The sequence below is a fragment of the Nonomuraea sp. 3N208 genome (genome assembly GCF_052245935.1).
In the GTDB taxonomy this organism is placed as follows: Bacteria; Actinomycetota; Actinomycetes; order Streptosporangiales; family Streptosporangiaceae; genus Nonomuraea.
In genome coordinates this window covers 53,755-109,788 of the sequence record NZ_JBQQBR010000036.1, presented here as the reverse complement: position 1 = coordinate 109,788, position 56,034 = coordinate 53,755, and the positions used below count along the sequence as shown (strand labels likewise).

The following is a 56,034-nucleotide window of genomic DNA, read 5'->3' as shown; positions in this document are numbered from 1 at the left end:
GGCGCCACCGCAGGCTGGTCGCGGCCATCGCCGAGGGCGCCGACCTGCGCGAGCTGTTCGAGCTGACCGCCGCCGAGCTGGACGTCACCGGCGCCGTCCTGTCCGCGGCCGGCGGGATGATCGTCGGCTCGGTCCAGGATCCCGTGGGGCTGGCCAGGGCGTACCTGACGGCGCCGCGGCTGCCGGCTCTCGTCGGCGGCAACACGATCTTCGCGGTCGGGCGCGGGCACCGGGCCGCCGGCTGGATCCTGGCCTGCGACGGCGACCTGATCGGCCGCGCCGACCTCGGCTACGAGCTGGCCGCCTGCGTCGGGCTCGAACGCAGCCGCATGGAGGAGGGTCGCAGGGTCGAGCGCCGCCTGGCCGAGCAGCTCATCGTGGCCGCGCTCGCCGACGCCGACGTGGCCGAGCTCAACGCCAGGCTGCGCACGTGCGGGATCGACGCGGCGGAGCCGTACGCGATCGTGAACGCCACCGCGCCCCGACCGGGCGCCACCCGCGGACCCGACCCCGCCACACTCGGCGGCCAGATCGTGGAGGAGCTGCTCGGCCGCGAGGTCGTGGCGGCGGCCGGCGCCGACGGCGCGGTCGCCGTGGTGCCGCTGCGCGGGCGCACCACGGCCGAGCTGGCTGACCGGCTCCGCGCCGGGGCCGAGGTGCTGGCCGTACTGCCGGACACCCGCGTCTGCGCCGGGCTGAGCGGCGCGCTCACCGGGGCCGCCGCGATCAAGGGCGGCGTGGAGGAGGCCGGCCACGCCCGGCGGCTGGCCGAGGCCCGCGCCGGCGGCGTGGTGACCAGCGACGAGATCTACACGCACGCGCTGCTGCTGGCCACGGTGCCGGGCGATGTGCGCCGCTCGTTCGCGGCCCGGCTGCTGTCGCCGCTGCTCGACTACGACCGCAGACACCAGTCCGAGCTGGTGCGCACACTCGGCGTCTTCCTCGACTGCGCCGGATCATGGAACGCCTGCGCCGAGCAGCTCCACGTGCACGTCAACACCGTCCGCTACCGCATCCGCAGAATCGAGGAGCTCACCGGCAGGAACCTGTCCACAATGGCCGACCGCGTGGACTTCTTCCTGGCCCTCAGGGACACGGGTCTGCCACGGTAACCGCATTACAGATCGCCGAAAGACATACTGATGCGTGACCGGATAATAACGTTGCGTGCATGCCCTCCCCCCGGCACGACGCCCTCAACCGGCTTATCCGCGACCATCTCGACCTGCCCATCCGCTGCTGCGCGAAGTCGGCGGGATCGCATTGCCGACCGACGCCCCGTTGTGGGTGGGGCCGGGAGACCTGCGGGACCGCATCTCCAGGGAGATGCATGCCGACACCGTCGTGTTCGGCGGCCCGCCCCAGGACCGATGGTTTTCCACCATCGTCGAGGTCGAGACCGAAATGTCGGAGCAGAAGTTGCGGCAGACCGTCGAGGCAGCCGAAATGCTGCGGCTGGAGACCCGGAAACCGGTCTACGTCATCTTCATCACGCCCGATCCCGGCGCGGCGCGCTTCACCGAGCCAGTGGAGATCCACAGCGGCTGCCTGACCATCATCATGCAGCCAGTGATCGTCGGGCCCGACCGCATCCCCGTCCTGACCGACGCGAAGCAGATGGCCGCGGACCTGCTGACGGCGGCGCTGTCGGTGATGGCGCACGGTCACCTGCCGGAGGTCGCCGAGGCATTCATCAAGCTGCTCACCGACTTGCCAGACGACGACGCGGCGTCGCTGTTTGGTTACACTATCGATATGGCTGCGCCGCAGGCCCGCCGGCTTCTGGAGGAAACCGTGACGACCTACATCCCCGAGCACAGCCCCTGGGCCCAGAGCCTGTACCGCAAGGGCCAGGCAGCAGGCCTGGAAGAAGGCGAGCACAGAGGCCGCGCCGCAGGGGAGGCGGCCTCTGTGCTGGCCGTTCTCCGCTTCCGCGGCATCGACGTTCCCCTCGACCGGCACCAGCAGATCACCACGTGCACCGACCTTGCCCTCCTGGAGGTCTGGCTGCGGCGCGCTCTCGAAGCCACGCACATCGACGACCTTTTTGACGATGGTTCGGGGTCGGAACCCCGAACCTAGGAGCGTGGTGGGGGAGTAGCGCACAGTAGGCCGTCGACGTTCCCGGGGGCAATGCTGAAGCGGTAGTGCCACATCAGGCCAGGGCTCGGCGCGGTCTGAGGTGCGAGGCGTCCAGGAACAGGCAGTCCAGCTCCACATGGAAAGGTCGCGCGGCGGCACCAGGCGTCGTACTCGCCGACGATGGCCTGGCAGATGGCCGAGACCGTCGACGGCGCCGACGGCGGGGTCGCAACTCTCCACGGTCCGAGATCGACATGTGGGGCGCCACTTGATCACCACGATGCGGCCCGCAGGTGTCACGTGAAGATCGTCTACGTATTACAGTTCGAGGAACTCAAGGTGGGGCAGGCTGGTGCAGGTCTGGCCGAGCTGAGCTAGGCGTGGGGCACGTTGGGCGATAGGAACGACCTCTGCGTGCTTGCGCTCGTCGGTCCGTTCGTTGGTCCGCCTCCGTCTCCAGTCCCGTAGTTTCGGGATGCGAAGTACTCCTCGAACATCCCCACCTCGGTGAAGGCCATCTTCGCCGCGAGACGCATCGAGCGGCCGTTCGCGGTCTGAGTACTTAACGACTATCGGCTCTCCTCACGCGGCCGAGCACCACCGACATAGGCACCCGCCTCCGACGAGTCGAACAGCTCGACGAACGCCACACGATCCGAGCCTGCGACTCGCGCAGCACGAGCCGCTCGGTCCTGATCGGGGCGGGCGGCCAGACGGCGGATCCAACGTCAGTCCGGCCGGCGGCTATCGCACGCTGCAACACCCCGCCTTGAGGCGCTCGTGCCGCCTGGTTCCCGACCAGCACGGCGTGTCCTCACCGACCGCGACCGCGTTCCAGGTGCGGGCCGGGTCCTTCATGGCATCGCACCCCCCTCGTGAATCGCGGTCAGAATGTGGCGATCGGGTTGACCGGGCTGCCGGACGTACCGGCGAAGCGGACCGGCGCGACTGCGAGGTGGAAGTCCCACTGGCCGAGCTCGGCAGCCGTCGTCGCGCACGCCTCCAGGTCGCAGTTGTCGAGCATCCACAGACCCATCGCGACGAGGCTCACGGCGTGAACCGGCATCAACACGTCGTCGTACCCCGATGGCTGAACGTCCTGGGGGGTGTCAGCGCCGATCAGTGCGACCTCCCGTTCATGCAGCCACGGCAGGCAGGACGCGTGCCAGCCGGCCTGCGTGAAGCCGCCGGCCGCACCGGCCTCGTGCCGGACGCGGCCATAGCCGGTCCGCAGGAGTACCGCATCGCCGGATCGCACCCGCACGCCCTGGCGACGCTCGGCCTCCTCGAGATCGTCGGGAAACACACCCTGCCCCGGTTCCAACCACGGCACATCGCGGACCCTGGCAATGTCCAGCAGGACACCACGCGTGATGATCCCGTTCGCCGCCGCCGTGACGGCCGCCCACGCCGATCCCGTTGCGGCGTCGACCAACGAGTGTGACCGCCCGTTGTACATCGTGCCGTCCCAGAAGATGTGGCACGGCGAGTCGACGTGGGTGAGGGTGTTGCCGTGGAACGTGATGCCGAGCCGCTCGGACGAAAAGCCCCAGCGCCGGTCGTTGTGGAATCCGGGCACCGGCATGTCCTCGGCACCCGGCATGTCGGCGGCGCACGGGCACGTCGTCGTCGACCGCTCCATGTCTTCCGGTACGGCAACCTCCCATGCGCACGACACGCTCCTGCCGTGGCGCACGGCCCGTGCCGCCGCCAGCCGGACGTCGTCGGTGATGTGGTTCAGAGTGCCGAGCTCGTCGTCGTCGCCCCACCGTCCCCAGTTCGACAGCGTGTTGAAGTACCCGAGCACGTCGTCCTGTGTGGGCATCGGTCGCCCTGCCGTCATCCCAGCATCGACTCCTCCGGTCACGTGGTTCGAGGCACCGCAGGCAGGGTATCCCGCCCTCTCCTTTGATATGACCTCGCCGGGGCCGGAGAGACGGTGTGAGCAACTCGATCCAACCCCCGGCGAGGCCCATGTCAATCCCCATCCGCCTCGGCGATCTCACCACCCGTTCAGGCCGTCATGGTGCTCCGCTGGTTTCTGGATGGCACCTGTGCACAGGACGGCGGTCCTGGCACTGAGCATGAATCCACGGCGTGATTCGGCCTGATCATTTTTTCGGCCAATTCCTCGATGAGGGCCGGACGCGTGTTGGGCGCACTGAGTCGCTTGGTGGCCACTCGGCTGGTCCCAACTACCATGGCCGACCAGGTCGACTTCTTCCCGGCCCTCAGGGACACTGGGCCGCCGCCCCGAGCTGTGATCACACCCCGTGCACAGGCGCCGAGCCGCGCGCTTCGTGCACGGCGGCTTGCTCGTTCCTGAGCCGCCGCTCCCAGCGGGCGTGCCCGAGCCCGCCGCCCGCGGCCGAGGCCTCGTGCAGCACTGCCAGAGCTTGGTCGAGGTCATCCAGCATCCGGTAGGTCCTCGACAGCGCGACCAGGCAGCGCAGCAGCCCGATCCGGTAGCCGTCCGTCGTGATCAGGTCGCGGCCCGTGAGGAGATGCGGCAGGGCCTGCTCCGGGTCGTCCATGGCGAGGTAGGCCTCGCCGAGCGTGATGCGAATCTGTGCCGCGTAGCTGATGTCTCCTACTGCCTCGGCATCGGCCAGGGCCTTGTGCAGCGGTTCGAGCGCTTCCTCCGGCCGCCCCGCGCCCACGTAGGCGGTCCCCATGACCATCAGCGCGTACCGCACGCCCACCTGTGCGCCGATGCGTCTGGCAAGCTCCAGCTGGCGCTCGGCCCAGGGGAGGGCCTCCTCGTGGCGATCGCCCGAGTTGTAGGTGCTGGCGAGATTGCCCAATATGCACATTTCGCCGAACCTGTCGCCGAGCCGCCTGGCGAGCACCAGCTCCGCTTGGCGGTGTGCGACGGCCTCCTCGGTGCGTCCCATCATGCGCAACGAGTTGGCGATGTGGCCGTGCGCGCGCTGGGCGCTCGCCTCATCGCCGAGCCGCTCGCTCACCCGCAGGGCAAGGGTGTTGAGCTGGTTGACCTCCGTCATGCGGTGGGCGCGCTCTTGGTGCCAGAAGAGGCCGAATGTGAGGTTGACGCCGAGCCTGGCGATCGTGTCGTTGGCGGAGTTGAGTGCCTGGACGGCCGCGGTGAACAGGACCGTCTCCTCCTCGTACAGCCAGGCCCTCGCCTCCTCGGGAGTGCCTACCGCGTGCGGGACCGCGTCGACAGGGCTCGCCAGCTGCGTACGGTGCGGGTTGCTGACGTGACTGGCCTGCCGCGCGGAGGCTGCGTAGTACGACAGCGCGCGGATCAGCGCCTCACGGGCGCCGACCGGCCGCAGCTCGCCGGCGAAAAGACGGACGAGGTCGTGCAGCTGGTAACGGGTGGGCCCGGCGCGGTCGAGCAGGTGCGCGTCCACCAGCCGCTCCAGCGCCGCCTCCGCCTCCGGAGCGGGGACCGCGAGCAGCGCGCCCACAGCCTCCGCGGTCATCTCCGGCACGTGCAGCCGGCCGAGCAGCGCCAAGGTGTACGCGGCCAGACTGTCCACCGCGCGCGGGCCGCGTTCGAGCGCGGTGTGGCTGGCGGACAGGCTGGAGCGTACGGCCAGATCGCCTGCGGAGAGCTCATGCAGGCGACGCCGCTCGTCGCTCAGTCGCGCCGTCAGCGCCGCCACGCTCCAGTCCGGGCGGCTCGCCAGGCGCGCCCCGGCGATGCGCAGGGCCAGTGGCAGCCCCTCGCACAGGCTTACCAGCCGCGCCGTCTCGCCCGCGTCGGCCGCGACCCGTCCCGCGCCGGCCAGCTGGGCCAGCATCGGGGCCGCCTCAGCCTGGGACATCCGGCCGAGCTCGAGCTGGTAGGCGTCCTCGCCCCAGGACATGCTCTCGCGGCTGGTCACCAGCAGTGCGCTGCCGAACGGCACCGCCAGCAGCGGCCGGATCTGGCCCAGGTCCGCGGCATCGTCCAGGAGCGCCAGCACCCGCCGGTCGTGCAGGCGGGTGCGCCACATGGCGGCTGCCTCGTCGAGGTCCCCGGGGACCGACTGCGCCGGTACGCCGAGCCCCCGCAGGAACCGGCTGAGCACGTCCAGCGCAGTGAGCGCGGGCAGCTCCGGCGTGGCGCCCCGGCAGCTCACGTAGAGCTGGCCGTCGGGGAAGCGGTGCTTGGCCAGGTGGGCGACCTGGGCTGCCAGGGCCGACTTGCCGACGCCCGGCGGTCCGGAGATGATCACCAGAGGGCCGGGCGGGCTCTCGTCCCACGGCGCCAGCCGCTCCTTCAGCCGTACGGTCTCTCGTACCCTGCCGACGAACTCCGTCAGCGGGCGGGGCAGCTGATGCGGCACGGGCGTGCTCGCTTCAGGACTCCCGGAGGCGGGGCTCGGCGTCGCAGGGGCGCCGGACGGCGACGTGTCGGCACGCAGCACCATCTCGTGGCATCTGCGTAATCCCTCGCCTGGCGAGATGCCCAGCTCCTCGGCGAGCAGGACCCTCCCCTCCTCGTACACTTCCAGTGCCTCCGCCCGGCGGCCCGAACGGAACAAAGCTGTCATGAGCAGCTCCCGCGCCGGCTCGCGCAAGGGATGGCGACGGGTGAGATCCCGCAGCTCCTCAGCGACCTCGTGTGGGCGCTCCAGCCGTAGCAAGGCGTCCGCGCGCCGCTCGGCTGCGGCCAGCCGCAGGTCCTCCAGACGGGCGCGCTCCGCGTCCGCAAACGGCCCGGGCAGCCCGCTCAGCGCGGTGCCCTGCCACATCGTGAGTGATTGGTCGAGCAGGTTCAGAGCCCCGCGTTCGTCACCGTCATGCCGCGCCCGCTGGGCCGCGCCCACGCGCTCGGCGAACAACAACGCGTCCACCTGCGCGGGCTCCAGGCACAAGATGTAGCCGGCGGACGTCCCGGCCAGCAGCCGCGACGGCTCGCGGTGCCCACGGCCAGGCTCGAAGGCGCGGCGCAGCCCGGCGATGTAGGTGTAGACGCTCTGCTCGGCGTTGCGCGGGGCCCTCTCACCCCAGATTCCGGCGACCACCCGGTTCATCGGGACGGGACGGGCGGCGGTGGAGGCGAGAATAGCGAGCACGGCCCGCTGCCTGGCCGGACCGAGGTCGATCGGTTGGGAGTCGCGCGTGGCGCTCACCGCTCCCAGCAGGCGAATGAAGATCCCTTCGCGCATGCCAGCCTCCGTCGTCGCCCCCAATCCCGTGTCAAGAAGGCAGCGTAATCCTTTTCGGGATCCCGTGAAGAGGGGCGAGACGATGTAGATCGAATATAGGAGCCGGTCGCTAAGCTGTCCTCAACGCCGGGCGAGGGAATCCCGGAAGAGAGGGCACATGAGGTAGCGCTGCCCGCGGCGCGGTGCGGTGTCGAGCCAGGGCGGGCGGATGCGCCCCCTCTTGCCGGGGCCGTCTCAACAGCAGTAGACATCCCCCGCCGCTGAGATTGGGGCAGACGTTTCGGCACTTGCCGCCGTAACATTACCTCCAACGGTTATCGCGAACATGATCGCGGTAACCAGGGCGGACAGGGCAATGCGCATACGCATGGGGGTTCTCCCTCGCCTATGTAGTTGCTCGGACTTCATCTTCTCAGGGAGCGACGGCTGTGACCACATCTGACCTGGTCGGACTCCGTATTAAGACGGTTCGGCGACAACGCGGCCTGTCACAGGCCCAGCTGGCGCATCCCGAGTTGTCGGACAGTTACGTCTCGTTGATCGAGAGTGGCAAGCGTACCCCGACCCCGGCGGTCTTGGAGCTGTTGGCCCAGAAACTGGACTGCTCGCTCTCCTATCTGATCAACGGCGTGACCGCAGAGCAGATGGAGGACATCGAGCTCGCCCTCGGTTACGCACGGCTGGCGCTCGAGAACGGAGAGGTGAGCGAGGCCCGCAACCGCTTCGCCGAGCTCCTGGCCAACGCCAACCTGACGGGGCTCACCGCGCTCCGCCAGGAGACCGAGTTCGGCCTGGCCCTCGCCACCGAGGCCGGCGGCGATCTCGCGGAGGCGACCGCCATCCTGCTGCAGCTCCGGGAGGAGCAGCTGCCCGTCGAGCGCAGCATCGAGCTCGCCATGGTGCTCTGCCGGGTCTACCGCGAGAGCCAGCGGCTGTCCGAGGCCGTCGAGGTGGGTGAACAGATGCTGACCAGCAACGCCCGCCTGTCCTGGTCGGACTCGCTCGTCGAGCTGGCCGCCACCCTGCTGGCCGCCTATGTGGAGCGCGGCGACCTCCTGCGCGCCCGCCAGTTCGCGGCCGAGCTGCTCAACGCGGCCGACGTGCTCGGCACGCCCCGCTCGATCGTGGCCGCCAACTGGAACGCCTCCGCCGTCGCCTACGCCACCGGCCACGTCGAGGAGGCGTTGTCGTTCGCCGAGCGCGCGCTGGCGGTGCAGCTGGAGAACGGCCATCCGCGCAATGTCGCCAGGATGCGCCTGGCGTACCTGCGCAGGCGGCTCAAGGCCCGGCCCGCCGAGGCCGAGTCCGTCCGCGACGCGCTGCGCGCGGCGGTCGCCGAGTTCGAGCAGACCTCGACGAGCACGATCGACCGCGGTTACCTCAATGTGGATCTGGCCCTCGCCGAATTCCTGACCGGCGACTACGACCAGGCCGTCAAGCACGCCACGCTCGGCAGAGACCTGCTCCCCGAGTTCGGGCACGCGCTGGGTGCCGAGGCCAACCTGCTGCTCGGCAAGGTCTACAACGCCGTCGGCCGCGCGGACGAGGCAGCCGCCTACGTGGCGTCCGTGCGCGAGTGGCTGACGCCGCTGCCCGACGCCCGCCGCTCGGCCGCCACCTGGTACGCCACCGCCGAGAGCATGGAGGAGCTGGGCGACGCCGACGGCACGGTGGAGGCATACCAGCGGGCGCTGGCCTGCGTGGGGTTGTAGCACCACGGTCCGGACCGGGCAGTGGCGTCGGTAGCCTTGAGGATGCCATGAAGACATCCCCGCTCGCGGCACTCACCGCGATACTCGCCGCCCTGCTCGTGCTCGGCGCCGGCGGTCCGGCGCTGGCGCATGACGCGCTCAAGAGCAGCAACCCGGCCAAGGGGGCCGCAGTCGAGGCCCTGGACGAGGTCGAGCTCGAGTTCACCGCCAAGGTCCGCATGCCGTTCGTCATTGTGCGCGGGCCTGGCGACACCCCGCGGCAGGCCGGCGAGCCCCAGCTGGACGGCAAGGTCGTGACGCAGGCGGTGAAGGGGCCACTGCCGGACGGGAAATACACGATCGCCTATCGGGTCGTGTCGTCCGATGGGCATCCGATCGAGGGGGAGATCCCGTTCACGGTCAAGGGCGCCAAGCCGTCTGCGAGCCCCGAGCCATCCGGCGACACGTCCCCCAGCGCGGCGCCGTCCGGGACCGGTGAGGCGACGCTGTCCGCGACGTCCGCGGCGACCGGGGGCGCCCCTTCCGCGCCCGCGGCGCAGTCGTCGCCGGCGGCCGACCAGGCGTCGGCCACGCAGGACGCCACCTTCCCCGTCTGGCTGATCGTCGTGATCGGCGGGCTCGTCGGCATCGGCATCGGCTTCCTCCTCAGCGCACGGAGAAGAAAGCCATGAGCAGGGCGGCGCGTCTCGCGCTCGCGGGAGCGGCGGCCGCGGTCGTCGCACTGGCGATCGGCATGATCGCCGGAGGCAGGGCGTTCCCCAGGATCATCCCCGGGCTGCCCGACGCCGGCGCGGTCGTCCGGTGGGGGCTGCCGCTGTCCAAGCTGCTCATGGATCTGTTCGGCCTGCTCACCGTCGGGCTGCTGCTGATGGCCGCCATGCTGCTGCCGGGCGACAAGGGCATGCTCGGCAAGCCCGCGCTCCAGTATGTCAAGGCCGCCTCCTGGGCGGCGCTGGCCTGGGCCGGGGCGGCGTTCCTCGGCGTGGTGTTCGGCGTCGCCGACTCCCTGGGCCGGACAGTGCCCCAGATCCTCGACGGCGCCTATCTCAGCAGCTACGCCACCCAGACCACGCAGGGCGTGGCGCTGACGCTCGTCGTGCTGTTCGGCGTGGCGATCGCGCTGTTCTCCCGGGGCGCGATCACCGCGGGCGCCGCGGCGGGGCTGCTGGCGTTCGCGCTGGTCACGTTGCTGCCGGTGCCGCTCACCGGGCACTCATCTTCCTCGCCCAACCACGACCTGGCCACCTCGGCGGTGGCGCTGCACCTGCTGGCGCTCGCCCTCTGGGTGGGCGGCCTGGTCGTGCTGGCCGCCCACGCCCTGCGCCGGCAGCCCCAGTTGGAGGTGGCAGCCGCACGGTTCTCCAGGATGGCCCTGTGGTGCTACGTCGGCGTGGGGCTGTCGGGGGTGTTCAGCCTGGTCGCGCGGCTGGGCGCGGTGTCGGACCTGTGGACCTCCGAATACGGCGTGCTCGCCGTAGCCAAGATCGTCGCGTTCGTGCTGCTCGGCTACGTGGGCTACTGGCACAGGGGGCGCACGCTGGCCCAGCTCGAGTCCGGCAAGCCCCGGGCGTTCACCCGGTTGGCCGGCGGCGAGACGCTGCTCATGCTCGCCACCGTCGGGCTGGCCGTCGCGCTGTCGCGCACCCCGCCGCCCGAGTTCGTCGCCCCCGCTGACCGGGCCTTCGACCTGCTCGGTTTTCCCCTCCCGCCGGAGATCACGCTCGGAAACGTGTTCACCCTGTGGTGGTTCGACCTGTTCTTCGCCGTGGTCGCCGCCGTGCTCGCCGGTCTCTACGGGCTCGGCGTACGCAGGCTCGCGCGGCGCGGCGACCGCTGGCCGCCGGGACGCACGGTCTCCTGGTTCGCCGGCGTGGCGCTGCTGGTGTTCGCCACGCAGAGCGGGCTGGCCAGATACGCCCAGGTCATGTTCGACATCCACATGGTCGAGCACATGACCCTCTCCATGATCGTGCCGATCTTCCTCGTCCTCGGCGCGCCCGTCACGCTGGCCCTGCGCGCGCTCAAGCCGGCCGCCAGGAAAGGCGACCGAGGGCCACGGGAATGGATCACGACGATCCTGCACAGCCGGTTCACCAAGGTCGTCACGCATCCCGTCGTCGCCACGTCCATCTTCATCGCCTCGACGTACGCGCTCTACTTCACGCCGCTGTTCGAGTCCGCCATGACCGAACACCTCGGGCACATCTGGATGACCCTGCACTTCCTGATCAGCGGGTGCCTGTTCTTCTGGGTGATCGTCGGAGTGGACCCCGGGCCCAACCGGCTCCCGTACGTCGGGCGGCTGCTCATGCTCTTCGTCACCATGCCGTTCCACGCGTTCTTCGGCATCGCGCTGATGATGACGGGCACGGTGATCGCCTCCGGCTGGTACGAGCAACTCGGCCGCACCTGGGGGAACACCCTGCTGCAGACCCAGCAGGACGGGGGCGCCATCGCGTGGGGGTTCGGCGAGATCCCGACGCTGATCGTGCTGCTGGCCATCGCCGTGCAGTGGTACAAAGACGATTCCCGGCAGGCGCGGCGCGCCGACCGCAGGGCCGACCGGGCGGGCGCCGGAGATCCAGAACTCGACTCCTATAACGCCTATCTCGCCCGTCTCAACCGTGCTGACAAGGGCGAGTAGCCGTTCGGCCATGCCCTTCTATCCTCCAACTACAAGTCTCAGGATGGCCAGGTAGCCTTTCTTCCAGGGCAGACGGGCATAACCTCGTCAGCTAGCGAGCGCAGGCCTTGAGGGGGGATTGCGCACCGCCAGCAACAGCGCGCCGGAGTGGGGACCGGCGCCGGCCCGGGGTGCCGAGGAAGGCGAGAACCATTGTCGGAAGAGACACGCATGCGCGGGGGGCAGAGCCTGGCCGAGGCGCTCGAGAGCTACCTCGCCGAATGGTCGGGGCGCACCGGGATCGCCGTTGAGACCTGGGCGCTGCCGGCCACCGACGTTCCATCCCGCGTTTTCAGCAGCGTCATGACCACCATCCGCGAAGCCCTGGACAACGTGGAGCAGCACAGCAGGGCCAGGACCGTGTCCATCGCCGTGACGGTAGGCAAGAGCGGACTGCGGATGACCGTCAGCGACAACGGCCAAGGATTCCCCGCGACGGGGACGGGGCGGGGGATCGCGCGGATGCGGGCGGCGTTCGCCGAGGTCGGAGGGACCTTGTCGGTCAACAGCGTGCTCGGGGAGGGCACCACGATCACCGGAGTGGTGCCCACACAACGTCACTGAGAGTGCCTGCTCCTGCCACGGCGGGGGTGACTACGGGAGAGTGAGGATTTCGCTGCCCGATTCCGTGACCACGATCGTGTGCTCGAACTGGGCCGTGCGCTTGCGGTCCTTCGTCACCGCGGTCCACTTGTCCGGCCAGATGTCGTACTCGATCGTCCCCAGCGTGAGCATCGGCTCGATCGTGAACGTCATGCCGGGCACCAGCTCCACCCGCAGCGTCGGGTCGTCGTAGTGGGGCACCATCAGGCCGGAGTGGAAGCTCGTGCCGATGCCGTGGCCGGTGAAGTCGCGGACGACGCCGTAGCCGAAGCGCTTGGCGTACGCCTCGATGACCCGGCCTACCACGTTGAGCTGCCGGCCGGGGGCGACCGCCTTGATGGCGCGCATCGTCGCCTCGCGGGTGCGCTCGACCAGCAGCCGCGACTCCTCGTCCACCTCGCCGACCAGGAACGTCGCGTCCGTGTCGCCGTGCACGCCGCCGATGTAGGCGGTGATGTCGACGTTGACGATGTCGCCGTCACGCAGCTCGGTGTCGTCGGGGATGCCGTGACAGATCACCTCGTTGATCGAGGTGCACAGGGACTTGGGGTAGCCCTTGTAGCCCAGCGTGCTGGGATAGGCGCCGTGGTCGAGGAGGAACTCGTGTCCGATCCTGTCGAGTTCGTCGGTGGTGACGCCCGGCTGGACGTGCTTGCCCACCTCCTCGAGCGCCCGGGCGGCGATCCTGCCCGCCACGCGCATGCGCTCGATGATCTCAGGGGTCTTCACGTCGGACTCGCCGATCTTGGGGCGCTTCTTGCCGACGTACTCCGGCCGCACGATGTGGGCGGGGACCTTCCGCACGGGCGAAACTCGCCCGGGCTGGAGCAATGTCGTCATGAACCATGAGTGTACGGGGCAGAATTGACCACGTGAGCGATGGCCAATGGTGGTTCTGCCTCAAGCACATGCGGGTCGAGCCCGACCAGGGTTGCCCCAACAAGGACCGGATGGGTCCCTACTCCTCCGAGCAGGAGGCGGCCGGGGCACTGCAACGTGCCGCCGAGCGCAACAAGGCATGGGACGAGGCCGACCAGGACGACGATTAGGGCACGATGGCGTACGCCCGGACGGGGAACGTCCCCATGCCGACGATCATCGGTGGCGCGGCGTGGAAGCGGAAGCCCTCGCCGGGCAGCTCCGCCAGGCCCGTCAGGTGCTCCACCAGCGGGATCCCCGCCTGTAGCAAGATCGTGTGGGCGGGGCGCTCGCCGTGCGGAGGGGTGTCGTCGATGTTGAGCGAGTCGATGCCGACCAGCGCCGCGCCCTGTTCGGCCAGCCACTTGGCCGACTCCGGCGCCAGGTAGGGGTGGCCCTGGGCGTAGGCGTCGGTGCCGAAGTGGCGGTCCCAGTCGGTGTGGATCAGCACGGCCTTGCCGCGTACGTTCAGGCCCTGGTCCAGGACCACCTCCCGCGGTCCCTGCGCGCGTACGACGAGTCCCGGGAGGTCGGCGAGCTTGGTCAGCGGCACCTGGGACAGGTCGGGGCCGTCGGCGTAGCGGTGGTAGGGCGTGTCCAGGTAGGTGCCGGTGTTGGCGGCCAGGGTGATCATGCCGATGTGGAACTCCGTACCCGGCGCGTACACCCCGCGGGAGTCCTCCCTGGTGAGGTGCGCGCCGAGCGTCGGGGCGGGAATGCCGGGATATGTCACCATGCCATCAAAGATGCGGTGACTGAGCTCGACGATCATTGCGCCACTCCTACTCGTACGCGCGCGAGCTTGACCAGGGCCACCACGCCGATCGCGGCCCACACGAGGTTGAGGCCGGCCGACGGCCAGGCGGCGCTGTAGGCGCTGTTGACCATGAGGCCGACGGCGCCGAAGAGGTTGAGCAGCTGGTACGCCACTCCGTCCCCGGAGATGCGGGACGACGAGACGAGAGCGTAGCCGATGAGCAGTACGGCCGCGCCTGCCCAGCCGATGGCGGCGAGGAGGAGATCCATGTCCGCCATTGTCCGGATTCTTGGCGCTAAAGCACAAATAAAGATTGCTAAAGGTGGACGTAAGCTGACCTGCATGGACATTGATCCTCGGCGACTTCGCGTCCTGCACGAGGTCGCCCGCCGCGGCGGCGTGATGCGGGCCGCCGAGGCGCTCCACCTGACGCCCTCCGCGGTGTCCCAGCAACTCGCGCAGCTCGAGCGGGAGGTGGGGCTGGCGCTCATCGACCGCTCCCAGCGCAGCGTCTCGCTCACCCCGGCCGGGCGGGTGCTGGCCGGGTACGCGGAACGGGTGGAGGAGGAGCTGCTGGAGGCCAGGCGGGAGCTCACCCGGTTCACCGAGCGCCTGGCCGGGCCCGTGCGCATCGCCGCGTTCCCCACGGTGATCAAGCATGTGCTGGTGCCCGCCATGCGAGAGCTCGCCGTACGCCATCCCAAGATCACGCCGAGCATCCACGAGATCTATGGCCAGCCCGCGCTGCAGGAGCTGCGGATGGGCGTGGTGGACGTGCTGATCACCGAGCAGGACATGGGCGCGCCCGCGTTGTCGCAGCCGTCGCTGAGCACGCGGCTGCTCTACGTGGACGAGTACCGCATCGTGTTGCCGCCCGACTGGCCCGAACCGCCGCGTGCCTTCGCCGACCTGACGGAGGTGCCGTGGGTGGCCGGGGAGCCGAACCAGGCGACCGGGCAGGCGCTGGAGCGGCTGGCGGGGCTGCACGGGTTCGAGCCGCGCAGGGTGCACGTCATCACGGAGTTCGGGCCGACGCTGTCGCTGGTGGCGGCCGGGCACGGGGTGGCGATCGTGCCGGCCCTGGCCCTCCTGGACGTGCCAGAAGGCGAGGTACGGGTGAGCGAGTTGCGGGACGTGGGCGCGCGGCGGCTGGACGCCGTGACCCGGGTCAGCCGTACGAGATCGGGGGAGCCGGACCCGGTGCAGGCCGTGGTGATAGGCGCGATCGAGGAGGCCACGGCGGCACTGGAGACGCCGCTCAGCGGCCGCCTGCGCACCCCCGAGCCGCTCGACTCGTAGCCGTCCGAGCCGGTCGGCGCCTGGCGGCGTAGCGGGGCTGAGGCTCAGTCGGCCAGTTGGGGGCCGCTGACCTTTTCCAGGAGGCGGGCCAGGCGGGCGCGGAGGCCGAGCCGCTGCTCCACCTCCCCGGCCGCCGCGCTCACCAGGTGCTGCGCGCCGTCGAACGTCACCAGCCCATCCCGTGGCACCGCGATCGCATCGTGCGCCAGACCGGCCAGCTCCGAGTCGCCGCTCTCGATCGCCAGGATGGTCGCGCCCGTGTGGCGGGCGTCGTTCACCCGCTCCAGCAGCGGCACCGGCGCCTGCTGCTCCGACAGCACGAACAACGTCTCACCCCGCGCCGCCCGCTCCAGCCGGTCGAGGCCGACGCGCAGATGGGCGGGCGCGTCGGCGGGCGGCGCCCAGCGCACCAGAGTGGGCGTCAGCTGCGGCAGGCCGGCGAACCGGGCCTCGTCGCCGAGGTGCGCGGTCAGGTGCCACGGCTCGTCGTCCGGGGTGCCCACCAGCAGCAGGCCGCCGGGGGAGCGGGTGGCGCGCAAGGCATTGCCCAGCTCGCGGGCGCGTTCGAGCCAGCCGGTCTGGGCCAGGAGCTCGCGGAGGAGGGCTACCGATCCTGAGTCCATGGGTTCCATGGTGCCTGACGGCTCCGCCCGGGGGAGTTGTTTCGCAAGTGATGTATTTACACAAGCTGTGTCTTCTCGTCATTTCGGGCCTTGACATGGAGTTACCCTCGGGTAACGATCGGCTCGCGGCGCCGCCGTCCCAAGTCGGTGATCCTCAGGGAGAGAGGGGCGGCACATGAACTTACGTGTCCGCGTCAGCGTGTCCGTGATCCTGTTATTGATCATGTCCCTCATTACGACCCCGGCCCGCGCCGCGACGCCGGGAACCGTGGTCTCCGCACAACCCACCACCGTCTACCTCCTGCCAGGCAAGCTGCTCGAAGTGCCGGTCAACGCCTGGCACATCCTCTACAACTCCTCCTCCGCCCTGGGCGCGCTCAACGCGGTGTCCGGCACGCTGCTCGTGCCCAAGAGCGGCTACCCGCTCGGCGCGCGCCCGATCATCGGGTACGCCACCGGCACGCACGGCCTCGGCGACCAGTGCGCCCCGTCCGTCAGCATGAGCGAGGGCAGGGAGGCCGAGCTCGCGCTGGTCAGCCTGTTCCTGCTCAAGGGGTTCGCCGTGGTCGTGACCGACTACGAAGGCCTCGGGACGCCGGGGCAGCACACGTACATGGCCGGGATCTCGCAGGGGCACGCCGTGCTCGACGCGATCAGGGCCGCCATGCGCGTGCCGGCCGCCGGATTGTCGACCCGGGCTCCGGTCGCCGTCATGGGCTACTCCCAGGGCGGCGCGTCGGCCGGGTGGGCCGCTCAACTGCAGCCGACGTACGCGCCCGACCTCAGGCTCAGGGGCGTGGCCGCGGGCGGCGTGCCCGCCGACCTGCGCGCCGTCGCGAACCACCTGGACGGCGGCGAGAACTTCGGGCTGGCCGCGGCCGCCGGGGTCGGGCTCGACGCCGCCTACCCCGAGCTCGACCTCGAAGCCGATCTCAACGACCGGGGCCGGGCGCTGCTCGCCGACGCCGCCGACGACTGTGTGGGGGACCTCGGCAGGCTCGCCGGGCTCCGCTTCTCCGACCTGAGCCCGATCGACCTGCTCAACCAGCCCAAGTGGCTGGCGCGGCTGGCCGAGAACCGGCTCGGGGCGGTGGCGCCGCGGGTGCCGATGTTCCTCTACCACGGCAGGGGTGACGAGATCATCCCGCTCGCGGTGGGGTCCACGTTGCGGTCGGAGTACTGCCGGGCCGGGGTGAACGTACGGTGGACGGCGCTGCCCGCGCCTGATCACGTCACGGGGGCCATTGAGGGTGGGCCGCTCGCCATCGAGTGGCTGACGCTGCGGATACTCGGGCTGCCGGCGTTCGGCAACTGCTAGCGGCCTGCGATCGCACAGCCGGGCCCGTCCTGGGCCCGGCTGTCGCTTGCCGGTGTTGCCGGTGTTGAGTGGCCGATCATCTTGCTGGCGACGGGCCGGCGCCGCACGGCGCAGGCCGGGCGCTGGAAGGCGGCGGGCGGTGGCGGAGGGTGTGGGCGGCGATGGGGTGGGAGCGGGGTGCTGGCATGATGCGGCTTATGACTGACGTGAACGGGCTTTCCATCGGCATCCTCGGCGGCACCGGTGACCAGGGGAAGGGGCTGGCGCGGCGGTTCGCGCTGGCGGGCCATCAGGTGCTGATCGGGTCGCGCAGCGCGCAGCGCGCCCAGGACGCGGCCGAGTCCATCGGGGCGGGCGCCACGGGCGGTGAGAACGGCGCCGTGGCCTCCCAGGCCGACATCGTGATCGTGGCGGTGCCGTACGAGGGACACAAGTCGTTGCTGGAGTCCCTTCGTGCTGAGCTGGCCGGGAAGATCGTGGTGGACTGCGTGAACCCGCTCGGGTTCGACAAGCAGGGCGCGTACGCGCTGCCGATCGAGGAGGGCAGCGCCGCCCAGCAGGCCGCGGCCGTGCTGCCGGACAGCCGGGTGGTGGCGGCCTTCCACCACGTGTCGGCCGTCGTGCTGATGGATCCGGCGGTGGACAAGGTGGACCTGGACATCCTGGTGCTGGGCGACGACCGGGAGGCGACCGACACGGTGCAGGCGCTGGCGGACGTCATTCCGGGCGTGCGCGGCGTGTACGGCGGCCGGCTGCGCAACGCCCACCAGATCGAGGCGCTCACGGCCAACATCATCTCCGTCAACCGCCGCTACAAGGCCCACGCGGGCCTGCGCATCACGGACATCTGACAGATCACAGCCAGCCGGCGTCCTCGGCGATCCGGATGGCGTCGATCTTGTTGCGGGCGCCCGTCTTGGTGATCGCCCCGGTCAGGTAGTTGCGTACCGTGCCGGGGGACAGGTGGAGGCGGGCGGCGATCTCCTCGGCGGACGCGCCCCTGGCGGCCTCCCTGAGCACCGTGGACTCCCGGGGTGTGAGCGGGCTCTCGCCGTATTCCATGGCCGCCGACACCAGCTCGGCGTCCAGCACCCGCAGCCCCGCGGCGGTACGCCGGACCGCGTCCGCCAGCCGGTCGCCCGGGGCGTCCTTGACGAGGAAGGCCTCGATGCCGGCGGCCAGCGCCCTGCGTACCTGGCCGGGCTGGCCGAGGGCCGTGAGCACCAGGATCCGGCAGGCAGGGAGGCGCCCCCGGAGCGTGGCGGCGGCGGTGATGCCGTCCACGACCGGCAGGTCGATGTCCACGATCGCCACGTCGGGCCGGGTCTCCAGGGCGGCGGGCACGATCTCGTCGCCGCGGGTGACCGCCGCCACGACCTCGATGTCCGGCTCGAGGCGGAGGAGGGCGGTGAGGGCGGACCGGATCATGTGCATGTCCTCGGCGAGCAGCACTCTGATCATGCTGCGGTCTCCCCGGCGCTCCGTGATCATGCCGGAACCTCCATGGCCAGCAGGAAGCCGCCCGCGCCGGTCGCGGCGGCGGTGCAGGCGCCGCCTGCCTGCGCGGCGCGTTCCGCCAGGCCCGTGAGCCCGCCGCCGGGCGGGTCGGTCTCCGGCGGGGCGCCGTCGTTGGCCACCTCCAGCCGCACCGCCCGGCCGCTCATCGAAGTCGTGATCGTGCAGGTGGTGGCCCTGCTGTGGCGCAGGACGTTGGTGACCGCCTCCCGTACCGCCCAGGCCAGCGCCTCCTCCGAGCGCCGCGGCAGCACGAGGTCGGCCAGATGCGCCTGGCAGCCGACCCCCGACGACTCCAGCAGCGCCGCCGCCCGGTCCACCTCGCCCGCCAGCGACATGGCCCGATACCCCCTGGCGACCCGGCGTACGTCCTGGGCCGCCTCCCTGGCCACCCGCACCACCTCGGCCACTTCGGCACGCGCCGACGGCGGGTCGCGGTCCATGAGCCGGGAGGCCAGGTCGCCCTTGAGCGCGATCGCGGTGAGGCTGTGGCCGAGGCCGTCGTGCAGGTCGCGGGAGATACGCTGGCGTTCCTTGAGCACGGCGGCGTCGGCCAGCGCGGCCCTGGCCTGCTCCAGCTCTGCGGTGACGCGGACGAAGCGGACCAGCGCGTACGTCATGGCGCCCGTCGTGGGCACGGTGACCACGTAGAAGGCAACGACCACGGGGACCGGGACGACCATCGACAGCGCGGCGCCCTCGTACAGCATCATCACCCCGACCAGCGCCGCGCCCCAGCGCAGCGGCAGGAACACCAGCAGGGTCCCGGCCAGCAGCGGCGCGGCCACCGCGGACCAGCCGCCCGGCAGCAGGAAGTCGGGCAGGTAGGTGACCACCGCCTGCAGCACGAGCGTGAGCGGGAAGCGCCGCGGGCGCTCGCCCCGCAGACCCGCCCGCATGTTGAGCTGGTGTGTGGCGACGACGGCGGCGATGAGAAGGCCGGCCGCCGCGCCGTAAAGGGGGCTGTACAGGAAGTACAGCAGCGCGATCACGGTGTAGGCGACGGAGACGGCCGCGATGAGGCCGCCGGCGAGCCGCCTGGCCGAGGTCGAGAGCACAGTCGATTATGACCGGCGCGGTTCCCAGCGGAACCACAGTCTGATCGCGGCCAGCCCGGCGACCGCCCAGGCCGCGAGGACTACGACGGGGCCTGCCAGGTCCCCGGTCTTGACCGCGTTCACGACGGCCGTGGTGGGCAGCAGCTCCAGCACGGGTTCCAGCCAGGACGGCAGCGGGATGGGGCCCATCGCGCCCGCCGCGACCCCGGACACCAGGAAGACCGGCATGGTGTACGCGGCAGCCAGCTCCGCCCGCGGGATCGCGGCCGTGTACGCGGCCCCGAGCAGCGACGACACGGCCGAGCCCGCGGCGGTGACGGCCGCGAACGCCAGAGGGTCGGCAGGCAGCGGGACGTCGGCGACCAGGCGCACGGCCACCGTGCAGATCACGATCATGGCCATGGTCTGCGTGGCCGTGGAGGCGATCTGCCCGGCCAGGATCTGCGTGTCGGTCAGCTCGCTCGCCCGCAGCCGCTTGAGCACGAGCTGGTCGCGGCGGTTGGCCAGCGCGACGGCGATGTTCATGAACGCGGTGATCGACAGCAGGACGGCGAGCGTGCCCTGGAAGATCGTGGTGGCGGCGGGCACGCCGGCGGTCGTCACGTGCCGCATGAGCAGCGGCATCCCGACCGCGAGCCCCACAGGTGTCACCACCGAGGCGAACAGCATGGCCTTGTCGCGCCAGAACAGGCGCGTGCCGAGACGGTAGGTGGCGGCCAGGCTCATCGCGTCCTCCCCGGCAGGTCGAGGAACAGGTCTTCGAGCGTGGCGGTGCGGACCTCCAGGCCCGCCAGCCGCAGCCCGCGTCCGGCCGCCCAGGTCAGCAGCGTCTGTGCGGCCAGGTCGGGGTCCTCGGCGCGGCAGACCGCGTGTCCGGCTTCCACAGTGGCCGGCAGCGGCAGGTCGCCGGGGTCCACGCCCGCGGGCAGCAGGAACGCGACCCGCCCGGTGCGGCCCGCGAGCGTCTCGGCCATCCCGCCCGAGGCGACGATCACGCCCTCGTCCATGATCGCCATGGCGGAGGCCAGGCGCTGGGCCTCCTCCAGGTAGTGCGTGGTGAGCAGGATCGTGGTGCCCTGCGCGGCCAGGTCGAGGACGACGTCCCAGGTGGCCCTGCGGGCCTCCGGGTCCATGCCGGTGGTCGGCTCGTCGAGGAACAGCACGTCGGGCCGGCCGAGCAGGGCGAGTGCCAGGTCGAGCCGGCGTTTCTCGCCGCCGGACAGCTGCCGCACCTTGGTGCCCGCCCGGCCGGTCAGCCCCGCCAGATCGAGCGCCTCGTCGCGCGGGCGGGGGGCGGCGGTGAAGTCCCGCCAGGTGTCGACGGTCTGCGCGACCGTCAGGTCGGGGAAGAAGCCGGCCTCCTGCAGCATGATGCCGGTGCGTTGCCGGAGCGCCGCCCGGCCGGCGTACGGGTCGAGCCCGAGCACCCGGACGCTGCCGCCGTCGGCCCGCTGGAAGCCGGCCAGCACCTCGACCGTCGTGGTCTTGCCCGCGCCGTTCCTGCCGAGCAGCGCGAAGATCTCCCCCTCGGCCACCTCGAACGAGATGCCCTTTACCGCCTCGAAGCCCTGGTGGCTCTTCCTGAGCCCGGCAACCTGGATCGCTGTCATGCCTCCGACTATTTCGGGACACGACCTGCGGGCGGCAGTGAAGAATTCACGACTTCCGCGACAGCTTCAGCAGCGCGTCCGTGACGGCTTCAGGGTCGACGATCTGGTGCAGGTGCATGCCGGGGACGCGGGTCACTGGCCAGCCGCGCCGGTGCGCCTCCTCGGCGACCTCGTCGTACGGGGGCCCGTACCACAGGCACGAGCACCGCACCTCGTCCCACCCGGCGGGCACTGGGATGGCCTGCGTGTAGTAGTCGAGCGGCAGCCGCGGCTGCTCTCCCGCCACCCGCACGCGTACGGCGGGATCGGGCAGCATGGCCACGACGTCCTCCTCGTCCCACCAGTCGGTCCAGCGCGGCAGCACCCCGTCGGGTCCGGCCAGGTCGTGCAGGAACGGCAGGAAATTCTCCTCCGCGACCTTGATCAGCCCGTCGCGGGGCGGGATGTGCGCGTCGGCGAACACGCACGCCACCACGCGCTCGCCCAGCCCTTCCTTGATCAGCGGCAGGAAGAATCCGGCGTTGCTGTGCCCCACCAGCACGACGGGAGTGTCGGGGGTGGCGTTCCTGACGGCGGCCACCACCCGCGGCCAGTAAGGCGGCCCGCCCACGGAAATGCCGGTCAGTTCGGGCACCACGGCGGCGTGCCCGCGGCGCGCCAGCGACTCCGCCACCGGAGCCCACGTCGACGGCCCGACGGAGGGACTGTGCACTAGTACGAAGGTCGTCTCCACACCCCCACACTTTCAGACGATCAGGGTGTGGCGGGAGGCCGTGCGCCCCGCACCGTCGAAGACCGCCCAGGCCGCGGCCAGGTTGTTCACCGCTCGCGAAAGCTCCTCGGCCGGGAAAAGGAAGTGCAGCCGCATGTGGTCGGCATGCCCGCCCAGCGGGTCGAACGACCTGCCCGGCGGCACCGCCACCCCGTGCCGCAGCGCCACTTGGGAGAAGGCGTCGACGTCGCCGCGCGGAATCCGTACCCAGATCGTCTGGCCGCCGCGGGCCGGCTCGAACGACCACGACGGCAGGCTCGCGCGCAGCTCGGCGCACAGGTGGTCGTGGCGGTCGCGGAGCGCGCGCACGCGGGCCGCGCGTACCTCGTCCAGGCGGCGCAGCAGCGCCGCGGCGGCGAGCTGGCTGAAGACCTCGCCCCCGAGGTCGTGCACGGCCCGGAGCCTGGCCAGCCGGGAGATCAGCGGCGCCGCCGCACGGATCCAGCCCACCCGCAGCCCGCCCCAGACGAGCTTGCTCAGCGAGCCGATCGTGATGACGTGCTCGCCCTGTCCGGTTCTGGACCCGTACGCGGCCAGCGGCGGCGGCGTCTCGCCGGAGAAGCACAGCTCGGCGCAGACCTCGTCGTCGATCAGCGGCACGTCGTGCTCGCCGGCGAGCGCCGCCAGCCGCCTGCGGTCGTGGTTGGCCATGACGGCGCCGTCCGGGTTGCGCGCGGTGGGGACGAAGTAGGCCAGCGCGGGACGTTCGCGCAGGGCGTCGCGTAGCTGCTCCGGCGTCACGGGCTTGACCACCGCGGCGGCGTGCCTGAACACCTCCAGCGAGCCCGGGTACGTCGGCGACTCGGTCAGCACGGTGTCGCCCGGCGCCACCAGCAGCCCGGTGAGCAGCGTGAGCGCCTGCTGAGCGCCTGTCGTCGTGATGATCTCGTCCGGCGTCGTCGGCACGCCGCGGGCGCAGTAGTAGTCCGCCAGCGCGGCGCGCAGCTCCGCGTTGCCCGCGGGCTGGTAGCCCAGGTCGCGTACGCCGGCCAGCCGCGTCCCCGCCTCCTCGTACGCCTCGAAGAGCGCCGCCGGCGGATCATGGGGAGCGGCGCACGTCAGCAGGATCACCCCGTCCGGCGGATGCAGGATGTGCTGCAGCAGCGGATTGGCGACCACGCCGTCGGCCGTCCTGGTCGCGGGCAGGTCGAGCGGGGCCACCCGGGTGCCGCTGCCCTGGCGGCGCACCACGCGCCCCTCCTGCTGCAGCAGGTCGTACGCCGCCACCACGGTGCCCCGGCCCACCGCGAGCCGCTTGGCCAGCACCCGGTCGGGCGGCAGCGCGTCGCCCGGCGGGAGCACGCCGTCGTCGATCAGCGCCCGCAGCCGGACCGCCAGCAGCAGGTAGAGCGGCCCGCGCCCCGACGCCCACCGGCCCAGCAGATCGACGAGGTCATCCAGATTGGCCCCATTCATGAACCAATTCTGCCCGATTGGCTCTGACGTTGAATCCCCGCACGGGAAATCATGGCCACATGACCGATTTCCGCCCCGAGACCAGGGCCGTCCACGTCCCTCAGCCGCCCATCGAGGGCAGCCGCCCGATCACCATGCCGATCTACCAGACCTCCGGGTTCGTCTTCGACGACCCCGCCGTGATGGCCGACGCGATGGGGCGTCCTGACGGGGCGTTCGTGTACGGGCGCTACACCAACCCCACGGTGCGCTCGCTGGAGCTGGCCGTCGCCGGGCTGGAGGGCGGCGCGGCCGCCATCGCCGCGGGCTCCGGCATGGGCGCGATCAACACCGTCCTGCTCGGCCTGCTCAATCCCGGCGACCACCTGATCGCCCAGCGGTCGCTGTACGGGGGCACGGCCGCGATGCTCAACGAGCTGGTGAGCAGGTTCGGGATCGCGGTCACGTACGTGCCCGAGAACGACCCCGCCGCGCTGCGTGCCGCCGTGCGGCCCGAGACCAGGCTCGTCTACCTGGAGACGATCAGCAACCCGATGACGCTGGTTGCCGATCTGCCCGGGATGTGCGGGGTGGCGCGCGAGCTGGGGATCCCGTCCGTGGTCGACAACACCTTCGCCACCGCCATGTTGTGCCGGCCCTTCGAGCACGGGGCGGACATCGTCATCCACTCGACCACCAAATATCTGGCCGGGCACACCGACGTGGTCGGCGGGCTGGCGGTCTTCGCCGACACCGCGCTCTACGAGCGGATCTGGCACTTCGCGATCGAGCTGGGCGCCTCGGCCGACCCGTTCGCGGCCTGGCTGACGCTGCGCGGGCTGCAGACGCTCGCGCTCCGCATGGAACGCCACTGCTCCAACGCCGAACTCCTGGCCACCCGGCTGGCCGAGCACCCCGCCGTCGAGGCGGTGCACTGGCCGGGGCTGGCCTCGCATCCGTCCTACGAGCTGGCCGGCAAGCTGCTGCCCGGCTTCGGCGGGGTGTTCTCGTTCGACCTGGCCGGCGGGCGGGCCGCAGGGGAGAAGTTCATGAGCGCGGTACGCCTCGCGCTGCTCGCCCCCTCGCTCGGCGGTGTCGAGACGCTCATCCTGCACCCGGCCACCACCTCGCACCGCGCGCTGAGCCCGGACGAGCTGGCCAGGAGCGGGATCGGCGAGGGCACGGTGCGGATCGCGGTGGGCATCGAACATCCCGAGGACCTCTGGGCCGACATCTCCCGGGCGCTGTCGTAGCGTCCCGCTGTCTTTAGGGTGAGATTCCATGACTGCCGTTGCGTATGAGGATGTGCTGGCCGCCGCGGGGCGGATCTCCGGGCTCGTGCTGCGCACGCCCGTGCTCGAGAGCTCGCCGGGGTTGTTCCTCAAGCTGGAGCTGCTGCAACATTCAGGGTCGTTCAAGGTGCGCGGGGCGTTCAACCGGATGTTGTCGGCGGGTGCCCTGCCCGACAGCGGGGTGATCGCGGCCAGCGGCGGGAACCACGGGCTGGCGGTGGCGTACGCGGCGAAGACGCTGGGGGTGCGGGCCGAGATCTTCGTGCCCGAGGTGACCAGCCCGGTGAAGGTGGCCGGGCTGGAGGAGCTGGGGGCGCATATCACCCAGACGGGTGCCATCTACTCGGAGGCCGCGGAGGCCGCCGCCAAGAGGGCCGCCGAAACCGGCGCGCTCGGCGTGCACGCCTACGACCAGGCGGAGGTGGTGGCCGGGCAGGGGACCACCGGGCTGGAGATCATGGAGCAGACCGGCGGCGTGGACACCGTGGTGGTGGCCGTCGGAGGCGGCGGGTTCGCCGGGGGGATCACCGTGGGCACGTCGGCACCTTCGGCTGGGGAAGCCGGCGTGGCAGGTCCGCGGATCGTCGCGGTCGAGCCCGAGCGGATCCCGACCCTGCACGCGGCCCTGCGGGTGGGCCGACCAGTGGCGGTCGAGGTGGGTGGGGTGGCGGCCGACGCCCTGGGCGCCACCCAAATCGGGGGCCTGGCCTTCGAGATCCTCTTGGCGCCGCGGGTGGAGAGCGTGCTGGTGAGCGACGAGGCGATCGTGGCGGCTCGCCGGACGTTGTGGGAGCGGCACCGGCTGGTGGCCGAGCACGCGGGCGCGGCGGCGTACGCGGCGCTGCTGTCGGGCGCGTACACGCCGGGGCAGGGAGAGCGGGTGGCGGTGGTCGTCTGCGGCTCCAACACCGACCCCGCCACCCTCGGCAACTCCTGATCACGTCCTCCCGCCCCGCCGGGCCGGATCCGCCCCCTCCTGCGCGGGGCCGGGGGACAGGTCAGGTGTAGGTGTGTTCCGGTGCCGGGAAGGCGCCGGAGGCGACCTCGTCGGCGAAGGCACGGACAGCGCGGTCCATGTCGGCGGCCAGGTCCGCGTATCGCTTGACGAACTTGGCCGGGCGCGGCGTCAGCCCCATCAGGTCCTGCCACACCAGGACCTGTGCGTCCGTCGCCGCCCCCGCCCCGATGCCGATCGTCGGGATCGCGAGCGACGTTGTCACCCGCTCAGCCAGGTCGGCCGGCACGCACTCCAGCACCACGGAGAACGCCCCGGCCCGCTCCAGGTCCTTGGCGTCCGCCATGAGCTCGTCGCCAGATTGCCCCCGCCCCTGCACGCGGTAGCCGCCCAGGACGTTGACCGACTGCGGGGTCAGCCCGAGATGCGCCATGACCGGTACGCCCGCCGCGACGAGCGCCTCCACCTGCGGCAGGATTCGGCGGCCGCCCTCCAGCTTGACCGCGTGCGCTCCTGCCTCCTTCATGAAGCGTGCCGCCGACTCCAGTGCCTGCTGCGGCGAGGACTGGTACGACCCGAACGGCAGGTCCGCGACCACGAGCGCGCGCGACGACCCCCGCACGACGGCCGCCGTCAACGGCAGCAGGTCGTCGACCGTGACGGGCAGCGTGGAGTCGTACCCGTACACGACCATGGCCGCCGAGTCGCCCACCAGCAGGACCGGGATGCCCGCCGCGTCGAAGACCCTCGCCGTCATCGCGTCGTAGGCGGTGACCATGGGCCACCGCTCTCCGCGCTCCTTGGCGGCGGTGACGTCGCGGACGGTGACGCGGCGCCCGGAGACGCCGCCGTACAGCGTGGTTGAAGAGGACATACGAAACCCTCCGGAAAACGTCTCGAGGCGCCCCTGTGGCGTCCCCGGACTCCTTCTGATGATGGCACGCGCGGAAAACCTGTGGCGAAACTGTCGGTGCCTGTTGCCACAATCAACGCGGAGGTAATCAACGACATGGCTCTCGACCCTTACCGACGCCTGCTCAAGATCCGGGGCGTCCCCACGTTGCTTCTGGTGGGGCTGCTGGCCCGGGTTCCATCCACGGCCACGGGCATGGCGCTGACCCTGCACGTGGCGGTGGTGCTCGAGCTCGGCTACGCCAAGGCGGGGCTGATCACCCTGGCGAGCACGATCGGCATGGCGGTGGGCTCGCCGTTGTCGGGAAGGCTCGTCGACAAGCACGGCCTGCGTCCCGTGCTAGCCGTCACCACCCTCGCGCAGGCGGCCTTCTGGGCGTGCGCCTGGGCGCTGCCGTTCCCCGTCCTGCTCGTGGCGGCGGCGCTGGCGGGACTGCTGGCACTGCCGGTGTTCAGCGTGATCAGGCAGTGCCTGGCCGCCATGGTGCCCGTTCCGCAGCGGCGCACCGGCTTCGCGCTCGACTCGATCCTGGTCGAAGTGTCGTACATGACGGGGCCGGCACTGGCCGTGTTCGGCATCACCACGCTGGGCAGCGGCGTGACCATGGCCGTGGTCGGGGTCGGCATCACCGCCGCCGGACTGGGGCTGATCGTGCTCAACCCGCCCACCCGATCGGCCGACGAGGAAGCCGGCCGGGTGGAACAGGGGAGCGGCAGGCTGCCCAGGCGCCAGTGGTTCACACCGGCGTTCGCGGCGCTGCTCGGCACGGTCGCGGCGGCCACGTTCGTGCTCACCGCGAGCGAGCTGGCCCTGGTCGCGACCATGACGCAGGCCCATCAGACGGCGTGGGTAGGCCTCGCCGTGGCCGTCTGGTGCCTCTACTCGCTGATCGGCGGCCTGGTCTACGGCGGCCTGTCGCGCGGCTTCACGCCGCTCACGCTCATCGGGGGCATGGGCCTGCTCACCATCCCAGTGGGCCTGGCCGGCGGCGACTGGCGCTGGCTGATCGTCGCCCTCCTCCCGGCCGGGTTGCTCTGCGCGCCGTCGCTGTCGTCCACTGTCGACGCCGTCAGCGGATGGGTGCCCGCGTGGGCCAGAGGCGAGGCGATGGGATTCCATGGCACCGCGCTGCTGATCGGCGGCGCCGCTTCGGCTCCGATCGCGGGGGCCATCATCGACGGAGCCGGCCCGGCTTGGGCGTTCACTGTGGCGGGGCTGGTGGGGGTGGCCATGGTGCTGGCCGCCCTGCCGTTCTGGCGCCGCCGTCCGCGGGGGGCTTCCTCGGCACCGGTCGAGGAGGCGGCGGACGTCACGCTGGAGACACCGGCTCCGGCTCCTTCCACGGTGAGCTGACTCACGCACGCTGGTCGCGGCACCGGGCTACAGGGGCGTCGGTGCCGCACAGGGTGCGGACGCCGAGGCGGCCGGTCGGGTGGGCGGGCGAAACGGAGGCGACGCCCGGAGTTTCCACCGAGTTTACGAAACGACACCGTTGCGTATCGGAATATCTTGCGATACGGTGTCGTTGCGAAACTCAGACGTATCGAAATTAAGGATGCCTCCCAATGGACTCGAACACAGGACATCCACGCCGATGGGCGATCCTCGGCGTGCTGGTGTTCAGCTTGCTGGCGGTCGTACTCGACAACACGATCCTCAACGTGGCGATGAAGACGATCGCCGACCCGGTTGAAGGGCTCGGCGCGACGCAGAGCGAGCTGGAATGGGCGATCAACTCCTACACGCTCGTGTTCGCCGGATTGTTGTTCACGTTCGGTGTGATCGGTGACCGAACAGGACGCAAGCGGATGTTGTTCATCGGCATGGCGCTGTTCGGCCTGGCCTCGCTCGCCAGCGCCTATTCGCAGGATCCCCTGCAGTTGATCCTGGCCAGGGCGGCGATGGGCATCGGTGGTGCGGCGATCATGCCGGCGACCCTGGCCATCATCTCCAATGTCTTCCCGGCCAGCGAGCGCGGCAGGGCGATCGGCATCTGGGCCAGCGGCGTGGGGCTCGCGGTGGCGATCGGCCCGATCACGGGCGGTCTGCTGATCGAGAACTTCTGGTGGGGCTCGGTCTTCCTGATCAACGTGCCGATCGTGATCATCGGGTTGTTCCTCATCGCCAACATCGTGCCCGAGTCGATGGACCCGAAGCCGTCCAAGCTCGACCCGGTCGGCGTGGTGCTGTCGATCATCGGCCTCGTGGCCCTCGTGTTCGGCATCATCCGTGGCGGCTTCCTGGGCACCGTGGCCAGCGCCGAGGTGATCGCGCCCACGCTGATCGGCGTGGCAGTCCTGGGCCTGTTCGTGTGGTGGGAGCGGCGCATCGACCACCCGGTCTTCGACGTGCGCAACTTCTCCAACGTCAAGTTCAGCTCGGCCATCGCGATGATGGGCATCGTGTTCTTCGCGATGATGGGCGGGATGTTCTTCCTGACCTTCTACCTGCAGGCCGTGATGGGCTTCACCCCGCTGCAGGCGGGTGCGCTGATGATCCCCTTCGCCGCCGCGCAGCTCATCTTCGCGCCGCTCAGCCAGCGGGTGAACGAACGGTTCGGGGCCAAGCTGTCGGCCACCGTCAGCATGATCGTGGTGACGGGGGCGCTGGCCAGCTACGCGCTCATGGACCAGAACACGCCGATCCTGCTGATCGAGATCATCTTCTTCGTCCAGGGCGCCGCGATGGCCAACATCATGCCGCCCGCCACCACCGCCATCATGGAGTCGCTCCCCAGGGAGAAGGCCGGCGTCGGCTCGGCCATGAGCAACACCGTCCGCCAGGTGGCCGGCGCGCTCGGCGTGGCCGTGCTCGGCTCGGTGCTGTCGTCCAGCTACCGCGGCGAGATGGCGCCCGCGCTGGCCGCGCTGCCCGCCGACGTGCGGCACTCCGCCGGTGAGTCCATTATGGCCACGCTGGGGGTGGCCGAGGGAATGGGTGAGCGGGGCCAGGCGCTGATCCAGCCCGCGTTCACCGCCTTCGTGGACGGCATGCATGTCACGGCCCTGGTGTCGGCGGCGATCGCACTGCTCGGCGTCGTGGTCGTGGCCAGGTGGATGCCGGGCAAGCCGCGCCCCGTGCAGCAGGCGGAGGCATTGAAGGAACCAGCCGCTGTTTGAGATCATCCCCGTCTGATCGGGGCGGGGATTCCAGCCCGTCTCACGCCAAGAGGAGGACAGGTGGAACCGGTGGCAAGATCGAGAGGCCGACGTGCCGCGCCGTTCCACGTGCCCTCCCTTGACCGGGGAACGGTGAAGGCACGCTGTGGATGTACGGTGAGACCGCGATGACGATCCAGGAAACAGGGGCCGCCCGTCCGGCCGGGCGCCCGCGAAGCGAGAAGGCCGAGAAGGCGATCATTGACGCCACGCTCGATTTGATCAGCGAGGGCATGGGCATCTCCGACCTGTCCATCGAGGCGATCGCGTCGAAGGCCGGGGTCGGCAAGACGACGATCTACCGGCGCTGGTCCAACAAGGAGGACCTGGTCGTCGACGCGCTCTCCACGCTCAAGGCGCCGGTGCCGCCACTCGCCGGCACGTCGGTGCGGGAGGATCTGATCAGCCTGCTCGACGCGATGCGCCAGGAGCACGGCAACAAGCGCGGCCGGTGCGTGATGAACATCGCGATGAGCGAGGCCGATCGTTATCCCCAGTTGCTGGAGCGCTTCGTCAAGCGCGCCGTCGAACCGCGCAGGGAGGCAATGCGCAGCGTGATCGAGCGCGGCGTCGCCTCCGGGGAGCTCAGGGCCGATCTGGACGTCGACATGGGCATGGCCGTCCTGTCCGGGGCCATGTTGTGGCACACCAAGTGGGGTCCGGCCGGGGATCTTCCTCTTGATCTGGCCGAACGCGTGGTGGATGCGGCCTTGGCGGGCATGGCCCCGTAAACCGCGCCTGGGCCTGGGCAGAACATGAGCATCGTTCTAGTCTCGCGGTCATGGGTCCCATGCGGAGGATCGCGTCGGTCGTCGCGCTCGCGTCAGGTCTGCTGTTGTCCGCCGGTGTCGCCTTCGCGCATGAGGAGCGGGAGGTGAGCTTCCCCGACGGCGCGGGCACGGTGCCGCGGCTGCGGATGGGGGAGCCGGATGTGCTGGTCTGCAAAGCCGACAAGACCGACTTCGAGCGGCGAATCGCGAAATTTCCGGCGGCGCTCCAGGAGCGCAACCGCGACCTTTTCGCCAAATGTCAGGAAGACGGGGTAAGGCACCTCCAGGAGGCCGTTGATCGGGTCGATCGCCCCGGAATGACCATCGCCATCCTCCCCGGCCTCTACCGCGAGGAGCCCAGCCACGCCACGCCCACCGGCGACTGCGCCCGGCTCCCCGCCCGCTGGGCGCACCACGGGGGATACCAGATCCTCAGCTTCGAACAGCAGCGTCGATGCCCGCACAACCAGAACCTCGTCGCCGTCCTCGGCAAGGAGGACCTGCAGATCGAAGGCACCGGCGCGGACCCGCTGGACGTCGTCATCGACGCCGAATATCGCAAGCTGAACGCCATCCGCGCCGACCGCGCCGACGGCGTCTACTTCAAGAACTTCACCGCGCAGCGCACCACGTTCAACTCCCTCTACGTGCTCGAAACCGACGGTTTCGTCATCGACCAGGTCCTCACCCGGTGGAACGACGAGTACGGCTTCCTCACCTTCGCCAGCGACCACGGCCTCTACACCGACTGCGAGTCATACGGCAACGGCGACGGCGGCCTGTATCCGGGCAGCGCCTCCGACATCAACGACGGCCGCGGCCACGACGTGCCCCGCTATGCCATCGAGATCCGCCGCTGCAAGAGCCACGACAACGCGCTCGGCTACTCCGGCACCGCGGGCGACTCGGTGTGGGTGCACGACAACGAGTTCTACGGCAACATGGTGGGCGCCACGATGGACAGCCTCTGGCCCTCCCACCCCGGCCTGCCGCAGAACCACGCCAGGTTCGAGAACAACAAGATCTACGACAACAACCGCGACTACTACGGATACCTGCGGAACGGCACCTGTGCCAAGCCCTCGGCCCAGCGCGGTTACGAGCAGGGTGTCGTCTGCCCTCAGGTCGGGGTCCCGTCGGGTACGGGGGTCCTGGTCGCGGGCGGCAACTACAACGTTTTCGCGGCCAACCGGATCTGGGGTCACCGGCGGGCGGCGTTCCAGCTGTTCGGCGTGCCCGCGTTCATCAGGGGTGAGGCCGCCCTGGCCAAGCAGGCCGACACCTCCGACTTCAACCGGTACGAGCGCAACGTCTTCGGCGTCACACCGGCGGGGGAGCGGCGGCCGAACGGGCTGGACGTGTGGTGGGACGGGCAGGGCACCGGCAACTGCTGGCAAGGTGACACGGGCACGTCCTCGCCCGCCGTGCTGCCGGTGTGCGCGGACCGGGCGCCCGAGCTGTCGGGCGGTACGAACCGCCTCCTGGCCGAGCCCGTGAAGCTGATCAAGCTGTACATGTGCGCCGACTTCAGCGCCTCGGAGCCCCGCCTGCCCGCCGGGTGCGACTGGTTCGGCGCGTCCGGGCTCGGCAAGGTCGAGGCTCTGCTGGCACTGGGCGGCTCGGTGGTGCTGGGCCTGCTGGCGGGACTCTTCTGGTGGCGTTCCCGCCGGCGGCCGGAGGCGGGCGTACGGTTCGGCGGGGAGGACGACCCGTCGGGGAACGCGGCGGCGGCGCTCATGCGGCGCAGGCACCGGCTGATCGTGGCGGGGACCCTCGCCGGGGCGGCCGGGCTGGTGCTCGACGTGGTGGCGGCAGCAGTGGGGAGTCCACGACAGGCGGGGGTGGCGTTGCTGCTCATGGCGGCGTGGTGGTTGTGCCTGGGGGCGGCGCTGCGGGACAGGCGGCCGGTGTTCGGCTGGTTCACGGTGGTGGTGGGCGTGCTGGCCGTGGCGGATGCCTTCGACCGGCTGGTGCACCTGGTCCCGTTCGTCCCGCTGGGGCCCGGATGGGTTCGCGGGCTGCTCACCGGGATCTGGGCGGTGTGCGCGGTCGTGGTGCTCGCACTCCGGGAGCGCCGCAGCGCGGAAGAGACCCCCGCCGAGGCGGCTCCTTCTCCAACAGGCTAGAGGGAGGTCCTGTGGCGGAACAGCACCGCCGCGACCGGCACGCTCACCACCACCACGCCCGCGAGCCAGACCGCCGCCACCATGCCGGACGACCCCACGGGCTCGCCCAGGAGCAGCGCCCGCAACGTCGCCACGATCGGCCCCGGCCGCCTGGGTCGACTTCACCAGCAGCCCCCAGAGCACCGCCAGCGACGACATCGCCAGCACGTACGCCGCCACCAGCCCCAGCACCAGAGCGCACCCGGCGAGCGTCGCGTCCGGGCAGACTACTGTCGGTCGCCGCGCCCGTGCCGCCGATGGGCCCACGGCGGCTGCTGTGGCTGGACCGCGCCCTGGCGTCACTCGACGGCACGGGTCTGGACGACGGCGAGAAGATCAACGTGGCGAGCACCCTGACCGGGTACGCGCTCACCGACGCGGCCCTCCTCCACGCCGTCGCGGGCGGCGATCCGCAGACGGAGGAAGCCGGGATCAAGGGCGCCGCCGACTACGGCGAGGTGCTGGCCGAGGTGCTCGACCCCGAGGCCTACCCGGCCCTGTCGGCCGCGATGCGCTCGGGCGCCATGCGCGGCGCGGAGGGATGGGTGGACGACGGCGACTTCGTGTTCGGGCTCGACCTGCTGCTCGACGGCGTCGAGGCGCTGATCCGGCGGCGGGCTCCAAAGGGCGATGTCGGCGGGGAGTAGCCGCTCGGTCAGCAGCCGCCGCACCGCGTCATCTCGATCCCGATGATCGCCTGCGACCGTCTCGGGTAGCTTGGCCTCGGAGTAGGCGGTGAGGGGGACGACGACGATGGCCACGACCCCGGCAGACGCGGCGGAGCTGCTGGCCGCAGCGCGGGCGGGCGACCGGGACGCGTTCGGCCGGCTCGTCGGCCCGCTGCGGGAGGAGCTGCGCGCGCACTGCTATCGCATGCTGGGTTCCGTCCACGACGCCGAAGACGCCGTACAGGACACGCTGGACCGGGCCTGGCGCAACCTGGCGCGGTTCGAGGACCGCGGGACGATCAGGCCGTGGCTGTACAAGATCGCGACGAATCGGGCGCTGACGCTGATCGAGCGGCGGGGCCGGCGCGAGTTGCCCACCGACCTGAGCCCCGAGGCCGCGCCGGTGGCCGAGGTGGCGTGGCTGGAGCCGTACCCGGACCGGCTGATGGGTTGGACGGCGGAGCTGGGCCCCGAGGCTCGCGTGGTCGCCAAGGAGAGCGTGGAGCTGGCGTTCGTCGCGGCGCTGCAGCACCTCTCGGCCCGGCAGCGGGCCGCGCTGCTGCTGCGCGACGTGCTCGGGTACGCCGCCGCCGAGGCCGCCGACCAGCTGGACACCACGGTCGCCGCGGTCAACAGCGCTCTGCAACGCGCCCGCAAGGTCCTCGCCGAGCTGCTGCCTGAGCCCAGCCAGCGGCAGGCGCTCAACGTGCTGGGCGAGCCTGGGCAGCGGGACCTGGCCCGCCGGTACGCCGCTGCCTGGGAGGCCGGCGACGTCGACGCGATCGTGGCCATGCTGACCGAGGACGCGAAGTACTCGATGCCGCCGCTGACCGCCTGGTACCAGGGCCACGAGGACATCCGCAGCTTCCTGGCCGAGGAGCCGCTGACCAGCCGCTGGCGTTTCCTGCCCGCGCGGGCGAACGGGCAGCTGGCGTTCGGGACGTACATGTGGGATGAGCAGCGCGCCGCGTACGTCCCGGCGGGCCTGGACCTGATCGTCGTACGCGGCAGCAGGATCGCCGAGGTCGTCTCGTTCCTGGAGGCCGATTTCGCGGATTTCGACCTTCCGCTGCGATTGCCGCGATGATTTCGCGCCACGACCCGGGTTGTAGTCCTGACTGCCGACCGACCGGGAAGGACTCCACCGATGACCGCCGACGAAGAGCAGATCCGTGAGCTGATCGAGCGCTGGGCCGAGGCGGTGCACGCCGGCGACCTCGACGCCGTCCTCGCCGATCACGCCGCCGACATCGTGATGTATGACGTGCCGCCGCCCTACGAAGGCGTGCGCGGCATCGAGGCTTACCGCAAGACGTGGCCCGGCTTCTTCCAGTGGCAGGCCCAGGGCGCGTCGTTCGAGATCGAGACCTTGGACGTCACCGCCGGCTCCGACGTCGCCTTCGCCCACGCGCTATTGCGCTGCGGCACCCCCGGGGAGCTCGCCGCGAACCCCGGATACCGATTGCGGCTGACGCTCGGCCTGCGCAAGGAGGACGGCCGCTGGGCCGTCGCCCACGAGCACCACTCGTTCCCGCTCGGGGGCGAAGGCGCGGCCGAGGAGGGGGTGCGCCGGGTGCACGAGCGCTGGTACGCCGGCACCGCCGCGAAGGATCTGGACGGCCTGATGACCGCCATCGCCGACGACGTCGTCTCGTACGAGCACGAGACGCCCCTGGAGTACGTCGGTGTCGACGCGGTGCGCGAGGTCTGCGCCCGCGGCCTCGACACCCCCGGCGACGTCAGCCTGGATGTGCCCGACCTGAAGATCCTGGTACGCGAGGATCTCGCGGTGGCGTGGGGACTCAACCGCGTCCGCGTCGCAGGCGAGGACGGGCAGGTGGCCGAGACCTGGTCGCGGGGCACGCGGGTGTTCGAGCGGCGCGACGGTGCCTGGATGATGATCCACCAGCACTTGTCGTTCCCGCTGGACCAGGCCACGGGCGTGGCCAGGACCGACCTGCGCCCGTCGTCACGGTAGCGACGTGGGCAGGAGCGCCCTGCGCGCGTCGTCACGGTAGGGACGCGGGCAGCCCGAACAGCGGGAAGTGCTCGCGGCCGATGAACGAGGTGATCTCGCTGACCTGCTCGCCACGCAGCGTCAGCACGTTGATCGACCAGGCCAGGTGCGTGCCGGCCGCGTCGTCCCACAGGTAGGAGGCGACGGCCGGCTGGCCGTTGGCGTGCGCCGGGAGGTGCCGCCAGGAGCCGCACGAGGTCAGCGGCACCCGTACCGCGAAATCGGTGACGGCCGCCAGGCCGCGGTACCAGTGCGGAATCGGCGGCATCGACCAGGTCACGTCCTCGGTGAGCAACGCGACCAGGGCGTCGGCGTCGCCAAGTTCCAGCGCGGCGGCGTACCCGGCGACGATCTCGCGCACGCGCGAATCGCCGATGGCCCGCAGCGTCTGCTGCTGGGAGGGGGAGGGAATCCGCTCTGCGACGATCCTGCGGGCCCGCGCCAGAGCGCTGTTGACCGACGTGGTGGTGGTGCGCATCATGGCGGCGATCTCGGCGACGGAGAAGCCCAGGACCTCGAACAGCAGCAACGCCGCCCGCTGGTTGCCCGGCAGGTGCTGCAGGGCCGCGATGAACGCCAGCTCGACGGCCTCACGCTGCTCGTAACGTGCGTCCGGCCCCTTCTCCGCCGGGTACGGCCCCGTGTCCGGGTACGGCCCCAGCCAGGCCACGTCCGTCCGCATTGCGCCGTCTGCCACCGCACGCTCGCTGGCCGGGCCGAGATCCACCGGCAGGGCCCGCCGGCCACGCGTCTCGACGAGATCCAGGCAGGTACGGGTCGCCACCGTGTACAACCACGAGCGCAGCGAGCTCCGCCCCTCGAAGCGCGCCAGCCCCCGCCAGGCCCGCACCAGGGCCTCCTGCAGGGCGTCGTCGGCGTCGTGGGGGGAGCCGAGCATGCGGTAGCAGTGCGCGTGCAGCTCACGGCGCAGCGGCGTCACAAGGCGGGCGAAGGCGGCATCGTCACCGTCGCGTGCCCGGCCCAGGTCGCGATCTACCGCCTCCGGATCTGCGGTCGACTGGGAAATTTCGCTCACGAGCCCCGATTGTGCCTCAAAGCGGTCCTATGGGAGGAGTCTTCACTCCGGACATGGGAGCCGTGCGGGCAGTGCCCGCCTCCGTCCGGGGGCCGTATGGGCAGTGCCCGCCTCCGTCCGGGTGCGGTGCGGGAGCGCCCACACCGCCGCGGCGGTGCGGGGGAATGGTCGCCTCAGTTGAGAGGGACCCGGGCCGGTGTCGGATGGGGCGGTGTCAGATCTGCTCTCGGACGGTGGCGAGCATGGTGTCCAAGTGCTGCTGGGACGCTTGGAGGCGCTCGATCGTCTGCGTGATGCGCTGCCGCTCCCGCCGCAAATGCGTGATCATCCCCGGGCAGGCCACCGGCACCATCCGCCCGCCCTCGTCATCGTGGACGCAGTCCAGCAGTCGGGCGATGACCGCGGTGGGCAGCCCGGCGGCCAGCAGGGTGCGGATGTGGCGGACGGCGGCGACGTCCGACTCGCGGTATTCGCGATAGCCGTTGGGCAGCCGCACAGGACGCAACAGCCCCTGCTCCTCGTAGTACCGCAGCAACCGCCTGCTCACCCCGCTCTCGTGGGCCAGGTCACCGATCCGCATGTGCTCCTCGCTCCGAGCTTGACCTTCACATGGATGTGACGCCTTAGCGTCCCCATGTCTGCCTAGCCACTGCCAACAAAATGAAGGAGCCGATGATGCCAGGAGCGGTGATTATCGGGGCGGGTCCGGGGATCGGCCGGTCGGTCGCTCGCCGGTTCGCAGGTGAGGGCCTTCCGGTGGCCCTCGTCTCACGAACGGGCGACACGCTGGGACTCGACGGACCCCACGGGGTGCGGGCGTATCGAGCCGACTGCGCCGACGAGACGGCCTTGCGGGCCGCCCTCGACGCCGCGGCTGCAGACCTGGGCACGCCGGACGTCGTGGTCTACAACGCCGCGATCATCCGGCCAGACTCGGCCGGCGAGGCCACCGTACGCGCCCACCTGGACGCCTGGGCGGTCAACGTGGTCGGCGCGCTCATCGCGGCCGCTCACGTCGCCCCGGCGATGGCGCGGCGTGGCGGCGGCACGTTCATCATCACCGGTGGCATGCCCGAGCCCAAGCGGCAGTACGTCAGCCTGTCGCTCGGCAAGAGCGGCGTGCGGACGCTGGTGGCACTGCTCGATCAGGAGTACGGCCCGTCGGGCGTGCACGTGGCCACCGTCACCGTGGCGGGCCCGGTCGACCCGGGCACGGCCTTCGACCCGGACGACATCGCCGAGCACTACTGGGACCTGCACATCCAACCCCGCGGCGGCTGGGACCACGAGATCCTCCACAGCGGCCGCCACGACCGATGACCCTCCACGACCCGGCGCCCGAAGTCGGCCCTTCGGCGTCGCAGCGGACACCCGGAGTGTGGCGTCCGCAGTTGCGGCGGGCGCCTGGGTGTGGAGGCTGCGGCGTGGCGGCCGGCAGCCGCCGTCTGTCGTCAGCGGTATGGGAGTCGGGGTCCGTGTCGCTTGGACGCGGCCTCGGGCGCGCCGGGTCAGTGTGCGGGTGTCAGGGTGAAGGCCGTTGTCGCGGCGACCCTGCCGTTGACGATCACATCGAGCTCCCTGGGCCCGGGCGGCTCGTCGCGGGTGGTCACCGGCCGGAAGGAATGGCTCTTGCGTAACATGAACGTCGCCCCGGCCGCTCCCGCCTCACGCTGGCCCAGATGGAACACGCGACGCGAGCCCGTCCGCCTGATCGCGTATTTGAGCAGCAGCGGCCCCGGCCCGTCAGCTGTGACCGTGACCGAGAAGCCCAGCTTCTGGCCGACGGCCACCGTGTCCGCCTCCAGCGCCAGGACGTCCACCGCGCCGCTGCCAGGCGTGGCGCCCACGAGGGCGAGCGCCTCGGGGTGCCCGGCACGCAGCAGCCCGCGCACCGCGTGCCGCAGCACCTTCTCCACGTGCGAGCCGCCATCGGCGCGCCAGCGGGCCAGCAGCGCCAGCGCCGCCTCCGGATGGTCCTTGGCCAGGTCGTTGACGTGGTTGGCGACCGAGCGGCGGACGTATTCGCTCGGGTCGTCGCGCAGCCGGTCGAGCAGCGGCAGCGTCGGCCCCGGCGTCATCAGCCAGCCCACCCGTGTGGCCCACGGCAGGCGCGGCCGTGACCCCTCCGACGCCAGCCGGCGCAGATGCTCGTCCGGCGACTCCGCCCAGCCGTACATGATCTTGAGTGCGTCGTCGCGGTAACGCTCCAGGTAGGGCCGCACGGCGAACTCGCCCGTCGAGTACGGCGTGAGCGCGGCCAGCGTGTCCATCGCCGCGTGCAGGTGATCGACGCCGTGGACGGCCGTATGGTCGGTGGCCGGCCAGCCGCTCCACATGTCCAGCACCGACCGTGAGGCGGACGCGCGCACGATCTCGGCGACCTGCGGATAGGGCAGCGGCAGCGCGTCGTGCAGCGCCGCGGCGACGTGCCTGACCCGGTCCTTGAGCTCCAGCCCGTCGAGCCCGGCCAGGGCCCGCCCGGCGAACCGGTCCCGGGGGAACGGCGCCCACGCCGCGGCAAGCCCGTCAGCCAGCACCGACACGGATTGAGCGTTGATCATGTCTTTCAGCGGTTGAGCCACGGCCTCACTGTGCCAGCCGCCACCGACAATTCCCGCTAGGCGTCCGTGTCCCGCAACTGCTCGTAGTACGGCTTCATCGACGGGTAGTAGTCGTCGAAGTCCGGCTTGGGGGAGCCGTCGCGGGAGGCCACGAGCATGTCGAGGTAGTACTCCCAGCCGGGCCCGATCTCGCCGATCCCCTCCTCGTCGGCCAGGTGCTGGACGAATCGCAGCTCCGTGGTGCCGTCGGCCTCGGACAGCAGCAGCTCCAGATGCCAGGAGCCGGTCTCGTCCTGGGCGGACACCTCCAGCCGCCGTGGCGGCTCGCACGCCTCGATGCGCATCTCGTACCAGGGCTGCTGCTCCTCGTACAACATCTGGACCTTGATCGTGCGGCCGGGGCCGGCTTGGCCCTCCCACGGGCCGAACCAGCGCGCGGTGCGCTCCGGCTCGGTGATGCTGACCCACACGTCCTCGGCGGGTGCGCGGAAGTTGCGGGTGAGGACGAGATCGCTGCCGGACTCCGTGCGGAATAGTCGGCCTGTGGGGAATCGGTTCATGCCGTGCCTTCCCTTCTGCTGTCAGCGGCGCCGCCCGTGCGGCGTTCGCGGCGCGTTCGGTAGACCTCTGTCTCCAACGCGTCGAAGTGGTGCTCCCAGCCCGAGGGCCGGACGAACTGCGCCAGCCACGCGACGAGCTCGGTGAATCGATCAGGATCGAGCGTGTAGAAGCGCTGCCTGCCCACGAGCTCCGCGCGGACCAACCCGCTCTCCCTGAGCACGCGCAGGTGGCGGCTCACGGCGGGGCGGCTGATCGGGAACCGCTCGGCGACCTCGCCGGCCGCCAGGCGCCCCTCCCTGAGCAGCACCAGGATCTGCCGCCGTACCGGATCCGCGATCGCCCCTGCCACCTCGTCCACGCAGAAAGCGTAACCCATTGGTTACGCGTTTGCCAGCACCTCTCCCGCATCGTGGCGGAAGAAGCGCGCCTATCGGCGTCGGGGCGCGTTCATCGGCTATGAGGAGCAGTGCCGCCAGCTCGCCGAGGCGAAGAAGGACCCGGACTGTGCCTGGCTGGCGGAGGCTCCCGCGCAGGTCATCCAGCAGACGCTGAAGGATCTGGACCTCGCCTGCCGCCAGCACGGCACATGGAAGGTGCGGTGGAAGAGCAAGGCAAGGTGGAGGCCGTCGTTTCGGTTCCCGACGGCCAAACACATCCCGGTCGGGCGGATCAGCCGTAGGTGGGGGCGAGTGTTCCTGCCGAAGGTTCGGGTGGGTGAGGTTCCGCTTGTCCCGCCCTTTGGGCGGGAGCGTGAAGTCGGCGACCGTGGCCCGCGATGGCAAGCATTGGTTCATCAGCTTCCTCATCGACGATGGCCTCAGCGAGGTCAGCGAGCACGCTCGTCCGGGCCGGCATGTGGGGGTGGACCGTGGGGTGGTGACGGCTGCTGTCACCAGTGAGGGGGAGTTCTTCGACCGCCGGCACGCCAGCGAGGGCGGCGTGTCGTCGATGGCGCCGCCGCCGGTTGAGCTCGGCGATGGCCTGGGCGATACGGGGTTCTTGACGGCGGGTGAGGCCAACCGGTACAGGCGGCTGGAGCGCAAGCTGGCTCGGTCGAAGAAGGGCTCGAACCGGCGTCGGCGGGTGGTGCGGGCGATGGGTGATCTGATGCGGCGGGCGCGGCGGCGGCGTGCGGACTTCAATGCTCAGGCCGCGCACCGGCTTACCCGCGACAACGCGATTGTCACGCTGGAGAGACTGAGCGTCCGGGCGATGACCGCGTCGGTGGCGCCGAAGCCCGACCCCGGCAAACCAGGCGCAAACCTGCTCCAACCCGGTCTGCGGGACGGTGGATGGCAAGTCCCGCGAGAGCCAAGCGGACTTTCGATGCACCTCCTGCGGGCATGTCGAGCACGCTGATGTGAACGCTGCGAAGAACATCAAAGCCAGAGGACACGCGGCCGGGCTGGTCGTGTCAGGGCGTGGAGACCCCACCGGGTGGGTGAAGCGTCAAGCACCCCGTACCACAGCTCCCGGTGCGTCATCCGCGCCGCGAGTTACGCGTAAGCGGCACGGGAATCCCCGGCCTTCACCTCAGGCCGGGGAGCGAGTCAACCGGTGGTGGTCTCCCGCCAGCGGTTGGTGATCGGGAGGCGACGGTCCCGGCCGAAGTTCTTCGGGGTGATCTTCGGGCCCGGCGGGTACTGGCGGCGCTTGTATTCCGCCAGGTCCACCAGCCTGATCACGCGCGTCACCAGCTCAGGATCATGACCGGCCGCGATGAGCTCCTGCGAGCCCATGTCCTTCTCCACGTAGTCGTCGAGGAGCCGGTCCAGCACCTCGTAGGGCGGCAGCGAGTCCGTGTCGCGCTGGTCCGGGCGCAGCTCCGCGCTCGGCTCCTTGTCGATCGAGTTCTCCGGGATCGGGCGCTCGGCCGTCAGCAGGAACTGCGGGTCCGAGTGCGCGTTGCGCCATCGGGACAGCTCCCACACCATCGTCTTCGGCACGTCCTTGATCGGGGCGAAGCCGCCGGCCGAGTCGCCGTAGAGGGTGGAGTAGCCGGTCGCGAGCTCGCTCTTGTTCCCGGTGGTCAGCACCAAGTGGCCGTGCTGGTTGGACAGACCCATCAGGATCATGCCGCGTACCCTGGCCTGGAGGTTCTCGGCGGCCAGGCCGGACAGCTCGATCTCCTTCTCGAAGGCGTCGACGACGCTCGCGATGGGGACCATCTGCGCGTTGACCCCCTGCCTGCGCACCAGCTCCTCGGCGTCGGTCACCGAGTGCTCGGAGGAGTAGCGCGACGGCATGAGCACCACATGCACCCGCGACGGGCCGATCGCGTCTGAGGCGATGGTCGCGGTCAGTGCCGAGTCGATCCCGCCCGACAGCGCCAGGATGATCGACTGGAAGCCGTTCTTGCGCACGTAGTCCCGCACCGCGAGCACCAGCGCCGAATAGACCTCCGCGTGCAGTTCGAGCCGCTTGGCGATGCTTGACGGAGTTCGGGGCTCGGCCGGGTAGGGCGCCACGGGCTGCTCCGACAGCACCAGCCGCTCGACCGTGATCGTGGAGCCGTCGCCCGCGTCGTGCGGGTACGTGCCGGGCGCCGCGTCCGAGACCGGCAGGTCGTCCAGGTCCACGACCAGCAGCTCCTCGCGGAACTGGCCGGCCCGCGCCACCAGCTCGCCCGAGCCGTCCACCACGATCGAATCGCCGTCGAAGACCAGCTCGTCCTGCCCGCCGACCTGGTTCACGTAGACGAGCGCGCATCCGGCCTCGCGGGCGCGGCGCTCGCACAGCTCCAGGCGTACGTGGTCCTTCTCCTTCTCGTACGGCGAGGCGTTCGGCACCACCAGCAGCCCGGCCCCCGCCTGCCCCACGACAGACACGGGACCGCCCTCCTGCCAGAGGTCCTCGCAGACGGCGATCGCCACGTCGACCCCGTGCAGCCGGAAGATCGGCAGCCGGTCGCCGCGCACGAAATAGCGGTACTCATCGAACACGCCATAGTTCGGCAGGTGGTGCTTGGCCGTACGGGTGACCACCTCGCCCTTGTAGAGCAGCGCGGCGGCGTCCAGCGGGGCGCCCTTCGGCTGCCCCACTCGGGGCGCCAGGCCGGCCCGGTCGACGTAGCCGGCCACCACGGGGAGGTCCCCCAGGCCCTCCCGCTCCAGCCTGCGCGCCACCTCCTCCAGAGTCCGGATGCTGGCGTCCACGAAGGACGTGCGCAGCACCAGGTCCTCCACGGGGTATCCGGTGAGGAACATCTCGGTGAAGACGACCAGGTGCGCCCCGCGTTCGGCGGCGTCGCGGGTCCACGCGACCAGCCGATCCGCGTTGGCGGTCAGATCGCCGACGGACGGGTTCGTCTGTGCCAGGGCAATGCGCAGTTGTGCCACGCGCCCAGCCTAATATGCCGGGAGTTTTATCGTCAAAGCGACGAAAAGTGAGCCTTCTCGCCAGGCGTGACCAGTCCTGACTCGTACGCGGCCATGACCAGCTGCGCCCGGTCGAACAGTCCGAGGTGCTCGAGCAGCGACTTCACCATCAGGGAGGCCTCTTCCTCCGGCAGGGAGAGCGTCTGGCCGATCTGCCGGTTCGTCAGCCCCCTGGCGACGAGTTTCAGCACGTCGAGCAGGGCGTCGGAGAGCCCGGCGAGCGCCGGCGGCGAGGCCGGGTCGGCGCGCCCGGCGAACGCGGAGATCAGCCGCGTGGTGACTGCGGGGTCGATGAGCGCGTCCCCGCCCGCGGCGGCCCTGATCGCGGCCACGAACTGCTCAGGAGCCGCCGTCTTCAGCAGGAATCCGCTCACTCCCGCCCGAAGGGCCGCGTAAAGGTTCTCGTCGCTGCCGAACGTGGTCATCATGACGACCTTCGGCGGCCGCTCCTCGGCCAGGATCCTGCGCGCGGCGGCCAGGCCGTCCAGGTGTGGCATCTGGATGTCGAGCAGCACCACGTCGGGCCGGGTCTCGCGGACGGCCGCGATCGCCTCCTCGCCGTTGCTCGCCTCGCCGGCCAGCGTCACCCCCGGCTCGGCGGCCAGCATGGCCCGCAGCCCCGCCCGTACGAGGGCCTGGTCGTCGGCCACCAGCACCCGCAGCGCGTCCGCGGGAACCGCCGCGGGCGCCGGCTCCTCCAGGCGCTGGGCGAGCATGTCGCCCTCCAGGCGCTGGAGCGCGGCCGACAGGTCGAGGCCCAGCTCGTCCCGCCAGACCGCGCGCGCCCTGCGCAGCGCGGCCAGCGCGTCACCTTGGCGGCCCATCCGGTAGAGCGCCACGGCCAGCAGCCGCCACGCCTCCTCACGCAGCGGGTACGCCGTCGCGTGCGCCTCCAGGTCGGCCACCAGCGACGTCGCCCGGTCCAGCGTGAGCCCGGCGTCGGCCCGCCGCTCGACGGAGATCAGCCGCAGCTCCTCCAGCCGCCCCGCCTCTGTCGCCGCCCAGCTCAGCTCGCTGAACTCGGCCAGCGCCGGACCCCGCCACAACCCCAGCGCGGTGTCCATGGCCGCCCACACCTGCGCCGGCGTGCCGTCCGACTTCACCAGGCTCTCGAAACGCCAGGCGTCCACCTGCTCGGTGCCGGCCCGCAAGGCGTAGCCGGGCGGCGCGGACACCAGCACGCCGGCCTCCTCGCGCGGCGCGCGGTCGGGCTCGAGCGCGCGCCGCAGGCGGGAGACGTAGCCCTGGATCGTGGACAGGGCCTGCGCCGGTGGGCCGCCCGGCCAGAGCTCGTCGATGAGGGTGTTCACGGGAACGGCGCGGCCGCCGGCCACGAGTAGGCGCGCGAGCACCGCCCGCTGCCGCTGGCCGCCGAGGTCGAGAGGGGCGCCGCCGGCCCAGGCCTGGAACGGTCCGAGAGCAGTAAAGGTGAGCATTTCAGGCGTAACTGTAGAGGGCAAACGGGTCCGGGTATATGGCGAAATGTCACAGTGGGAGCTCGGCGTGGACCACGGTGCCTCCTCCTTCGGCCTCCCGCACCACGCAGGTGCCCCCGAGCTCGGCGGCCCGCTCCCGCATGGAGCCCAGGCCCACGCCCGGCCTGGCGTCCGGCGGCACCCCCACGCCGTCGTCGGTCACGGTCACCCGCAGCCGGTCGTCGCGCCGCAGGCTGATCGCGATCCGGGTGGCGCGGGCGTGCTTGCGGGCGTTTGTCAGCGCCTCCTGGACGATGCGGTAGGCGGCCACCTCGACGGCCGCCGGCAGGCTCGCCAGGTCGCCCGAGGCCTCGATCGGCGACTCCGCCAGCTCCTCGACCGCGCCCGCCAGGCCCAGCTCGTCGAGCGCGGGCGGGCGCAGCCCGTACACGAGCTGCTTGATGTCGCCGCTCACGGCGTCCATGCCGGCGCGCAGGTCGGCGAGCAGCCGGTCGGCGTCCTGCGGCGAGGAACGCACGGTCAGCCGGGCGGCGTTGATCGACATGGCCATGCCGGTGAGCGACTGCCCGAGCCCGTCGTGCAGATCGCGGCGCAGCCGCCGCCGCTCCTCCTCGCGGGCGGTCAGGATGCGCTCGCGGGAGCGCTGCAGCGCCGCCGTCAGGCGTACGGCGTGCGCGGCGTCGGCGATGTACGGCGTCAGCGTCGCGATCACCCGTTCGTCGTGGGCGGCCGGGAACCTGCGCCGGTCGGTCGGCCCGATCAGCAGCAGCCCCACGGGCTCCCCGTGCCACACCAGCGCGATGGTCTTGGCGGGCCGCGGGACGTTGCCGGTGTCCCCGACCGCGCCCGACGTGGTCGTGGTGTCGTCCACCTCCACCGCGACACCCGTCACCGACAGCCCTTCGCGCAGCACGTCCAGCGTGGCCAGCAGCCCGTGCACCGGGTCGGCGTGCTGGAGCCGGTGCCGCAGCCGCCTGGCCAGCGCGCCCGGCACGCCGGTGCTGCCGTACAGCAGCCGGTCCACGCCGCGTTGCAGCCCGCGCCGCATCGGCTGGAAGAAGGCCCCGGCGAACACGGCCGCCGCGATGCCCGCGATCGGGTCCACCTCCGACAGGAACATGCTGCCTGCCGCGCTCACCGCCAGGTACACGCCCATGGTCACGACCGCCAGGCCGGTGCCCACCAGCGCCCGGCTGATCAGCGTGTCGATGCCGAACAGCCGGTAGCGCAGCACCGCCACCGCGATCGCCGCCGGGATCAGCGGGATCGCCAGCGTCGCCAGCCACCACACCGCACCGCCCACGATGAACGGGATCAGCAGTCCTGGCAGCGTCACCAGGAGCCACAGCAGCTGCCGCCGCTCGATCGCGTCGCCGCGTTTGAACCGGACGACGAGCGAGGCAAAGGCCGCCGCCATGGCGGTCGCCACCATCCAGTGCGCGAGATCCCTGAGCGTGCGCTGGCGGGCCGTCATCGCGACCCAGTCGAGCGCCATGCCGGCGACGGCCAGCGCGACCACCCAGCGCCACTGCCTGGACAGCAGTTTTCCCGCCGGGTAGAGCAGCGGCAGCAGCACGCCCAGGGTGAGCTGGAGAACGTTCCAGGTCAGGTTGACGAGCACCCAGCCATGTGGCGGGCCGCCGTACAGGAGCATGAAGACATTGGCCGACAGGATGTTGGCCGCCGCGCTCAGCCCGCCGACGCACAGCAGCCACCCGATGACCAGGCGCGGCCTGCTGTGGACGAGGATCGCCCCGAAGATCGGGAAGGCGGTGCCGGCCATGTCCTCGGGTGCGAACGGCAGCGGCGTATGGGGGGACTGCGGCAACTGCGCCGTCACCCAGATGTCGGTGAGCTCCAGTACGACCGCGAGCGCTGCGATCCCGATCGCGACACCTCTAGCCAGACCCGCGCGGCGCATGCCACCCGCCCTTCCCACCCCATGGATGGGAGAAAATTATCGGGCAAGTGCCAATACCCGATCAAAATTCTCTCAACGCCGCCGGATCGCGGGCCCGAGCGCCAGCATCCCCGCCGCGGACACCAGCCCGACCCCGCCCATCGTCCACCACAACGCCTCCATCCCGAGGTCCAGCAGCGTCCCGCCGAGCAGCGGCGCCAGCACCATGGCCACCGACCACGCGAACCCGAACAACCCCGCATACCGCCCACGCAACTCCGCGGGCGCCAGCGCGGCCACGATCGAGCCCGCGATGCCCGCCGTGACGATCTCGCCCGCCGTCCACACTGCGATCGTCGCGGCCAGCCCCAGAGGGCTGGTGACGAACGCGGTCATCGCGAAACCGGCCCCCATCACGGCCACGCCCAGCGCGAACGTCCGTGAGGCGTCCCTGCGTCCCAGCCAGCCGGACACCAGCGGCTGGACCACCACGATCAGCACCCCGTTCAGCGCCATGGCCAGCCCGAACTGCGCCGTCGTCAGCCCCACCACCTTGGTCATCGCCACCGGCAGCATGCTCATCGTCTGCACGTAGAGCACCGCGTGACCCAGCGTGACCATCGTGAACGCCACCATCACCCGGTCGCGCAGCACCACCCCGAATCCGCCGCCCGACTCCCGCGCCGCCGGCCGCGTCTCCGGGACCGCCCGCCACACCAGCACGGCGAAGACCACGCTCGACACCGCGTCGATCCAGAACAGCCAGATGAACCCGAGCCCCGCCAGCCAGCCGCCGGCGGTCATGCCGACCGAGTAGCCGAGGTTGATCCCCCAGAACAGCAGCCCGTACGCCCGGGGTCGCTCCGCGGGCGAGACCAGGTCGGCGACCAGGGCGTTGGACGCGGGCCGGTAGGCGTCGATCACCAGGCCGAGCACGAACATCGAGGCCAGGATCGCCGGCAGCGAGGTGCTGTAGCCGAGCGCCAGCATGGAGGCGGCGGTGGCCAGCATGCCGCCCGACAGCGTGGCCCGCCGCCCGACACGGTCGGTGAGCACGCCGGCGAGCAGCTGGGACAGCAGCGAGCCCGCGCCGAACACGGCCATCACCAGGCCCGCGGCGGTCACCGACAGGCCGCGGGCCTGGGTCAGGTAGACGCCGGTGAACGGGATGACCATGGTGCCGAGGCGGTTCACCAGCGTGCCGCCCCACAGGGCCCAGAACGGGCGGGGCAGGCCGGCGACCTGGGAACGGAGGAACGACGGCTTCTCGACAGTGGGACTAGACACGCGACAAAGGTTGATATTTCCGGTTTCCCGGCGCGAACGGTTTAGCCCACACTAAAAGGATGTCCATCACCTGGGTCATGACGCCGGAGGACGTGGCGCGCATCCGGTTCGCGTTCTCCCCGATGTGGGAGCTCGTGGCCAGCTTGCGCACCCTCCAGCAGCCCGCCAGGCACTCGATCCACCTGCCGTGGCTCAAGGTCGTCCGTCACCGGCTGGCCGGTCTCGACCTGGCCGAGCTGTTCGCGCTCGTGCCGCCGGCCGGCTACATCGCCGACTTCGTCACCCCGCCGCCCGACACGCCGATGCCGGACTTCGCCGCCGAGCTCGACCGGGTCAGGAACGCGCCGCCCGAGCGGGCCGAGCAGGAGGCGGCGAGAGTGCGGGGAACCGACCGGGCCGTGCTGGAGCGGTTCATGGCCGACCCCGAGGCCGGCGTGGCCAGAGTGGCGAACACGCTTCAGGCGTACTGGGAGTCATGCTTCTCCGAGTACTGGCCCCGCGTGTACGCCCTGCTCGAACGCGACGTCCTGCGCCGCTCGCGGCAGCTGGCCCAGGGCGGCGCCAGCGCGCTGTTCGCCGGGCTCGACCCCACCGTGGTCTGGACGGGGGAGCGGCTGCTCATCGAACGGCACCACTGCGAGGTCAGCGGCCTGCACGGCGACGGGCTCGTGCTGCTGCCCAGCGCCTTCTGGGGCCCGGCGGTGGCGGTCATGTCGGCGCCGTACCAGTCGATGCTCGTCTACCCCGTGCTCGGCGTCGGCACGTTGTGGGAGCAGGGCCCGCCGCCCGCCCCCGGCGCGCTGGCGGCGCTGATCGGCCGGAGCCGGGCGCAGATCCTGCTCGCGCTGGCCGAACCCAGCACCACCTCCGCGCTCGCCGCCCGCATGTCGCTCACACCGGGCGCGGTCAGCCAGCACCTCGGCGTGCTCAGCGGCGGCGGGCTCACGGTCGGGATGCGGGTCGGCAAGCAGGTCGTCTACCGCCGCACCCCGACCGGCGACACGCTCGCCGGTCAGACGTGAGCAACAACGTGGTAGTCAGGCGTAGCGCGTGGACTCCAGGAGCCAGTCCAGGTGCGCACGGGGCGCCGCCAGGTAGGCGCAGGCCACCTTGCTGACGTCCCTCGCCGCCTTGGGCGCCAGGGCCTCCAGCGGCAGCCGCCTGGCCGCCGTCTGCATGTCCTCGCAGCGCCGGACGATCCTGTCCAGCACCCAGGCCGTCGCCTCCCGCTCGCCCAGCCCGAGCTGGCGCATCGCCAGCACCACGAAGTTGTGCACGTCGCCGTGCTCCTTCGGCCGCGAGGCGACATCGTTGCACCAGGCGGTGACGTCGCTGCAGGCGTTCACCAGCTGCTGCCAGGGCTCGGACTCGTGCACCCAGGCCGGCACCTCCACCCGCAGGCACGGCTCGACCAGGTCGTACAAGTACGGCCCCACCGTGCCCCTGCGCAGTGCCGGGTACTCCTCCAGCGTCGGCATCCGGCCCGCCGCCCGGTTGTCGGCCTCGGTACGGCAGGCGTCGTGCTGCCGCTGCAGGCCCACCGCGAACCTGGCCCGCCACCGGTCGCTCATCCGCACGCTCGTCACCCGCCACAGGTCCGCGAACGCCGCCTCCAGCGGATGACGCGCCGCCCCCTTGAGCATGCCGTGGAAGACCTCCAGCGGGCACTCGCCCTCGTCCAGCTCGTCGTCCAGGTGGAACAGCCACGTCAGCCACTGCGCGAACAACGCCGCCGCGGCCGCGTCGAACTCGGCGAACGCCCGGCCCGCCATCCGGTGGAAGCCGACACCGGGGTCGGCACGCAGGCCCGTCCTCCTGGCCCAGTCGATGACCGCGGCCTCGATCGCGTACACGGCCGGGTGCATCCGGCACGGCTGGGCCATCGCCGGCACCCGCTCGGTGAGCGGCAGCAACGCCAGGGCCGCGGCGCCGCCCCTGCGCGGCAGCGGCAGCATCGAGGACAGCACGGAACGCAGCGCGGTGCGCACCGTGGCGAACACGGTGGTGGTCACGGTGATGCTCACAGAGGACCGAAAAGCCAGTTGCCCGTGGCGTTCGGGTCGTCGCTGCGGTAGTACTCGGAGGCGGCCGTGACCAGCCCGTCCACGGTCAGCGTGCCCTTGCCCGCCCGGTCCAGCCGGTCGAACGCCTCCTCCACGTCGTCGTAGGCGACGCCGAACGCGCACAACATGGTGCGGAACGCGGCGAGGTCGATCTCGCCGTCCCGGTCGCCGTCGCACAGCTCCGCCACCGCCACCGTGGCCGGCCGGAACACCGGCTGGTACTGGTCGCCGGTGACGAACGCGGTCATCATGGCGGTGCGGAAGTCCGGGCGCGCGATGCCGGAGTCGCCGTCCCGTTCGAGCGCCTTCGCCAGAGCGGACCAGATGCCGTCGAAGCTGTCGACGAGGCTCGCCCCGGTGACCGATGTGGGGGACTCCCCGAAGCCCACCAGGATGCGGGCGCCCAGCCCCAGCAAGTCCTCACGCTCGACGACGCCGTTACCGCTCGCGTCGATGTGGTCGAACGCCCGATCGAGCTTGTGATTGAGCAGGTCGATAGCCACCAATGCCTCCCCCGAGACTGACTGCGTGATCACAGTAAGGCGGGGCGGGGGCTTTGTCAGCGAGGCACGCACCGGCTTGTTCACCGGCACCCCCCGTAACGTGTGCGAAACACGGACACGGCATCCTGGTAGGAGACCTGTACTGTCTTCATGAGGGGATGCCTTGGACCGCCAGCAGGAGTTCGTGCTCCGCACGCTCGAGGAACGCGACATCCGGTTCATCCGGCTCTGGTTCACCGACGTTCTCGGCTTCCTCAAGTCCGTCGCGATCGCACCGGCCGAGCTCGAGGGAGCCTTCGCCGAGGGCATCGGCTTCGACGGCTCCGCCATCGAGGGCTTCGCCCGCGTCTACGAGTCCGACATGCTCGCCAAGCCGGACCCGGCGACGTTCCAGATCCTGCCCTGGCGCAGCGAGACGCCGGGTGCCGCGCGCATTTTCTGCGACATCCTCATGCCGGACGGCTCGCCGTCGCATGCCGACCCGCGCTGGGTGCTCAAGCGCACCCTCGCCAAGTGCGCCGACATGGGCTTCACGTTCTACACCCACCCGGAGATCGAGTTCTTCCTCCTGAAGAACCGGCCCGAGGCCGGCGAGCGGCCCGAGCCCATCGACTCCGGCGGCTACTTCGACCACACGCCGCACAGCTCCGGGCACGACTTCCGGCGGCAGGCGATCATGATGCTGGAGTCGATGGGCATCTCCGTCGAGTTCAGCCACCACGAGGGCGCGCCCGGCCAGCAGGAGATCGACCTGCGCTACGCCGACGCGCTCACCACCGCCGACAACATCATGACCTTCCGGCTGGTCATGAAGGAGGTCGCGCTGGAGCAGGGCATCTGGGCCTCGTTCATGCCCAAGCCGTTCACCGAGCACCCCGGCTCCGGCATGCACACCCACATGTCGCTGTTCGAGGGCGACAGGAACGCCTTCTACGAGGCCGGCTCCGACTACCGGCTGTCCAAGATCGGGCGCTCGTTCATCGCGGGGCTGCTCAAGCACGCCGCCGAGATCACCGCCATCACCAACCAGTGGGTCAACTCCTACAAGCGGCTGTGGGGCGGCGCCGAGGCCATTGCAGGCCAGGGCGGCGAGGCGCCCTCCTACGTGTGCTGGGGGCACAACAACCGCTCGGCCCTGGTGCGGGTGCCGATGTACAAGCCGCACAAGGGCGGCTCGACGCGCATCGAGTTCCGCTCGCTCGACTCGGCCTGCAACCCGTACCTGGCGTTCGCGCTGATCCTCGCGGCCGGGCTGAAGGGCATCGAGGAAGGTTACGAGCTGCCGCCCGCGGCCGAGGACAACGTCTGGACGCTGACCAGCGCGGAGCGGCGGGCCCTCGGCATCCAGCCGCTGCCCGGCTCGCTCAACGACGCGATCGAGGTCATGGAGCGCAGTGAGCTGGTCGCCGAGACGCTGGGCGAGCACGTCTTCGACTTCTTCCTGCGCAACAAGCGGACGGAGTGGCGCGAATACCGCCGCCACGTGACCGAGTTCGAGCTCGGCCGCTACCTGCCCGTCCTCTGATCCGCGTTTCCGGTGGCGCTGCGGCGGAGTGACCTGATCACCAGGCCCTCCGCCGCCACCGTGCCGGTGACGGAGAAGCCCTCCGATTCGTAGAGCGCCCGGGCGCGCCGTCAGGCTAGGCCCGTCTCGCCCAGCCAGGCCGCCGTGTCGCGGTCATCCTCTCAGGTGGTGAGCAGCGGCAGGTCCTCGGCTGTGGCGGGGCGGATCATCGGCATGCGGGCAGGATAGCCAGCTGATCATTCCCCCTGGAACTCGCGTACCTCGACAGGCAGCAGCGCCACCGCTCTGGCCAGCTTGCGCCCCCACGCGAGCGCCGTCTCCATGTCGGGCGCCTGGATGATCGTGAACCCGCCGATGTGCTCCTTGCCCTCGGTGTACGGGCCGTCGGTGGAGAACACCTCGCCGCCCCGCATCTGGACCACGCGCGCCTGGTCGGCAGGCTGCAGCCCACCGGAGAAGACCCACACGCCGGCGTCCTTCATCTCCTTGTCCAGGGCGCCGAGGTCCCGCATGATCGGGTCCAGGATCTCGGGTCCCGGCGGCGGCCCGTCGCCCTGGTAAATGGTGAGTACGTACTGCTTCATGAGTGGCTCCTTTCCTTCAGTTCTCACCCCTTACACGAACGACGTCCATCGGATCGACACCCGGGAACGAAAAAGCGGGTCACGTCATCGACATGACCCGCCGTTTCAGGAAATGTCTACTTGTTGACGTGCTTGTACAGGTACACCGCCGCCTTCTTCATCGCGGCCGTGCTCTTGCCCGCACGGTGCCGCTCCGCGGCCGCGACGGCCTTGGACAGCGTCGTCTTGCCGTGCACCTTGGCCGAGCCGTTGTACACGCCGTGCGCGTAGTTCAGCCAGGCGGCCAGCAGCTCACGGTCGAGCAGCGCCTTGGCGGCCTTGCTCTTGGCGCCGAGCACCTTGTACGCCTTGGCCATGGTGGTCGCGTCGGTCAGCTCGGGGAAGATCTTGCTGCCGTTCTGGGCCAGTGTCAGGTAGCACAGGAGCGCCTTGTCGCTCAGGCTGCCCTTGTTCTTCAGCATCTCCTTGGCCCAGGCCTTGGCGCTCAGAGGCTTGGTGCCCTTGCCCCGGGTGCAGTTGTCGGGGACCGGCATCGGGTTGCTGTCCACGCCCGGGTCCTCGGGGCCGCCCGTGTGGGTGTGCGTCGGCGTCGGGCTCGGCGTGTGCGTCTTAGTCGGCGTGGGCGTGGGCGTCGCCGTGACGGTGGGCGTCACGGTCGGGGTGGCCGTAGGTGTACCCGTCGGGGAGGTGGTGGGCGTCGCCGTCGGGCTCGTGGTCGGCTTGGGCGGCAGCGCGTCCGCGAGGTCGATGCGCTTGGTGGTCACCTGCGCGTTGCCGCTGTCGTAGCGGATGGCCTTGCCGGTGGTCTCCAGCTTCTGGGCGAGCGCCTGGGCGGACATATTCGGGTAGGCCTGACGCATCAACGCCAGCGCCCCGGCCACGTGCGGGGCCGCCATCGAGGTGCCGTTGAGCGGGCCGTAGGTGTTGTTGGGCACGGAGGAGTTGATGCCCACGCCTGGCGCGAACAGGTCGAGCAGCGCGCCACGGTTGCCGAAGGCGGCCGGGGCGTCGCCGTCGTCGGTGGCGCCGACCGTGAGCGCCTTGGACAGGCAGGCAGGGCTGGAGACGCCATCCTCATGGCTCTCGTTGCCCGCGGCGATGACCGTGGTCACGCCGCTCTGCAGCAGCGAGGCGACCTCAGGCGCGAGCGAGCCGTAGGCGGGGTCGTTGTCGCAGTGCCTGGTGTGCTTCGGACCGCCGCCGAGGCTCATGTTGGCAGCAACGACCTTGTGCGTGGAATGTACGCTCTCGAGGTATTGCAGCGCCCGCTTCTGATCGGAGGTGAAGGTGAGGAAGCAGGGGGTGTCGAGGCGATTAGCTTCGCAGATGGGGCCGTTGAAGCGGCTGAAGACCTGGATGGGCAGGATGCCGGCCCCAGGAGCGACGCCGTTGGAGGGGGCGTTCCCAGCCTTCTTGCCGGCCGCGATGCCGGCCACGTGCGTGCCGTGGTAGCACTCGTTTGTGCCGCCCACGATGCACTTGGCGGTCTCGGCGTCGGCCGCGCCCGCGCCGGTCTGGCTCGGCAGCCCGTTCGGGCACAGCGACTCGGACTGGTAGTCCGGGTCGGGATAGGTGGTGGAGAAGCATGCCTCCGTCACGATCCGCCCGGTGAAGAACGGGTGGTCACGGTCGATGCCGGTGTCGAGGACCGCGACGGTGAAGCCCTGACCGGTCCAGCCAGCCTCGTTCGCCTTGTCCGAGCCGATCAGTCTGGTGCTGACATCGAGCGACGGCCGGCTCAGCTTGTCCTCGTAGATGGAATCGATCCGGTCGTCGGTCTTGAGCGTGTCGAGCGTCTTCTTGTCCATGGTGGCGACCAGGAACTCATTGGAGCTCGTCTTGTCGACGACCTTGGTGGCGCTCGAGGCGTCCTCAGTGGTCTTGGCCACCGCTGAAACGCTCTCGCCGCTCTTGACTTCGATGATCGCGCGTACCTTATCGCCCGATTTGACGTCGGCCGTAAGGCTGCTGGCGACCTCCGGGTCGCCAGCGCTCGCCTGGGCGGGCGCGCCGACGGCCAGCATGGCCGTCGTAGTCATGGCGAGCACACACGCGCCCGCCAGCAGAGACCGCAGTCTCACAGGACCTCCGGGGGGTTGAGGGGACCCACACATCAGCGGACATGCGGGCATGCGAGCAGAGCTCAGCGACGCCCGCGCTTCCCCGTGGCTGATATTGGAACGCTTCCCCGTTTATGTCTGAGCGCCAAGCGTATGGAGTGACGGGAGGAAACGGTGGGGATGAGGTTATTCCGTTATGTGGAAATCTTGGTGTGTTGAATTGCCGGAGGGGCCGGCGCCGTCGAAGACGATGGACTCCAGGAGGGCCGCCTCGGCGCGGTCGACGAGGAGGGCGCCGGCCGCCGGGGCCGGGTCGCCGTTCTTGACCCGGGCCACCAGGCCCGCCCACCGTCGCTGGTGGCGGGCGAACGTGCGTGGCGCCACCACCCTGCCCCTGGCTCGCTGCCCGGCCAACGCCGCCTCCGCCGGGGCGTCCAGCAGGAGCAGGTGGAAGGCGGCGCCGTGCCGGCGGGCCAGCCAGGCGAAGCCGCGCAGCACGTACGGGCCGCAGCCGCGGTTGTGGGCGATGACCGACTGCCCGCCGGACAGCGCCCGGCGGATGCGGGTCAGGTGGGTGACGAAGACGACGGCGCGGCGCAGCGGATAGGGGGCCCAGGTCATTCGGCCGTCCCAGTGCCGCCGGGACTGCGACGAGTCGATCACCATGACCGCGTCCTTCGCGACCGGCGTGCTCTCCGCGCCGTGCAACCCGTACAGGCGTTGCAGCAGGGTGGTTTTGCCCGCGCCCGGGAGCCCGGTCAGGATGACCAGGGATCCGGACGGGTACCGCACCATCGCGCCCTGCGCAGGCTCACTTCGCACGATCCACGTCCCCTTCACTCCGATCACGCCGGCACGACCAGCCTCGCCGAGGCCGCGCTCGGGCGCGCGCTTCAACGGTTATGAATTCAATCGGGCCGTGAGCGTGGCCAGCTCGTCACGCAGCATGCCATGAGTGTGGGCGAGGTCGGCCAGTGCCTTGCGGGTCTCGGCCAGCTCGGCGCTGACCTGGGCCAGCTCGGCCTCGGTACGGCGGTCCAGCGCCGCCGTACGCTCGAACCGCTCGACGAACCAGGACGCGATGGCGGCGGTGACGACGCCGGCCAGGGCGATGCCCGCGATCATCAGGCCCGACGCCACCAGCCGGCCCTCAGGGGTGACGGGGAAGCGGTCGCCGTACCCGACGGTGGTCATCGTGGTGAGCGACCACCAGATCGCATCGCCGATGGTCTTGATGTTGCCGTCGGGATTGTCGCGTTCCACCTCAAGGACGGCGATGCTGCCGACTACGCACAGGAACAACGCCGTGCCGGTGACGTACACGACCGCGCGCAGGCGCAGGGGGAGCCGTACCCGGTCGGCGATGACCTGCAGGAGGAGCAGCGCCCGCAGCAGCCACAGCGTCCGCAGGAGGGGGAGGAGGACGACCAGGAGCGAGGGAATGTTCCTGAGGAGGAAACGCAGGCGGCGGGGCGCGAGCGCGAGGCGGATCAGGTAGTCGGCGGTGAACAGGGCCCAGGTGGTGACCTGGACGTACCAGAAGGCGGTATGCGCGGCCGGGGGCAGGTCGGGGACGAGGACGGGGATCGCCCAGCTCAGTAGGAACCCCGTGCCGATGGCGAGGAGCGCCACGCTGGTGCGTCGCTCCCAGGAGGTCAGCCGGTCCATGCCGACAGTGTGCACCGGACGGCCCATATTGGGGGGAATTGGTCACGGGACATCGGATTTCCCGGCT

Annotated in this window: 53 protein-coding genes (1 of these 53 only partly in view); 24 read left to right on the top strand and 29 right to left on the bottom strand. The window is 70.8% G+C overall.

The window, feature by feature from the left end; genetic code table 11:
- Both ACTWPT_RS42510 and ACTWPT_RS42505 read left to right on the top strand, forming a co-directional pair.
- Positions 1–1,112 carry the 3' portion of a PucR family transcriptional regulator gene (locus ACTWPT_RS42510; RefSeq protein WP_443183214.1) on the top strand. 382 nt of this gene lie to the left of the window's left edge, so only the last 1,112 of its 1,494 coding nucleotides appear in the window; its start codon lies off the left edge, out of view; its stop codon occupies positions 1,110–1,112.
- Between the two features lie 214 nt (positions 1,113–1,326).
- The gene (locus ACTWPT_RS42505; protein ID WP_443183213.1) at positions 1,327–2,082 is read left to right on the top strand and encodes a hypothetical protein; all 756 of its coding nucleotides are present in this window, start codon (positions 1,327–1,329) and stop codon (positions 2,080–2,082) included.
- Positions 2,083–2,968: 886 nt separating this feature from the next.
- Here ACTWPT_RS42505 and ACTWPT_RS42500 read toward each other — a convergent pair.
- Positions 2,969–3,925 (bottom strand): cyclase family protein, encoded by a 957-nt coding sequence (locus tag ACTWPT_RS42500; RefSeq protein WP_443183212.1) that lies wholly within the window; start codon positions 3,923–3,925, stop codon positions 2,969–2,971.
- A gap of 421 nt (positions 3,926–4,346) precedes the next feature.
- The gene (locus ACTWPT_RS42495) at positions 4,347–7,205 is read right to left on the bottom strand and encodes a BTAD domain-containing putative transcriptional regulator (protein ID WP_443183211.1); all 2,859 of its coding nucleotides are present in this window, start codon (positions 7,203–7,205) and stop codon (positions 4,347–4,349) included.
- 428 nt (positions 7,206–7,633) lie between these two features.
- On the opposite strand from ACTWPT_RS42495, the gene ACTWPT_RS42490 reads away from it, so the two are divergent.
- The 4 genes from ACTWPT_RS42490 to ACTWPT_RS42475 all read left to right on the top strand — a co-directional run bounded on the left by ACTWPT_RS42490 (position 7,634) and on the right by ACTWPT_RS42475 (position 12,164).
- Positions 7,634–8,917: a helix-turn-helix domain-containing protein gene (locus ACTWPT_RS42490; protein ID WP_443183210.1), complete on the top strand. Its 1,284-nt coding sequence runs from the start codon at positions 7,634–7,636 to the stop codon at positions 8,915–8,917.
- A 47-nt stretch (positions 8,918–8,964) separates the two neighbouring features.
- Positions 8,965–9,588, top strand: coding sequence for a copper resistance CopC family protein (locus ACTWPT_RS42485; protein WP_443183209.1), 624 nt, complete (start codon positions 8,965–8,967; stop codon positions 9,586–9,588).
- Complete coding sequence (locus ACTWPT_RS42480; RefSeq protein WP_443183208.1) at positions 9,585–11,561, top strand: cytochrome c oxidase assembly protein; 1,977 nt, start codon at positions 9,585–9,587, stop codon at positions 11,559–11,561. The genes ACTWPT_RS42485 and ACTWPT_RS42480 overlap by 4 nt, the downstream gene beginning before the upstream one ends.
- 210 nt (positions 11,562–11,771) lie before the next feature.
- Positions 11,772–12,164: a sensor histidine kinase gene (locus tag ACTWPT_RS42475; RefSeq protein WP_443183207.1), complete on the top strand. Its 393-nt coding sequence runs from the start codon at positions 11,772–11,774 to the stop codon at positions 12,162–12,164.
- A 30-nt stretch (positions 12,165–12,194) separates the two neighbouring features.
- Here the strand turns inward: ACTWPT_RS42475 and map are convergent, their stop codons facing one another.
- Positions 12,195–13,043, bottom strand: coding sequence for a type I methionyl aminopeptidase (gene map / locus ACTWPT_RS42470; protein WP_443183206.1), 849 nt, complete (start codon positions 13,041–13,043; stop codon positions 12,195–12,197).
- Between the two features lie 5 nt (positions 13,044–13,048).
- Here map and ACTWPT_RS42465 point away from each other — a divergent pair, with 5 nt between their 5' ends.
- A complete protein-coding gene (locus ACTWPT_RS42465) occupies positions 13,049–13,252 on the top strand; it encodes a hypothetical protein (RefSeq protein WP_443183205.1) in 204 nt (67 codons plus the stop codon).
- Here the strand turns inward: ACTWPT_RS42465 and ACTWPT_RS42460 are convergent.
- Together ACTWPT_RS42460 and ACTWPT_RS42455 are read right to left on the bottom strand one after the other, a co-directional pair.
- Positions 13,249–13,893 carry a cyclase family protein gene (locus tag ACTWPT_RS42460; protein ID WP_443183204.1) on the bottom strand — a complete coding sequence of 215 codons (645 nt, stop codon included), beginning with the start codon at positions 13,891–13,893 and terminating at the stop codon, positions 13,249–13,251. The genes ACTWPT_RS42465 and ACTWPT_RS42460 overlap by 4 nt on opposite strands.
- Entirely contained in the window at positions 13,890–14,147 is a 258-nt protein-coding gene (locus tag ACTWPT_RS42455) for a CBU_0592 family membrane protein (RefSeq protein ID WP_443183203.1), read from the bottom strand. Before ACTWPT_RS42455 ends, ACTWPT_RS42460 begins: the two co-directional genes overlap by 4 nt.
- Before the next feature lie 73 nt (positions 14,148–14,220).
- Here ACTWPT_RS42455 and ACTWPT_RS42450 point away from each other — a divergent pair, with 73 nt between their 5' ends.
- A complete protein-coding gene (locus ACTWPT_RS42450) occupies positions 14,221–15,177 on the top strand; it encodes a LysR family transcriptional regulator (protein WP_443183202.1) in 957 nt (318 codons plus the stop codon).
- 44 nt (positions 15,178–15,221) lie between these two features.
- Here the strand turns inward: ACTWPT_RS42450 and ACTWPT_RS42445 are convergent, their stop codons facing one another.
- Positions 15,222–15,800 carry a hypothetical protein gene (locus ACTWPT_RS42445; protein WP_443183201.1) on the bottom strand — a complete coding sequence of 193 codons (579 nt, stop codon included), beginning with the start codon at positions 15,798–15,800 and terminating at the stop codon, positions 15,222–15,224.
- A 175-nt stretch (positions 15,801–15,975) separates the two neighbouring features.
- Between ACTWPT_RS42445 and ACTWPT_RS42440 the strand changes: the two genes are divergently transcribed.
- Together ACTWPT_RS42440 and npdG are read left to right on the top strand one after the other, a co-directional pair.
- A complete protein-coding gene (locus tag ACTWPT_RS42440) occupies positions 15,976–17,118 on the top strand; it encodes a lipase family protein (protein WP_443183200.1) in 1,143 nt (380 codons plus the stop codon).
- A gap of 197 nt (positions 17,119–17,315) precedes the next feature.
- A complete protein-coding gene (gene npdG / locus ACTWPT_RS42435; RefSeq protein WP_443183199.1) occupies positions 17,316–17,969 on the top strand; it encodes an NADPH-dependent F420 reductase in 654 nt (217 codons plus the stop codon).
- 4 nt (positions 17,970–17,973) lie between these two features.
- Here the strand turns inward: npdG and ACTWPT_RS42430 are convergent, their stop codons facing one another.
- The 6 genes from ACTWPT_RS42430 to yczR are packed head-to-tail and all read right to left on the bottom strand — an operon-like array spanning position 17,974 to position 23,489.
- Entirely contained in the window at positions 17,974–18,579 is a 606-nt protein-coding gene (locus ACTWPT_RS42430) for a response regulator transcription factor (protein ID WP_443183235.1), read from the bottom strand.
- A 26-nt stretch (positions 18,580–18,605) separates the two neighbouring features.
- The gene (locus ACTWPT_RS42425; protein ID WP_443183198.1) at positions 18,606–19,691 is read right to left on the bottom strand and encodes a sensor histidine kinase; all 1,086 of its coding nucleotides are present in this window, start codon (positions 19,689–19,691) and stop codon (positions 18,606–18,608) included.
- A gap of 6 nt (positions 19,692–19,697) precedes the next feature.
- Positions 19,698–20,417, bottom strand: a complete 720-nt coding sequence (locus tag ACTWPT_RS42420) for an ABC transporter permease (protein ID WP_443183197.1) — start codon at positions 20,415–20,417, stop codon at positions 19,698–19,700.
- The gene (locus ACTWPT_RS42415) at positions 20,414–21,301 is read right to left on the bottom strand and encodes an ABC transporter ATP-binding protein (RefSeq protein WP_443183196.1); all 888 of its coding nucleotides are present in this window, start codon (positions 21,299–21,301) and stop codon (positions 20,414–20,416) included. Before ACTWPT_RS42415 ends, ACTWPT_RS42420 begins: the two co-directional genes overlap by 4 nt.
- A 46-nt stretch (positions 21,302–21,347) precedes the next feature.
- Entirely contained in the window at positions 21,348–22,013 is a 666-nt protein-coding gene (locus ACTWPT_RS42410) for an alpha/beta hydrolase (protein ID WP_443183195.1), read from the bottom strand.
- Positions 22,014–22,046: 33 nt separating this feature from the next.
- Positions 22,047–23,489 carry an aminotransferase class I/II-fold pyridoxal phosphate-dependent enzyme gene (gene yczR, locus ACTWPT_RS42405; RefSeq protein ID WP_443183194.1) on the bottom strand — a complete coding sequence of 481 codons (1,443 nt, stop codon included), beginning with the start codon at positions 23,487–23,489 and terminating at the stop codon, positions 22,047–22,049.
- A gap of 59 nt (positions 23,490–23,548) precedes the next feature.
- Here yczR and ACTWPT_RS42400 point away from each other — a divergent pair, with 59 nt between their 5' ends.
- Positions 23,549–24,721 carry a trans-sulfuration enzyme family protein gene (locus tag ACTWPT_RS42400; RefSeq protein WP_443183193.1) on the top strand — a complete coding sequence of 391 codons (1,173 nt, stop codon included), beginning with the start codon at positions 23,549–23,551 and terminating at the stop codon, positions 24,719–24,721.
- Positions 24,722–24,749: 28 nt separating this feature from the next.
- On the top strand, positions 24,750–25,697 hold the full coding sequence (locus ACTWPT_RS42395) for a serine/threonine dehydratase (RefSeq protein WP_443183192.1): 948 nt from the start codon (positions 24,750–24,752) through the stop codon (positions 25,695–25,697).
- A 61-nt stretch (positions 25,698–25,758) separates the two neighbouring features.
- Here the strand turns inward: ACTWPT_RS42395 and panB are convergent, their stop codons facing one another.
- Complete coding sequence (panB, locus tag ACTWPT_RS42390) at positions 25,759–26,589, bottom strand: 3-methyl-2-oxobutanoate hydroxymethyltransferase (protein ID WP_443183191.1); 831 nt, start codon at positions 26,587–26,589, stop codon at positions 25,759–25,761.
- Between the two features lie 135 nt (positions 26,590–26,724).
- On the opposite strand from panB, the gene ACTWPT_RS42385 reads away from it, so the two are divergent.
- From ACTWPT_RS42385 to ACTWPT_RS42370, 4 genes are all read left to right on the top strand, one after another.
- Positions 26,725–27,981: an MFS transporter gene (locus tag ACTWPT_RS42385; protein ID WP_443183190.1), complete on the top strand. Its 1,257-nt coding sequence runs from the start codon at positions 26,725–26,727 to the stop codon at positions 27,979–27,981.
- Between the two features lie 212 nt (positions 27,982–28,193).
- The gene (locus ACTWPT_RS42380; protein ID WP_443183189.1) at positions 28,194–29,747 is read left to right on the top strand and encodes an MFS transporter; all 1,554 of its coding nucleotides are present in this window, start codon (positions 28,194–28,196) and stop codon (positions 29,745–29,747) included.
- A 167-nt stretch (positions 29,748–29,914) separates the two neighbouring features.
- Positions 29,915–30,517, top strand: coding sequence for a TetR/AcrR family transcriptional regulator (locus ACTWPT_RS42375; RefSeq protein WP_443183188.1), 603 nt, complete (start codon positions 29,915–29,917; stop codon positions 30,515–30,517).
- A 50-nt stretch (positions 30,518–30,567) separates the two neighbouring features.
- Entirely contained in the window at positions 30,568–32,682 is a 2,115-nt protein-coding gene (locus ACTWPT_RS42370) for a right-handed parallel beta-helix repeat-containing protein (protein WP_443183187.1), read from the top strand.
- Here the strand turns inward: ACTWPT_RS42370 and ACTWPT_RS42365 are convergent.
- The gene (locus tag ACTWPT_RS42365; protein WP_443183238.1) at positions 32,679–32,816 is read right to left on the bottom strand and encodes a hypothetical protein; all 138 of its coding nucleotides are present in this window, start codon (positions 32,814–32,816) and stop codon (positions 32,679–32,681) included. The two genes, ACTWPT_RS42370 and ACTWPT_RS42365, sit on opposite strands and share 4 nt — an antisense overlap.
- Positions 32,817–32,951: 135 nt before the next feature.
- On the opposite strand from ACTWPT_RS42365, the gene ACTWPT_RS42360 reads away from it, so the two are divergent.
- From ACTWPT_RS42360 to ACTWPT_RS42350, 3 genes are all read left to right on the top strand, one after another.
- A complete protein-coding gene (locus tag ACTWPT_RS42360; protein ID WP_443183234.1) occupies positions 32,952–33,368 on the top strand; it encodes a TetR/AcrR family transcriptional regulator C-terminal domain-containing protein in 417 nt (138 codons plus the stop codon).
- A gap of 106 nt (positions 33,369–33,474) precedes the next feature.
- Positions 33,475–34,476, top strand: coding sequence for a sigma-70 family RNA polymerase sigma factor (locus tag ACTWPT_RS42355; RefSeq protein ID WP_443183186.1), 1,002 nt, complete (start codon positions 33,475–33,477; stop codon positions 34,474–34,476).
- Positions 34,477–34,536: 60 nt separating this feature from the next.
- The gene (locus ACTWPT_RS42350) at positions 34,537–35,367 is read left to right on the top strand and encodes a YybH family protein (protein WP_443183185.1); all 831 of its coding nucleotides are present in this window, start codon (positions 34,537–34,539) and stop codon (positions 35,365–35,367) included.
- A 31-nt stretch (positions 35,368–35,398) separates the two neighbouring features.
- On the opposite strand, the gene ACTWPT_RS42345 is transcribed toward ACTWPT_RS42350, so the two are convergent.
- Positions 35,399–36,442 (bottom strand): sigma-70 family RNA polymerase sigma factor, encoded by a 1,044-nt coding sequence (locus tag ACTWPT_RS42345; protein ID WP_443183184.1) that lies wholly within the window; start codon positions 36,440–36,442, stop codon positions 35,399–35,401.
- A 214-nt stretch (positions 36,443–36,656) separates the two neighbouring features.
- Complete coding sequence (locus ACTWPT_RS42340) at positions 36,657–37,022, bottom strand: MerR family transcriptional regulator (RefSeq protein ID WP_443183183.1); 366 nt, start codon at positions 37,020–37,022, stop codon at positions 36,657–36,659.
- A gap of 80 nt (positions 37,023–37,102) precedes the next feature.
- On the opposite strand from ACTWPT_RS42340, the gene ACTWPT_RS42335 reads away from it, so the two are divergent.
- A complete protein-coding gene (locus ACTWPT_RS42335; RefSeq protein ID WP_443183182.1) occupies positions 37,103–37,762 on the top strand; it encodes an SDR family NAD(P)-dependent oxidoreductase in 660 nt (219 codons plus the stop codon).
- A 188-nt stretch (positions 37,763–37,950) separates the two neighbouring features.
- On the opposite strand, the gene ACTWPT_RS42330 is transcribed toward ACTWPT_RS42335, so the two are convergent.
- Genes ACTWPT_RS42330 through ACTWPT_RS42320 form a run of 3 tightly spaced genes read right to left on the bottom strand, consistent with a single transcriptional unit; the run spans position 37,951 to position 39,922 of the window.
- On the bottom strand, positions 37,951–39,024 hold the full coding sequence (locus ACTWPT_RS42330; protein WP_443183181.1) for a DNA alkylation repair protein: 1,074 nt from the start codon (positions 39,022–39,024) through the stop codon (positions 37,951–37,953).
- Positions 39,025–39,059: 35 nt separating this feature from the next.
- Entirely contained in the window at positions 39,060–39,563 is a 504-nt protein-coding gene (locus ACTWPT_RS42325) for an SRPBCC family protein (RefSeq protein ID WP_443183180.1), read from the bottom strand.
- Positions 39,560–39,922, bottom strand: coding sequence for a metalloregulator ArsR/SmtB family transcription factor (locus ACTWPT_RS42320; protein WP_443183179.1), 363 nt, complete (start codon positions 39,920–39,922; stop codon positions 39,560–39,562). Before ACTWPT_RS42320 ends, ACTWPT_RS42325 begins: the two co-directional genes overlap by 4 nt.
- A 392-nt stretch (positions 39,923–40,314) precedes the next feature.
- On the opposite strand from ACTWPT_RS42320, the gene ACTWPT_RS42315 reads away from it, so the two are divergent.
- Positions 40,315–40,923 carry a hypothetical protein gene (locus tag ACTWPT_RS42315; RefSeq protein ID WP_443183178.1) on the top strand — a complete coding sequence of 203 codons (609 nt, stop codon included), beginning with the start codon at positions 40,315–40,317 and terminating at the stop codon, positions 40,921–40,923.
- Positions 40,853–41,149, top strand: a complete 297-nt coding sequence (locus tag ACTWPT_RS42310; RefSeq protein WP_443183177.1) for a zinc ribbon domain-containing protein — start codon at positions 40,853–40,855, stop codon at positions 41,147–41,149. The genes ACTWPT_RS42315 and ACTWPT_RS42310 overlap by 71 nt, the downstream gene beginning before the upstream one ends.
- On the opposite strand, the gene ACTWPT_RS42305 is transcribed toward ACTWPT_RS42310, so the two are convergent.
- From ACTWPT_RS42305 to ACTWPT_RS42290, 4 genes are all read right to left on the bottom strand, one after another.
- A complete protein-coding gene (locus ACTWPT_RS42305; RefSeq protein WP_443183176.1) occupies positions 41,115–42,902 on the bottom strand; it encodes an NAD+ synthase in 1,788 nt (595 codons plus the stop codon). The genes ACTWPT_RS42310 and ACTWPT_RS42305 overlap by 35 nt on opposite strands.
- Before the next feature lie 32 nt (positions 42,903–42,934).
- Positions 42,935–44,377: a BTAD domain-containing putative transcriptional regulator gene (locus ACTWPT_RS42300; RefSeq protein WP_443183175.1), complete on the bottom strand. Its 1,443-nt coding sequence runs from the start codon at positions 44,375–44,377 to the stop codon at positions 42,935–42,937.
- A 49-nt stretch (positions 44,378–44,426) separates the two neighbouring features.
- Complete coding sequence (locus tag ACTWPT_RS42295; protein WP_443183174.1) at positions 44,427–46,298, bottom strand: sensor histidine kinase; 1,872 nt, start codon at positions 46,296–46,298, stop codon at positions 44,427–44,429.
- Between the two features lie 72 nt (positions 46,299–46,370).
- Entirely contained in the window at positions 46,371–47,564 is a 1,194-nt protein-coding gene (locus ACTWPT_RS42290) for an MDR family MFS transporter (protein WP_443183173.1), read from the bottom strand.
- 59 nt (positions 47,565–47,623) lie between these two features.
- Here ACTWPT_RS42290 and ACTWPT_RS42285 point away from each other — a divergent pair, with 59 nt between their 5' ends.
- The gene (locus ACTWPT_RS42285; RefSeq protein ID WP_443183172.1) at positions 47,624–48,586 is read left to right on the top strand and encodes a DUF5937 family protein; all 963 of its coding nucleotides are present in this window, start codon (positions 47,624–47,626) and stop codon (positions 48,584–48,586) included.
- 15 nt (positions 48,587–48,601) lie between these two features.
- On the opposite strand, the gene ACTWPT_RS42280 is transcribed toward ACTWPT_RS42285, so the two are convergent.
- Positions 48,602–49,576 carry a terpene synthase family protein gene (locus ACTWPT_RS42280; RefSeq protein ID WP_443183171.1) on the bottom strand — a complete coding sequence of 325 codons (975 nt, stop codon included), beginning with the start codon at positions 49,574–49,576 and terminating at the stop codon, positions 48,602–48,604.
- Positions 49,577–49,584: 8 nt separating this feature from the next.
- A complete protein-coding gene (locus tag ACTWPT_RS42275; RefSeq protein WP_443183170.1) occupies positions 49,585–50,130 on the bottom strand; it encodes an EF-hand domain-containing protein in 546 nt (181 codons plus the stop codon).
- A gap of 163 nt (positions 50,131–50,293) precedes the next feature.
- Between ACTWPT_RS42275 and glnA the strand changes: the two genes are divergently transcribed.
- Complete coding sequence (glnA, locus tag ACTWPT_RS42270) at positions 50,294–51,655, top strand: type I glutamate--ammonia ligase (RefSeq protein WP_443183169.1); 1,362 nt, start codon at positions 50,294–50,296, stop codon at positions 51,653–51,655.
- Between the two features lie 236 nt (positions 51,656–51,891).
- Here the strand turns inward: glnA and ACTWPT_RS42265 are convergent, their stop codons facing one another.
- The 4 genes from ACTWPT_RS42265 to ACTWPT_RS42250 all read right to left on the bottom strand — a co-directional run bounded on the left by ACTWPT_RS42265 (position 51,892) and on the right by ACTWPT_RS42250 (position 55,967).
- Positions 51,892–52,239, bottom strand: coding sequence for a YciI family protein (locus tag ACTWPT_RS42265; protein WP_443183168.1), 348 nt, complete (start codon positions 52,237–52,239; stop codon positions 51,892–51,894).
- 116 nt (positions 52,240–52,355) lie between these two features.
- Entirely contained in the window at positions 52,356–54,320 is a 1,965-nt protein-coding gene (locus tag ACTWPT_RS42260) for a S8 family peptidase (protein ID WP_443183167.1), read from the bottom strand.
- Between the two features lie 165 nt (positions 54,321–54,485).
- On the bottom strand, positions 54,486–55,121 hold the full coding sequence (locus ACTWPT_RS42255; protein WP_443183166.1) for an AAA family ATPase: 636 nt from the start codon (positions 55,119–55,121) through the stop codon (positions 54,486–54,488).
- A 78-nt stretch (positions 55,122–55,199) separates the two neighbouring features.
- The gene (locus ACTWPT_RS42250) at positions 55,200–55,967 is read right to left on the bottom strand and encodes a potassium channel family protein (protein ID WP_443183165.1); all 768 of its coding nucleotides are present in this window, start codon (positions 55,965–55,967) and stop codon (positions 55,200–55,202) included.
- Positions 55,968–56,034: the final 67 nt, after the last annotated feature.

Excerpts from the sequence above, each read along its gene's own strand:
- ACTWPT_RS42505 (WP_443183213.1), top strand. The coding sequence starts at position 1,327 with ATGCATGCCGACACCGTCGTGTTCGGCGGCCCGCCCCAGGACCGATGG.
- ACTWPT_RS42500 (WP_443183212.1), bottom strand. The coding sequence starts at position 3,925 with ATGACGGCAGGGCGACCGATGCCCACACAGGACGACGTGCTCGGGTAC.
- ACTWPT_RS42495 (WP_443183211.1), bottom strand. The coding sequence starts at position 7,205 with ATGCGCGAAGGGATCTTCATTCGCCTGCTGGGAGCGGTGAGCGCCACG.
- ACTWPT_RS42485 (WP_443183209.1), top strand. The coding sequence starts at position 8,965 with ATGAAGACATCCCCGCTCGCGGCACTCACCGCGATACTCGCCGCCCTG.
- ACTWPT_RS42480 (WP_443183208.1), top strand. The coding sequence starts at position 9,585 with ATGAGCAGGGCGGCGCGTCTCGCGCTCGCGGGAGCGGCGGCCGCGGTC.
- ACTWPT_RS42475 (WP_443183207.1), top strand. The coding sequence starts at position 11,772 with ATGCGCGGGGGGCAGAGCCTGGCCGAGGCGCTCGAGAGCTACCTCGCC.
- map (WP_443183206.1), bottom strand. The coding sequence starts at position 13,043 with ATGACGACATTGCTCCAGCCCGGGCGAGTTTCGCCCGTGCGGAAGGTC.
- ACTWPT_RS42465 (WP_443183205.1), top strand. The coding sequence starts at position 13,049 with ATGAGTGTACGGGGCAGAATTGACCACGTGAGCGATGGCCAATGGTGG.
- ACTWPT_RS42460 (WP_443183204.1), bottom strand. The coding sequence starts at position 13,893 with ATGATCGTCGAGCTCAGTCACCGCATCTTTGATGGCATGGTGACATAT.
- ACTWPT_RS42455 (WP_443183203.1), bottom strand. The coding sequence starts at position 14,147 with ATGGATCTCCTCCTCGCCGCCATCGGCTGGGCAGGCGCGGCCGTACTG.
- ACTWPT_RS42450 (WP_443183202.1), top strand. The coding sequence starts at position 14,221 with ATGGACATTGATCCTCGGCGACTTCGCGTCCTGCACGAGGTCGCCCGC.
- ACTWPT_RS42445 (WP_443183201.1), bottom strand. The coding sequence starts at position 15,800 with ATGGACTCAGGATCGGTAGCCCTCCTCCGCGAGCTCCTGGCCCAGACC.
- ACTWPT_RS42440 (WP_443183200.1), top strand. The coding sequence starts at position 15,976 with ATGAACTTACGTGTCCGCGTCAGCGTGTCCGTGATCCTGTTATTGATC.
- npdG (WP_443183199.1), top strand. The coding sequence starts at position 17,316 with ATGACTGACGTGAACGGGCTTTCCATCGGCATCCTCGGCGGCACCGGT.
- ACTWPT_RS42430 (WP_443183235.1), bottom strand. The coding sequence starts at position 18,579 with ATGATCAGAGTGCTGCTCGCCGAGGACATGCACATGATCCGGTCCGCC.
- ACTWPT_RS42420 (WP_443183197.1), bottom strand. The coding sequence starts at position 20,417 with ATGAGCCTGGCCGCCACCTACCGTCTCGGCACGCGCCTGTTCTGGCGC.
- ACTWPT_RS42415 (WP_443183196.1), bottom strand. The coding sequence starts at position 21,301 with ATGACAGCGATCCAGGTTGCCGGGCTCAGGAAGAGCCACCAGGGCTTC.
- yczR (WP_443183194.1), bottom strand. The coding sequence starts at position 23,489 with ATGAATGGGGCCAATCTGGATGACCTCGTCGATCTGCTGGGCCGGTGG.
- ACTWPT_RS42400 (WP_443183193.1), top strand. The coding sequence starts at position 23,549 with ATGACCGATTTCCGCCCCGAGACCAGGGCCGTCCACGTCCCTCAGCCG.
- ACTWPT_RS42395 (WP_443183192.1), top strand. The coding sequence starts at position 24,750 with ATGACTGCCGTTGCGTATGAGGATGTGCTGGCCGCCGCGGGGCGGATC.
- panB (WP_443183191.1), bottom strand. The coding sequence starts at position 26,589 with ATGTCCTCTTCAACCACGCTGTACGGCGGCGTCTCCGGGCGCCGCGTC.
- ACTWPT_RS42385 (WP_443183190.1), top strand. The coding sequence starts at position 26,725 with ATGGCTCTCGACCCTTACCGACGCCTGCTCAAGATCCGGGGCGTCCCC.
- ACTWPT_RS42380 (WP_443183189.1), top strand. The coding sequence starts at position 28,194 with ATGGACTCGAACACAGGACATCCACGCCGATGGGCGATCCTCGGCGTG.
- ACTWPT_RS42375 (WP_443183188.1), top strand. The coding sequence starts at position 29,915 with ATGACGATCCAGGAAACAGGGGCCGCCCGTCCGGCCGGGCGCCCGCGA.
- ACTWPT_RS42370 (WP_443183187.1), top strand. The coding sequence starts at position 30,568 with ATGGGTCCCATGCGGAGGATCGCGTCGGTCGTCGCGCTCGCGTCAGGT.
- ACTWPT_RS42355 (WP_443183186.1), top strand. The coding sequence starts at position 33,475 with ATGGCCACGACCCCGGCAGACGCGGCGGAGCTGCTGGCCGCAGCGCGG.
- ACTWPT_RS42350 (WP_443183185.1), top strand. The coding sequence starts at position 34,537 with ATGACCGCCGACGAAGAGCAGATCCGTGAGCTGATCGAGCGCTGGGCC.
- ACTWPT_RS42340 (WP_443183183.1), bottom strand. The coding sequence starts at position 37,022 with ATGCGGATCGGTGACCTGGCCCACGAGAGCGGGGTGAGCAGGCGGTTG.
- ACTWPT_RS42335 (WP_443183182.1), top strand. The coding sequence starts at position 37,103 with ATGAAGGAGCCGATGATGCCAGGAGCGGTGATTATCGGGGCGGGTCCG.
- ACTWPT_RS42325 (WP_443183180.1), bottom strand. The coding sequence starts at position 39,563 with ATGAACCGATTCCCCACAGGCCGACTATTCCGCACGGAGTCCGGCAGC.
- ACTWPT_RS42300 (WP_443183175.1), bottom strand. The coding sequence starts at position 44,377 with ATGCTCACCTTTACTGCTCTCGGACCGTTCCAGGCCTGGGCCGGCGGC.
- ACTWPT_RS42295 (WP_443183174.1), bottom strand. The coding sequence starts at position 46,298 with ATGCGCCGCGCGGGTCTGGCTAGAGGTGTCGCGATCGGGATCGCAGCG.
- ACTWPT_RS42285 (WP_443183172.1), top strand. The coding sequence starts at position 47,624 with ATGTCCATCACCTGGGTCATGACGCCGGAGGACGTGGCGCGCATCCGG.
- ACTWPT_RS42265 (WP_443183168.1), bottom strand. The coding sequence starts at position 52,239 with ATGAAGCAGTACGTACTCACCATTTACCAGGGCGACGGGCCGCCGCCG.
- ACTWPT_RS42250 (WP_443183165.1), bottom strand. The coding sequence starts at position 55,967 with ATGGACCGGCTGACCTCCTGGGAGCGACGCACCAGCGTGGCGCTCCTC.